The organism is Pelomonas lactea (assembly GCF_043555885.1).
In the GTDB taxonomy this organism is placed as follows: Bacteria; Pseudomonadota; Gammaproteobacteria; order Burkholderiales; family Burkholderiaceae_C; genus Pelomonas; species Pelomonas lactea.
Map to the genome: position 1 here is coordinate 563,751 of NZ_JBIGHX010000001.1, position 56,321 is coordinate 620,071.

Below are 56,321 nucleotides of genomic sequence, written 5' to 3' on the forward strand. Positions count from 1 at the left end.
CCACGGCCACCTGGCGCGCGGTGTTGACGGTTTCCTCGGCCTTCACGGCCTCGGCGCGGGCGAGGTTGGCGGCCGCATCGGCCTCGGATTGCTCGCGCGACTTCGTCGCGATCGCGATCTGCGTGTCCTGACGGGCGATCTCCACCTGCTTGCGCTGCTCGGCGCGCTTCAGCTCGGCCTGGCGCTCCTGCTCGATCTCGCGCGTCTGGATGACGAGGTTCTTCTCGATCTCCGCCGCCTTGATCTCGCGCTCGGCCTCGATGCGGCGCTGGCCGACCTGACGCTCGGCTTCGATCTTGACCGTCTCGGCCTCACGGTTGCGCTCGGCCTGCTGCGCAGCGATCAGCGCCACCTGCTCGGCACGCGCCACTTCCACCTCGCGCTTCTGGGCCAGCGTGGCGAACTCCTGGTCCTTCTCGATGGTGAGCTTCAGGCGGCTCGCCTCGAGGTTCTTCGTGCGCACCTGCACCTCGGTGTCCTGCTCGACGTCGTTGCGCTGCTTGCGGCGCGCCTCCGTCTGCTCGGTCAGGCGCGTCAGGCCCTCGGCGTCGAACGCATTGTTGGGGTTGAAGAACTGCTTGTCGGTCTGGTCCAGGCTGGTCAGCGAGACGGACTCCAACTCCAGGCCGTTCTTCTCCAGGTCCTCGGCGACGGCGTTCTGCACCGCCTGCACGAAGTCGCGGCGCTTGTCCTGCAGCTCCTGGATGGTCATGGTCGCGGCGGTGGCGCGCAGGCTGTCGACGAACTTGTCCTCCACCAGCGCCTTCAGCTCGTTGGGGCTCATCGTGCGCGTGCCCAGCGTCTGCGCGGCGGTGCTGACCGCCTCTTCGGTCTGCTTCACGCGCACGAAGAACGCGGCCGTCACGTCCACGCGCATGCGGTCCTTGGTGATGAGGCTCTCGCGCTCGCGGCGCAGCACTTCGAGCTTGAGCGTGTTCATGTTGACGAGCACGCACTCGTGGAAGACCGGCAGCACGATGGCACCGCCGTCCATGATGACCTTCTGGCCGCCCAGGCCCGTGCGCACGAAGGCGGTCTCCTTGGTGCTGCGCTTGTACAGCCGCGCGAAGACGAAGCCGATGGTCAGCAGGCCCAGCAGGCCGATGCCGGCGATGGCGGAAATCTCGATGAGGTTGTCCATGTTGTCTTTCAGCTCCCTTGTTGTCAGATGAGGTTCGGATGCGGGTTGGCGATACAGCGATAGAACGCCCCCTGCTTTCGCACGATAAGGATCTGCACGCCTTCCTCGAACACCTCTTCGTCGAAGTCAGGCTCAACCATCAGGTAGTGTGTGCGCCCGAACGCGTCGCGCACCCGCGCCTGCGCGGCCAGGCCGCGGCGGGCCGCGCCGGCGCTGATGACGCCGCCCCGCCCCACCAGCGACTGCTCGCTGACGGCGCTGGTCTCGTCGCGCGGCACGATGTGGGCCACCAGGCTGCCCAGCCCGCGCACCGTGGCCAGGCCCGGCGGCACGGCCAGCAGGCCCGCCGCCCACGCGGGCAGGAAGTTGCCCAGCAGGTTCATCGCCACCTTCTGCAGCGCGTAGCCGAACAGCGCATAGCCCAGCAGGAACAGCAGCAGCAGCACCAGCGCCGGCACGCGGCCCAGGTGCAGCCAGCCCAGCACGCGGTCCAGGCCCGACTCGGGCACCGCATGCGGCAGCAGGTCATCGATGACGTTGCTGGGGCTCAGCGCCACCAGCATGCCCACGCCCTCCAGCACGGCGATGGCGACGATCAAGGCCACGGCGACGCCGAAGGGCAGCGTCTCGGACGCAGTGAACAGATTCATCCAGTCCTCCCCGGTTGCTCGGCACCCATGCTCAGTTGTGGCCGGCCTTGATCTGGGCCATGCGCTCGGCGATCTTGTGGTCGCGCACCAGCTCGTCCAGTTCACGCAACTGCGCGTCCTGCTTCAGGTCGCCGGCAGGCGCGCCGTTCAGGCCCGTCTGGCGCTGGAAGATCTTGTCGAACGCGTCCGTGACCTTGGACAGCCGCTGCTCCACGCCCGCCTGCCCCACCGGCTGCGCGGCCGATGCCGTGGCGGCGCGGCTGTTGCGGAACTCCGCCAGCGCATCCTGCATCTCGCGCTTCTTGGCGAGCAGCGCGGCCGTGAAGCCCTGCAGCTCCTGTTCCTGGCGGGCCAGGTCGGCCAGCGTCGTCTCCAGCACCGGGATCTGCGCCTCGATGTCCAGCTGCCGGGCCACGGCGGCGCGCGCCAGGTCCTCGCGCTGCGACGCCAGCGCCTGCGCGATCTGGTCGCGCAAGTCCTCGTGGCTGCGGTTCAGCCGCGCGTGCTGCTGCTGCGCCAGGTGCCGGTTGGCGCTGACGGTGCCCAGCTCATGGCGCACCTCATCGATGACGCCGTCGGCCTCGCGGAGGGTCTGCTCCATCGCCGCCTGCGGATTCAGGTCCTCGATCCGGTCCAGCAGCGCATGCATGCCGCCGGCGATGACGCGGCCCACGCGGGCCTTCAGGGAATCGCTCATGTCACGCTCCTTTCAACGTGGAAGCCAGCTCGATGGAGGGCGCCAGGTGGCGCCTCACCACCCCGGGGTCGAACGCATGGGCGGTGCTCGTCGTCGCCTGGCGCAGCAGCGACTCGCCCAGCAGCGCCGCGCGGCGCACCAGCGCGTCCTCCAGCCGGGCGGCGTCGTCGGCCGTGGCCGGCGCGTGGCTGATGACCAGCGCCATCAGCGTCGTCACCTGCTCCACCAGCGCCCCCAACACCTCGGAGTGGCGGCCCTCGGCGCCCTCGATGCGCACCAGCGCCTCGCGCAGCCGGTGCGTCAGCTCGCGCGCCCAGGCGTGCGCAGCCACGTAGTCGAACGCGCCGTCATGCTGGCGCTTGAGCTGGGAGAGCAGCACGCGCAGCTTGTCGCTGTTGGTCGTGGCACCGTCCACCTGCAGCTGCGCCAGCCACAGGTAGAGATCGCTCGGGATGCGAGCCGACAAGGGCTCCATCGTGATGGTCTGGGTCGCCATGGGCACCTGCCTTCAAATGAACTCCAACGAACACGAATGTATTCGTTTGAATTCATTTGTCAACAAGCGCGATGCCCGCGGCCGCCGGCGGGCGGCGTGCTCAGCCCTCGCGGTCCCACACGACGCCCTCTTCCGTCAGCATCGCGTCCAGCGGCACGTCCAGCGCGCTGGGCTTGAGCAGCGGCAGGAAGCCGTGCGCGTAGCCGATGCCCACGGCCGCGGGCCGCGGCTGCATCTCGGCCAGCGTCTTGTCCATGAAGCCGCCGCCATAGCCCAGCCGCAGCCCGCACGGGCCGAAACCCAGGCAGGGCACCAGCATCAGCTGGGGCTGGAATGCCTCGGTGCCCTTGGGCTTGGGGATGTGGAAGGCGTCTTCCTCCATCGGGCAGCCGGGGTACCAGACGTGAAAGCGCAGCGTGCCGTGCTCCTTGTCGACGACGGGCAGGCCGATGCGGCGCTCGGGGTGGTTCTCGCCCCAGCGGTACAGCGTGGGCAGCGGGTCGAACTCGCCCTTGATGGGCCAGTAGGCGCCGATCGTCTTTTCCCGGCGGCGCAGCAGCCAGACGCTGAGCACCTCCTGCAACTCGGCAGCGAGGTCCAGCCGGTTCGGCAGGGCCAGGCGTTGTTCGATCAGCTTGTGCCGGAGCGCGGCGCGGTCGTTCGCATCCATGGCGCCGGAGCTTACATTCGCCGCATGCCGACCAACGATGCCTTCACCGACCTGTGCGTCGAACTGCTGTCGCCGCTGGGCGCCGTGCGCACCCGCGCGATGTTCGGCGGCCGCGGCTTCTATGTGGACGGCCTGTTCATGGCGCTGATCGCCGACGGCCAGTTCTTCCTGAAGGCCGACGACACGACCCGCGAGCGCTTCGTCGCCGCCGGCTGCGAGCCCTTCAGCTACGACACCCAGGACGGCAAGCGCACCGTGATGAGCTACTACCGCGCGCCGGAAGACGCGCTGGAGTCGCCGCCGCTGATGCTGCCCTGGGCGCGGCTGGCGTTCGAGGCGGCGCTGCGGGCTGCCAACGCCAAGGTCAGGAAATCAGCGCCCGCCAAGAAGGCGGCGGCCAAGAAGGCCCCGGCCCGTCGCAGCTGAGCCGGGCGGCACCAGCAGTTCGAAATCGGCGGCCGGCCAGCCTTCCAGCACGGCCGACTGGCCCGGCGCCAGCGCCACGGTCTGGCCGGCTTCCAGCCATTGGTCTTCAGCAGGCCGGTCAGCCGTACCGGACAGCGTCAGCCACACGCGGCCGCGGGCCACCGCCAAGCGGCGCGCCTCGGCGCCACCGGCCAGCGTCAGCGCCCGGCCGCCGTCCAGATGCCATGTTGATTGCGCATCGCTCATGATGTTGCTCCTGGGTTGATGTCAGGGATTCTGCTGAGATCCCCCAGGGCGGTCCAATGACTCCGCCGCAGCGATTGATACCATCTGCTCATGAATCAGCCGATACGTCAACGCCCGCTGTCCGTCGGCCCGCTGCGCGCCTTCGAGGCCGTCGCCCGGCTGCTGTCCTTCCGCGCCGCGGCGGAGGAACTGAGCCTGACGCAGTCGGCCATCAGCCGGCAGATCCAGTCGCTGGAGGAAGAGATCGGCTGCACGCTGTTCCTGCGCGGCACGCGCAAGGTGGAGCTGTCCAGCGACGGCGCCCAGCTGCTGCCCACGGCGGTGGCGGTGCTGTCCAAGCTGGACCAGACGGTGCGCCAGATCCGCCGCACGCGCGGCCGCCGCGTCGTCAACGTGACGACGTTCGCGTCCTTCGCGTCTCTGTGGCTGATCCCGCGGCTGTGCGAGTTCCAGAAGCACCACCCGGACATCGACATCCGCGTGTCGGCCCAGGACGGCCTCGTCGAGCTGGAAGACGGCGAGCACGACCTCGCGCTGCGCTACATCGCCGGCACGGCCCTGAGCTCGCCCGCGGAGCTGATGTTCGAGGAGACCGTGTCGCCCGTCGTCAGCCCCTGGTATGCCGAGTCCACGCGCAACGGCCGGCTGCCGGCGCTGCGGCGGCCGGGCGACCTGGCCGCGCATGCGCTGACCGAGGAGGACGACCCCCGGCCCAGCGCCGAGTTCCTGTCCTGGCGGCACTGGCTGACGCGTCAGCGCGAGCCCGACCTGCAGCCGCTGCGCTGGATGTACTTCAACTTCACCTACCAGCAGATCCAGGCCGCGCTGGCCGGCCAGGGCGTCGCGCTGGCGCGGCTGCCGCTGGTGCACGAGCACCTGCAGCGGGCCGAGCTGCTGGAGCCCTTCGGCGCCGCCGGCCGCCTGACCAGCCCCTATGCCTACTGGCTGCTGCCGGCGCCGGCCGCGTCGGCACGGCCCGAGGTGCAGGCCTTTGCCGACTGGGTGCGGGAGCAGGCCGCGCTCACGCGGCAGCAGCTGGCCGAGGTCTGAGGGTCAATGCGCCGGCGCGGCAGCCGGCTCGGCCACCACGCGCGCCAGCGCCTCGGCCAGCGCCCGCTGCGACCGCAGCACATGGCTCACGCCCGCCTGGCCCAGCCACTGCTCCTCCTCGTCGGTGTGCGCCAGCACGGCGCAGCGCAGCCCGGGGTTGAGCTGGCGGGCCAGTGCCAGTAGCGCCGGCACGCCGCGCACGTCGGCCAGCGCGACAACCAGCCAGGCCGCCTGCGCGATGTGGGCCTGCACCAGCGTCATGGCCTCGGCGGCATCGCCCAGCACGGCGGCCTGGCCGTCGGCGCGCAGCGCCTCCACCACGTCGCGGTCACGGTCGATGACCACCAGCGGGCGCTCGCCCAGCAGCGCGTGCAGCGCCGTGCCCAGCGTGCCGTGGCCCACCAGCACGATCTGCCCGGCCAGCGCGCTCTGCGGCGTGTCGACGGGCAGCTCGGCCAGCGGGTCGTCGCGCGCCTCCAGCTTGCGGGCCCAGGCGGACCGCCGCAGCACCCAGCGCCGCAGCGGCTCCACGCCGGCGAACAACACCGGGTTCAGCGCGATGGACACGATGGCGCCGGCCACCACCAGGCTGGTCGCCTCGGGCGGCACCAGGCCCAGGCTCTGCCCCAGGCCCAGCAGGATGAAGCTGAACTCGCCGATCTGCGCCAGGCTCACGGCCACCGTCAGCGCGGTGGACAGCGGGTACTTCAGCAGCAGCACCAGCGCGCCGGCGGCCACGGTCTTGCCGACCAGGATGACCAGCACCGTCGCCAGCACGGCCAGCGGCTGCTCGATGAGGATCTTCGGGTCGAACAGCATGCCCACGGCGACGAAGAACAGCACCGCGAACGCGTCGCGCAGCGGCAGGCTCTCGTGCGCGGCGCGCTCGCTGAAGGCCGACTCGCGCAGCACCAGGCCAGCGAAGAACGCGCCCAGCGCGACGCTGACGCCGAACAGCGCCGCCGCGCCCACGGCCAGCCCCACGGCCGCGGCCACGGTGGCCAGCGTGAACAGCTCGCGCGAGCCGGTGCGGTTGACCTGCCACAGCAGCCACGGCAGCAGGCGCCGGCCGGCGATCAGCATGATGGCGACGAACGCCGCCACGGCCAGCAGCGTCGTGACGATGGTGACGGCCAGGTTGCCCTGCGCGCCGCTGTCGTCCTTGGCGCCCAGCACCGGGATTAGCACCAGCGCCAGCACCATGGCCAGGTCTTCCACGATGAGCCAGCCGACGGCGATGCGGCCGTTGCCGGTGTGCAGCAGCTCGCGCGACTCCAGCGCACGCAGCAGCACCACCGTGCTAGCCACCGACAGCGCCAGGCCGAAGATCAGCGACGCGGCCAGGTCCCAGCCCCACCACCCGTGCGCCAGGCCGGCGCCCAGCGCCGTCGCCGCGGCCATCTGCACCAGCGCGCCGGGCAGCGCGATGCGCTTGACCGACATCAGGTCGCCGACCGAGAAGTGCAGGCCCACGCCGAACATCAGCAGCATGACGCCCACCTCCGACAGCTGGTGCGCCAGGTGCACGTCGCCGACGAAGCCCGGCGTGTGCGGCCCGATCAGCACGCCGGCCAGCAGATAGCCCACGAGGGCGGGCAACCGTGCCCACTGCGCCAACAGGCCCAGCACCAGGGCGAGGCCGAACGCGGCGGCCAGCGTGGAGATCAGGGTCATGCCGTCATGCATCGTGCGGGGGCGCTTTCAATCTGGGGCGATGAGCTCGCGTTCTGTGAGGATGACCGTCAACGCGCGGTCGTGCGGCTCGACGGCGAACTGGGTCTCGGCCCCCGACCATGCCACACCCACCGTGGTCACCCCGGGGTGAGCGCTGAGCCAGCGGTCGAAATAGCCGCCGCCGTAGCCCAGCCGGAAACCCTCGCGCGTGAAGCCCACGCAGGGCACCAGCACGACGTCGGGCACGGCGACGGCGCCCGTGCTGGTGGCGATGCCACATTCATCCTGCGCGGCGGGCGCGGCGCCGTCCCAGCGGCGGAACACCATCTCGGCCGGGTCGCGCCGCGCGAACGGCAGCGCACGCGGGAACGGCAAGGCGCCGGCATCGAACTCGCCGCCCAGCGGCCAGTACACGCCCAGCAGCTCGGGCTCCAGCTGCTCCAGCAGCAGGCTGAGCGACTGCCGTACGGCATGCTCGGCGGCCTGGAAGGCCGGCGTGGCGGCAAAGGCGCGGCGCTGGGCCAGCAGGCCGCGGCGCAGCTCGGCGCGGTCGGGGTGAACAGCAGCGGACATCGGCGCCCCGTCAGTGGAGTTGCCGCGTATTGGAACCCATCAACGACGACGCCCCGGGGCTGCCGGGGCGTCAACGGGGTTGGGTCGCCGTCAGCCTCGGCGCCGCCATGCGGCCAGCCCGGCCAGGCCGCCCAGCAGCAACGCCCAGCCGGCCGGCTCGGGCACGGCAGTGATCTGGAACACGAAGCTGTGGTCGTGGTAATTCAGGTCGCCGCCGCCGTTCAAGTCCTCGAAGGCCACGTTGACGCCGGCCGGCACCAGCGCATCGCCGGCGTAGGCGGCCCACCACGCATGGTTGACGCCGTCGCCGTTGCGCGCGGGGTCGGTGGAATAGCGCGCGCCGTCGACGACCTGGATGAAGAACGACACCGTGTCGCCGGCCTTCACGTCAGCCATCACGTAGCGGTCGCCGTACTGGCGGCCCGGCGCATGGTTGTTCAGCCCGGGCGTGCCGTCCACGCCGTTGATGCTCGCGCCGGCCAGCACGGTCAGCCCGCCGACGCCGCCGGTGTACCAGGCCACCAGCCGGCCGCTGGACGCTGCCACGAAGCTGGCGGTGGCGGGCGCCGGGCCGCTCAGGCCGGCCTCGGCATAGGTCTGCGGCACGGCCAGCGCGCCCAGGCTCGTCAGTGCGCAGGCCGCGCCCAGCATCAGGTGCTTGCTCAACATCGTCTCCTCGTGGTGTGGCGCCAAGACTAGGTGCCGGGTAGCGCTATCACCACCCCTAGGCCATGGCAAACGCCGCCATGCGTGGGAAGCGCCTTGGGGGCGCCCCGCCGCTGGGTTAAATTGACCTGCAACGGGGAAGCAGCAGTCATGAAGCGATCGGGTGGGCAAGTGTTGAAGCGTTGGGGCCGCTGGGCCGCGGTGGGCCTGATGGCGCTGGCGCAAGCGGCGTCGGCCGCGCCGGCGCCGGCAGACGACCTGGCCGTGCAGGCCCGCGACGCCTGGGTCAAGCGCGACCGCAAGCGCCTGGCGCCGCTGGTGGACGCCGCCCGCGCGCAGGCCCACCCGCTGGCCGGCTGGGTGGAGTACTTCGACCTGAACGCCCGCCTGGCCGAGGTGCGCCAGCCCGAGATGGACGCGTTCTACGCGCGCTACCCCGGCAGCTACGTGGAAGACCGGCTGCGCAACGACTGGCTGCTGGAGCTGGGCCGGCGCCGCGACTGGACCGGCTTCCGGCGCGACCACGCCAGCTACCAGATGCGCGACGACCGCGAGGTGGCCTGCTACGCGCTGCTGGCCGACCACCTGTCGGGCACCAAGGTCGACGCCGACACGGCGCGCGCCGCCTGGATGGCACAGAAGGACGGCGACGACGGTTGCAACGCGCTCGCCACCACTTTCGTCGAGGCCGGGCTGTTCAAGCCTGACACCGCCTGGGCCAAGGCCCGCCAGGCGCTGGAGCAGGGCCGCCCGCGCGCGGCCCGCCAGGCCGTGGCACTGCTGGGCAACAAGGCGCTGGAGCAGAAGCTCGCCGAACTGCAGGACAACGCCGGCCGCTACCTCACGCGCAAGGCGCGCACCACGCCGCGCGCGGAAGCCGAGCTGACCGCGCTGGCACTGGCCCGCGTGGCCGCCAACGACCCCGACCAGGCGGGCGACGTGCTGCGCGACAAGTGGAGCCGCCTGCCCACCGACCTGCAGGCCTGGCTGTGGATGCAGATCGGCCGCCAGTCGGCCATGCGGCTGCAGGACGACGCGCTGGGCGCCTTCGAGCGCGCGCACAAGCTGGCGCCCGACATGGGGTTCAGCGACGACGCGCTGGCCTGGGCCGCCCGCGCCGCGCTGCGTGCCAAGTCGCCCGTCGTCGCGCTGCGCGCCATCGAGCAGATGAGCGCCGGCGAGCAGCGCGACCCCGGCTGGGTGTACTGGCGCGCCCGCGCCACCCGCATGCAGGGCGACGCCGCCGCCGCCCGCGCGCAGCTCACCGCGCTGGCCACGACGCCGCTGAACTACTTCGGCCGGCTGGCCGCCGAGGACCTGGGCCTGCCCACGCCGCTGCCCGCCGTGCCCGCGCCGCTGACGGCGGAGGAGCGCCGCGCCGCGCGCAGCCACCCGGGCCTGGCGCGTGCACTGCGCCTCATCGACCTGGGCCTGCGCAGCGAGGGCGTGCGCGAATGGAACTTCTCGCTGCGCGGCATGAACGACCGTGCGCTGCTGGCCGCCGCGCAGGAGGCCTGCGACCGCGAGGTGTGGGACCGCTGCATCAACACCAGCGAGCGCACGAAGAGCGAGATCGACATCGCGCAGCGCTACCCGCTGCCGCACAAGGCCGAGCTGATGCGCGAGGCCCAGGCGGCGTCGCTGGACCCGGCCTACGTCTACGGGCTGATCCGCCAGGAGTCGCGCTTCGTGCTGGACGCGCGCTCGCACGTCGGCGCGGCCGGGCTGATGCAGGTGATGCCCGCCACGGCCAAGTGGACGGCCAAGAAGGCTGGCCTCGCCTACAGCCCCGAACTGATGCACGACCGCGACTTCAACCTGCGCATCGGCACGCACTACCTGAAGCTGGTGCTGGACCGCTTCGACGGCGCGCAGGCGCTGGCTGCCGCGGCCTACAACGCCGGCCCCGGCCGGCCCGCACGCTGGCGCGACGGCCCGGTGCTGGACGCGGCGATCTGGGCCGAGAACATCCCGTTCAACGAGACTCGCGACTATGTGCGCAAGGTGCTGCTGGGCGGCACGGTCTACGCGCAGCTGCTGGGGCTGCCGGCCACCAAATTGCGCGAGCGGCTGGGCGCCAGCGTGGGCCCGGCCGGCAGCCGTGGCGCGGACGCGGGCGACGTGCCACCGCCGGCCGCCGCGGGAGGGCTGTGACCATGGGCCTGTCCGTCCTCATCCTCGGCGGCAGCGGCTTCGTCGGCCGCGCGCTGTGCGAGCAGCTGACCCGCCGGCTGGGCGCCGGCGTGCGCATCACGGTGCCCACGCGGCGGCTGCCGCACGCGCGGGCCGTGCAGAGCCTGCCCGGTGTCACGGTCGTGCAGGCCGACGTCTTCCGCGATCTGCCGGCGCTGCTGCCGGGGCAGGACGCCGTCGTCAACCTCATCGCCATCCTGCAGGGCCGCGAGGCCGCGTTCCGGCGCGCGCACGTCGAGCTGCCGCGCCGCGTGGCCGCGGCCATGGGCGACGCCGGCGTGCGGCGCCTGGTGCACGTGAGCGCGCTGGGCGTGGCCGCCGACGCGCCGTCGCGCTACCTGCGCAGCAAGGCGGCCGGCGAGGCGGTGCTGCAGGCGGCCGCGCAGGCCGGCGCGCTGGACCTGACGCTGGTGCGGCCGTCGCTGGTGTTCGGCGCGGGCGACCGCAGCGTCAACCTTTTCGCCGGGCTGCAGCGCCTCTTCCCGCTGATGCCGCTGGGCGGCGCCGGCGCGCGGCTGCAACCGGTGTGGGTGCAGGACCTGGCGCAGGCCCTCGTCGAGGTGCTGCTGCGCCGCGACGCCATCGGCCAGACCTACGAAATCGCCGGCCCGCGCGAGCTGACGCTGGCGCAGCTGGTGCAGCTCGCCGGCCGCGTGGCGGGCTGCGAGCGGCCCGTGCTGCCGCTGCCGGGGCCTCTCGCCACGCTGCAGGCGCTGGCGATGGAATGCCTGCCGGGCGAGCCGCTGCTGTCGCGCGACAACCTCGCGTCGCTGAGCGTGCCCAACGTGGCCAGCGGCGCGCACCCCGGGCTGGCCGAGCTGGGCATCACGGCCAGTTCGCTGGCCGCCGTGCTGCCGGGCTACCTGGCCCCCGGCGCCGGCGTCGCGCGGCTGGACGCGTGGCGTGCGCGGCACTGAGCGCGCATCAATCCGTTGCGCAATGCTCATCGCCAACGGCGGCCGCCGCGCCTAAGCTCGGCGGCTCACTTGAAAGGCCCCATGAAGCTCTACATCGGCAACAAGAACTATTCGTCCTGGTCCATGCGCAGCGGCGTGCTGCTGACGGCGTTCGGCATTCCGTTCGAGGAGGTCAAGCTGCGCTTCGACTTCAGCGAAGGCTCCGAGTGGACCCGCGTCATCGCGGCCGTGACGCCGACGAAACGTGTGCCGGTGCTGGTGGAGGACGACGGCTTCACCGTGTGGGACACGCTGGCCATCACCGAGTACCTCGCCGACCGCTTCCCCGACAAGGCCATCTGGCCGCGCGACGCGCGGGCCCGTGCCCGTGCACGCAGCCTGTGCGCAGAGATGCACGCCGGCTTCACGCGGCTGCGTACCGCGTGCCCGATGAACATCGAAGCCTTCTTCCCCGACGTGGGCGCCCGGCTGTGGGCCGAAGACGCGACGCTGCGCGCCGAGGTGCAGCGGCTGGACGCGGCCTGGAGCGACGCGCTCGGCACCAGCGCCGGCCCCTTCCTGTTCGGCGAGTTCAGTGGGGCGGATGCCTACTTCGTGCCGGTCGCGGTGCGGCTCAGCCGGTTCGGCTTCCCGCTGTCGGAGCGCGCCGCCGCCTACCGCGACGCACTGCTGGCCCACCCGGCCGTGGAGGACTGGGTGGCCGACGCGCTGCGCGAGCAGGACTTCCTCGCCGAGGACGAGCCCTACCGCAACTCGCGCTGACATGCTGGAACTCCGCCCCTGCTGCGAGCACTGCGCCGTGGCGCTGGCGCCGGACTCGCTGGAAGCGCGCATCTGCAGCTTCGAGTGCACGTTTTGCGCGGCCTGCGCCGAAGGGCTGCTGAGCAACGTCTGCCCCAACTGCGGTGGCGGCTTCGTGCCGCGGCCGGTGCGGCCCGCCCGGGACTGGAAGGGCGGCAACTCGCTGGCCGCCCACCCTGCCCGCACCGAGCCCAAGCACCGGCCCGTGGACCTGGCCGCTCACGCCCGCCTCGTCGCCGCGCTGGGCGGCCTGCCTCCCGAACAACGCTGACCATGATCACCCTCCACGGCTTCTCCCAATCCGGCAACACCTACAAGGTCGCGCTGATGCTGCAGGCGCTGCAGCTGCCCTGGACCGTGCGGCATGTGCCGCTGGCCGACTTCGCCGCCGGCCTGACGCGCTCCGACGCGTGGCGCCAGGGCGAGAACGAGATGGGCGAGGTGCCCATCCTGGAGATCGACGGCCAGCGCCTGACGCAATCGGCCGCCATCCTGCTGTACCTGGCCCGGCGCGAAGGCAGGTACGGCGGCGCCACCGACGACGAGCAGCAGGACGTGCTGCGCTGGCTGTTCTTCGACAACCACAAGTTCACCAGCTACTTCGCGACCTACCGCTTCATGAAATCCTTTGCCGGCACGCCACCCGAGCCGGCGCTGATGGCCTGGTTCAAGGGCCGCATCGACAACGCCTTCGGCATCGTCGACAAGCACCTGGCCGGCCGCGAGTTCATCGTCGGCAGCGCGCCCACCATCGCCGACCTGTCGCTGGCGGGCTACCAGTTCTTCCCGGTCGAGGAAAGCGGCATCGATGTGGCCGCGCAGTACCCGGCCATCGCCGCCTGGCGCGAGCGGCTGAAGACGGCGCTGCCGGGCTGGAAGCCGCCCTACGAGCTGCTGCCCGGCGAGCAGGTGCTGCCGCGCTGGTGAGTGGGTCGGCATGGAGGCCGATACTTGCGCCATGCCTTGCTTCGCCCGGATCACACGCCTTGCCCGGCTGGCACCCCTCGCCTGCCTGGCATTGCTGGCGCCCAGCTTCGCCGCGCCTGCAGAGTGCGGCCAGGTGACCAACCGGCACATTCCGGCACCGACCCAGCGCCCGGCCTCCTGCATCGCCGTGCAACTGCAGCACGCCACCGTGCTGCTCGACAAGGCGCTGGCGGAGGCCCATGCCAGGGGCCTCATCGCTTCGCACCCCGGCGACGACCACAACTCGATGTGGACGACCCGCCGAGCACGAAGTCTGCTTGAGTCCGTGACGCCGCGCGCCGCGCTGGACTCGTGTGCCAGCGTGGATGGCCGAGGACGAGCCGACGACTGGCTGTTCTACATCGCGTTTCAGCTCGATCGCGGCCACGCCGCCGTCCAGGCCAGCGACGCGGATGCGCCCACCGATGTCATCGTGGTCCGCGAACGGTCGATGGGCTGTTCGCCCAGCCTGGGTGACACGTCCACGCGCGCGTATGGCATCCCCGGCGGCCGCTGGTTCCTCCCCCTCCTCACCGGCATCTCTTGAACCGACGCGAGCACGTCGCCCCCATGTCCTCCTCCTTCAAGACCTACCTCGTCGGCGGCGCCGTCCGCGACCGCCTGCTGGGCCTGCCGGTGCAGGACCGCGACTGGGTCGTCGTCGGCGCGTCGCCGCAGGCGCTCGTCGAGGCAGGCTACCAGCCCGTCGGCAAGGACTTCCCGGTCTTCCTGCACCCCGACACGCACGAGGAAGTGGCGCTGGCCCGCACCGAGCGCAAGACGGCCGCCGGCTATCACGGCTTTGCGTTCCACGCGGCACCCGATGTCACGCTGGAGCAGGACCTGGCCCGCCGCGACCTGACGATCAACGCGATGGCCGAGGACGACACCGGCCAGGTCGTGGACCCCTACGGCGGCCAGCGCGACCTGCGCGACCGCGTGCTGCGCCACGTGTCGCCAGCCTTCGCCGAAGACCCCGTGCGCATCCTGCGGCTGGCCCGCTTCGCGGCGCGCTTCGCCGACTTCAGCGTCGCACCCGAGACCGTCGCGCTGATGCGCGACATGGTCGCCGCCGGCGAGGTGGACGCGCTGGTGGCCGAGCGTGTCTGGCAGGAGCTGTCCCGCGGGCTCATGGAGGCGAAGCCGTCGCGCATGCTGGAAGTGCTGCGCGATGCCGGCGCGCTGCCGAAGCTGCTGCCGGAGGTGGCGGCGCTGTTCGGCGTGCCACAGCCCGAGGCGCACCACCCGGAGATCGACACCGGCATTCACCTGCTGATGGTGCTGGACCAGTGTGCGCGGCTGGGCGCGCCGCTGACGGTGCGCTACGCCTGCCTGTGCCACGACCTCGGCAAGGGCACGACGCGCAAGGAGGAGCTGCCGCGCCACATCGCGCACGAGCTGCGCAGCGAGAAGCTGGCCGCCAAGGTCAGCGCGCGCTGGAAGGTGCCCAACGACTGCCGCGAGCTGGCCGCGCTGGTCGCCCGCGAGCACACGCACGTACACCAGAGCGGGGCTTTCAGCGCCGAAGCGCGGCTGCGCCTGCTGGAACGCTGCGACGCTTGGCGGCGGCCGCAGCGCTTTGCCGAGCTGCTGTGGGCCTGCGAGTGCGACGCGCGCGGCCGGCTGGGTCTGGAAGACCGCGACTACCCGCAGCGCGAGCGGCTGCTGGCCGACCTGGCCGCGACGCAGCAGGTGGACCTCGCCGCCGTCAGCGCCGCGGCCATGGCGCGCGGCGCGCAGGGGGCAGACATCGGCCGCGCGGTGCAGCGCGCGCGGCTGGCGGCGCTGACCCGCTAACGACCATGACGAACGGCACGGGCTGAACGAAATCCCGTCAAGGGACTTTGCGTTGCTTCACCGACGTGGCAGCGCTTGCATGGCTACAGTCCGGCGTTTTGCCCCGCCTGCACTGGCGCCGGGGCCAGCACAGCAAAACGTCGGACGGGGTCGCAACGATGAAGTGGGCAAGGGGTAGCAAGGCCGGGCTGGGCGCCATGTGCTTGGCGGCGGGGCTGGGCGCGGGCCTGCAGGGTTGCAGCCCGGCGGGCAGCCAGACCGGCCCCGCCGCCGCGCCGCCGCCGCCCGAGGTGGGCGTCGTCACCGTGGCGCCAGGCCGAGCCGACCTGTCGGTGGAGCTGCCGGGGCGGCTGGAGGCCTACCGCGTGGCCCAGGTGCGCGCCCGCGCCGCCGGCATCCTGCACAAGCGTCTGTTCACCGAAGGCTCGGACGTGAAGGCCGGCCAGCCGCTCTTCGACATCGACGCCGCGCCCTACCGCGCCACGCTGGCCAGCGCGCAGGCGCAGCTGGCCCGCGCCGAGGCCAACCTGATGCAGGCCCAGGCACTGGCCGACCGCTACGCACCACTGGCCAGGAGCCAGGCCGTCAGCCAGCAGGAGGCGCTGAACGCGCAGGCCGCCGCCAAGCAGGCGGCCGCCGACGTGCAGGCCGGCAAGGCCGCCGTGCAGACGGCGCTGATCAACCTCGGCTACGCCACCGTCACCGCGCCCATCGCGGGCCGCATCGGCCGTGCGCTCGTCACCGAGGGCGCGCTGGTGGGCCAGGGAGAAGCCACGCCGCTGGCCGTCGTGCAGCAGATCGACAAGCTGTACGTGAACTTCACGCAGTCGGCCGCCGACGTGATGCGGCTGCGCCAGGCGCTGGCCGCCGGCCGGCTGCAGCGCGCCGGTGGTGGCGAGGCCGCCAAGGTGCAGGTGCTGCTGGAAGACGGCAGCGTCTTCCCGCAGGCCGGCAAGCTGCTGTTCTCCGACCTCAGCGTGGACGCCAACACCGGCCAGATCGCGCTGCGCGCCGAGCTGCCCAACCCGCAGGGGCTGCTGCTGCCCGGGCTGTACGTGCGCGTGCGCCTGGCCCAGGCCGAGGTGGCCGACGGCGTGCTGCTGCCTCAGCAGGCGGTGGCGCGCGGCTCGGCGGGCGACTCGGTGCTGGTCGTCGCCGACGACGGCGCCGTGACCGCCCGGCCGGTCAAGCTGGGCCCGGCCCAGGGCGGCCGCGCGCTGGTGCTGGACGGGCTGAAGGCCGGCGAGAAGGTCGTCGTCGACGGGCTGCAGAAGGTCAAGGCCGGCGGCAAGGCGCGGCCCGTGGCTGTGGCGGCAGCAGGCTCGGCCCCGGTCGCCGCTGCGCCCGCCTCCGCAGCCTCGCGCTGAGGAGCTGACCCGACATGGCGCAGTTCTTCATCAACCGGCCCATCTTCGCGTGGGTCATTGCGTTGTTCATCCTCGTCATCGGCGGCGTCGCGGTCACGCAGCTGCCGATCGCGCAGTACCCGCCGGTGGCCCCGCCGGCCATCCAGCTGTCGGTCACCTACCCCGGCGCCTCCGCGCAGACGCTGGAAGACGCGGTCATCAGCATCATCGAGCGCGAGATGAACGGCGCGCCGGGCCTGATCTACATGGAGGCCAGCGCGCAGTCGGACGGCTCGGGCTCCCTCACGCTGAACTTCGAGCCCGGCACCAACCCCGACCTCGCGCAGGTGGACGTGCAGAACCGCCTCGCGCGGGCCACGCCGCGGCTGCCGTCCAGCGTCATCCAGCAGGGCGTGCGCGTCGACAAGGCCAACCCCAACTTCCTGCTGTTCACCATCGTGTCCAGCACCAACCCCGACGTCGACACGACGGCGCTGGGTGACTACGTCGCCCGCTCGCTGCTGCCCGAGCTGCAGCGCGTGCCGGGCGTGGGCCAGGCCTCGCTATTCGGCACCGAGCGCGCGATGCGCATCTGGCTGGACCCGGCCAAGCTCGTCGGCCTGCGGCTGTCGCCGGCCGACGTGAACGACGCCATCCGCGCGCAGAACGCGCAGGTGGACTCGGGCGCCATCGGCGACCTGCCCAACGTGCCCGGCCAGACGGTGGCCGCGACCGTCGTCGTGCGCGGCCAGCTGACCAGCGCCGAGCAGTTCGGCAACATCGTGCTGCGCGCCAACGCCGACGGCTCCACCGTGCGGCTGAAGGACGTGGCCCGCGTGGAGCTGGGCGCGCAGGCCTACACCGGCCGCATCACGCGGCTGAACGGCCAGCCGTCGGTGGGCATCGGCGTGCAGCTGGCGCCATCGGCCAACGCGCTGCAGACGGCTGCCCTCGTCAAGAAGCGCCTCAAGGAGCTGCAGCCCTACTTCCCGTCGGGCGTGAAGGCCAGCATCCCGTTCGACAGCTCGCTGTTCATCGACATCTCCATCTCGCAGGTCGTCGAGACGCTGATCGAAGCGGTGTTCCTCGTGTTCCTCGTGATGTTCCTGTTCCTGCAGAACATCCGCTACACGCTGATCCCGACGCTGGTGGTGCCCATCGCGCTGCTGGGCAGCTTCGCGACGCTGCTGGCCCTGGGCTTCTCCATCAACGTGCTGACGATGTTCGGCATGGTGCTGGTCATCGGCATCGTCGTGGACGACGCCATCGTCGTGGTGGAGAACGTCGAGCGCATCATGAGCGAGGAGGGGCTGTCGCCGCTCAAGGCCACGCGCAAGGCGATGGGGCAGATCTCGGGCGCCATCGTCGGCGTGACCGTGGTGCTGATCTCGGTGTTCGTGCCGCTGGCGTTCTTCTCGGGCGCCATCGGCAACATCTACCGCCAGTTCGCGGCAGTGATGGTCTCGGCGATCGCGTTCTCGGCGTTCCTCGCGCTGTCGCTGACGCCGGCGCTGTGCGCCACGCTGCTCAAGCCTGTCGAGGCCGGCCATCACGTCGAGAAGCGCGGCTTCTTCGGCTGGTTCAACCGCCGCTTCGCGCGCACGGCCAAGGGCTACGAAGGCTGGGTGGCCAAGCTCATCCACCGCGGCGGCCGCATGCTGATCGTCTACGTGGCCGTCATCGGCGCGGCGGCGCTGCTGTTCCGCAACCTGCCCACGTCGTTCGTGCCGAATGAAGACCAGGGCAGCATCCTCGTCAACGTGCAGCTGCCCCCGGGCGCCACGCAGCAGCGCACGCTGGCCGTCATGCAGCAGGCCGAGGACTACCTGCTCAAGCAGCCCGAGGTGGAGAGCATGGTCAGCGTCGTCGGCTTCAGCTTTGCCGGCTCGGGTCAGAACGCGGCGCTGGGCTTCGTCACGCTCAAGCCCTGGGACGAGCGCCACGGCGCCGAACACAGCGCGCAGGCCCTGGTGCAACGCAGCTTCGGCGCCTTGGGCAAGATCCGCGACGCGGTGATCTTCCCGGTCAGCCCGCCGCCCATCCGCGACCTGGGCCGAGCCAACGGCTTCGCGTTCCGGCTGCAGGACCGCAGCGGCCACACGCGCGCCGAGCTGCTGGCCGCGCGCAACCAGCTGCTGGCCGCCGCCGCCAAGAACCCTCTGCTGGCCGCCGTGCGGCCCGACGGCCTGGAGGACGCCGCGCAGCTCGAACTCAGCATCGACCGCGAACGCGCGCTCGCGCTGGGCGTGCCCATCGCCGCGATCAACTCGGTGCTGGGCGTGTCGCTGGGGTCCAGCTACGTGAACGATTTCCCCAACGCCGGCCGGCTGCAGCGCGTCGTCGTGCAGGCCGAGGCCAGCGCGCGCATGCAGCCCGAGGACCTGCTGAAGCTGAACGTGCAGAACACGGCCGGCCAGCCGGTGCCGCTGGCGTCGTTCGCCAGCAGCAAGTGGATCACCGGCCCGCTGCAGACGGTGCGCTACAACGGCTACCCGACGATGCGCATCGCCGGTGAACCGGCCAAGGGCGTGTCCACCGGCGCGGCCATGGCCGAGATGGAGAAGATCGCCGCGACGCTGCCCGACGGCTTTGGCTACGAGTGGACCGGCCAGTCGCGCGAGGAGAAGCTGTCGGGCTCCACCGCGTTCATCCTGTTCGGCTTCTCGCTGCTGGCGGTGTTCCTGTGCCTGGCCGCGCTGTACGAGAGCTGGAGCATCCCGCTGGCCGTGCTGCTGGTCGTGCCGCTGGGGGTTCTCGGCGTCGTGCTGGGCGCCAACATCCGCGGGCTGGAGAACGACGTCTACTTCAAGGTCGGCATGATCACCATCATCGGCCTGTCGGCCAAGAACGCGGTGCTCATCATCGAGTTCGCCAAGGACCTGCAGGCTCATGGCAAGAGCGTGTTCGAAGCCGTCATCGAGGCGGCGCACCTGCGCTTCCGGCCCATCGTCATGACGTCGCTGGCCTTCATCCTCGGCGTGCTGCCGCTGGTGCTCGCCAGCGGCGCCGGCTCGGCCAGCCAGCGCGCCATCGGCACCGGCGTCATGGGCGGCATGATCACCGCGACCCTGCTGGCCGTGCTGTTCGTGCCGGTGTTCTTCGTCGTCGTGCGGCGCTTTTTCCCTGGCAGCGAGCGGCAGCGCCGGCGCGATGCCCATGAAAACGAAGAAGAATCCGGGAGCCAGGCATGACCCGCGCGCTGACGCTGATCGCCACGGCCGCGCTGCTGGCCGCCTGCGCCGGCCCCGAGCCGAAGAAGCCCACCGCCACTGAAAGCGCCCAGGCCGCGCTGCCGGCCGCCGCGTTCCCGAACGCCGGCGGCACCGGCGCCACGGCCGCCGCCGCCCTGCCCTGGGCGCAGGCCTTCCAGGGCGCGCGGCTGCAGCGGCTCATCCCGCTGGCGCTGGCCAACAACCGCGACCTGCGCGTAGCCGTCGCCAACATCGGCGCCGCCCGTGCCACTGCAGCCGCGCGCGAGGCCGACCTGTGGCCGACGGTGAACGTCGGCATCAGCGGCTCGCGCACGCCCAACAGCAGCGGCGGCATCACCAGCAACTACCAGGCGGGGCTGCAGGTTTCGGCTTACGAGCTGGACCTGTTCGGCCGCCTGCGCAGCCTGGACGCCGCCGCGCAGGCCCAGCTGCTGGCCGCCGAGGCCAACCAGCAGGCGGTGCAGATCGCGCTGGTGGCTGCCGTCGCCACGGCCGAGATCGCGCTGCAGGCCGACGAGGCGCTGCTGAAGATCACGCGCGACACGCTGGCCAGCCGCGAGCAGTCGCTGTCGCTGATCCGCCAGCGCTTCGAGGGCGGCATCACCAGCGAGATCGACCTGCGCACGGCCGAGTCGGCGCTGCAGGCCGCGCGCGTGGCCTACGCGCAGACGCAGCGCCAGCGCGCGCTGGACCAGAACGCGCTGCTGCTGCTGCTGGGCGTCACGCCGCCGGCCGACCTGCCCGCGCCCACCGGGCTGCTGGCCGACTTCGAACCGCTGGCCGAGCTGCCCGCCGGCGTGCCGGCCGAGGTGCTGACGCGCCGGCCCGACGTGCGCCAGGCCGAGCAGGCGCTGGCCGCGGTCGACGCCAACATCGGTGCCGCCCGCGCGGCCTTCTTCCCGCGCATCACGCTGACCGGCAGCCTGGGCACCGCCAGCAGCCAGCTGGACAACCTGTTCAAGAACACTGTCTGGAGCTTTGCACCGTCGCTGGTGCAGCCGCTGTTCGACGCCGGCCGCAACCGCGCCAACCTGGCCGCCGCGCGCGCCCAGCGCGACGCGGCGACGGCGCAGTACGAGAAGGCCATCCAGGGCGCGTTCCGCGACGTCGCCGACGCGCTGGCCGGCCGCGCCACGCTGGCCGAGCAGCGCACGGCGCAGGCCGCGCAGGTGGACGCCGAAGCGCGCCGGCTGGCGCTGGCCGAGGAGCGCTACAAGGCCGGCATCGCCAGCTCGCTGGACGTGCTGGATGCGCAGCGCTCGCTGTTCACCGCCCAACAGGCGCTGGTGCAGGTGCAGAGCCTGCGCGCGCAGAACCTGGTCGCGGTCTACCGCGTGCTGGGCGGCGGGGTCTGACCGTGCGGCGCGCCCTGTGCTGGCTGGCCCTGGCGCTGCTGCTGCCGGCGGCCCAGGCGCAGGACACGCTGCGCGACCGCCTCAAGGCCCGCCTCGAGCAGCGCCGCGCCGACAAGGCCGCCGACGCGCCCGCTGCGGGCGGCCTGCAGGAGCTGCAGGTGCAGGGCCGCAAGGTGCTCGTCCACCTGCCGGCCGGGCGCGATGCCACACAGCCCGCGCCGCTGGTGCTGGCCCTGCACGGCGGCGGCGGCCATGCCGAGCACATGGCCGAGAACTACGGCCTGCAGCGCAAGGCCGACGAGGCGGGCTTTATCGTCGCCTTCCCCAACGGCTACAGCAAGTTCCCGGGCGGCAAGTTCGCCACCTGGAACGCCGGCGGCTGCTGCGGCGATGCGCGCGACAAGGGTGTCGACGACGTGGGCTTCCTGCGCGAGGTCGTCAAGGCGCTGAGCCAGCGCTACCGCGTCGACGCCAGCCGCGTGTTCGCCACCGGCATGTCCAACGGCGGCATGATGAGCCACCGCCTGGCCTGCGAGGCGGCCGACGTGTTCCGCGCCGTCGCCGCCGTGGCCGGCACCGATGCCACCGACCGCTGCACGCCAAGCCGGCCCATCGCGGTGCTGCACATCCACGCCAGGGACGACACCCACGTGCTGTTCAACGGCGGCGCCGGGGCCGATGCGTTCCGCGACAAGAGCAAGGTCATGGACTTCGTGTCCGTGCCCGACACGATCTCGCGCTGGGTGCAGCGCAACCACTGCACCGCCGCGCCGCAGCGCACGCTGGATGCGCCCGGCGCGACCTGCGAGGCCAACCGCGGGTGTGCCGGCGGCGTCGGCGTGCAGCTGTGCGTCACCGACACCGGCGGCCACTCCTGGCCCGGCGCGCCCGCCCAGCGCCGCGGCAAGGCCGCCGGCTCCGCCGCGCTGGACGCCAACGACCAGATCTGGCGCTTCTTCGAAGCCGCGGCCGGCCGCCCTTGAGGCCATCGCCCGCAATATTTTACTAAACAAAATTCTTCCACTAAACTTCGTGGAAGCGATTCCAATTCCGCCATCCCCATGCGCTTCCTGACCGCCTCCCTGCTGCTCGCCACCAGCCTGACCGCCCTCGCCGGCCCGCCGGCCATCTATGACGAAGCCGCCGACGCCAAGGCCGCCATCCGCGCCACGCTGGCCGAGGCCGAGAAGGCCAGGCTGCCGGTGCTGGTGGTGTTCGGCGCCAACTGGTGCGGCGACTGCCGCATGCTGGACGCGACGTTCAAGACCGGCCCCAGCGCGCCGCTGATCGCGAAGAGCTTCAAGGTCGTCAAGGTGGACGTGGGCCGCTTCGACCGCAACGTCGACATCGCCGAGGGCTACCGCGTGCCGCTGAAGAAGGGCATCCCCGCCGTGGCGGTGCTGTCGCCACAGGGCAAGCTGCTGTACGCCACCGAAGGCGGCGAGCTGGCCGACGCCCGCAAGATGGGCGACCAGGGCGTCTACGAGTTCTTCACCCGCATCAGCGCGAGCGCCAAGTGAGCCCCGTCGTCGGCGCGTCGCGCGCGCTGCGCACGCAGTTCTTCGTGCTGGGCGTCATGTTCGCGACCTGGGGCGTGCATGTGCCCACGGTGAAGGGCCACTACGGCCTGGGCGAGCAGGCGCTGGCGCTGGCCATGCTGGCCGGCGGCGTCGGCGCGCTGATGGCCCTGGCGCAGGCCGGCCGCATCGTCGGCCGCTGGGGGCCGCGCGCGGTGTCCGCCGTCATGGGCGTGGCCTGCTGCGCGTCCATCGCCTGCCTGCTGGCCGGATCGGCCTACGCGGCGCTGCTGACGGTCATGCTGCTGTTCGGCATCACCGGCAGCCTGGTGGACGTGGCCATCAACACCGAGGCCACCGAGATCGAGCGCCTGGCCGCCAAGCCGCTGATGAGCGGCTTCCACGGCATGTTCAGCCTCGGCGGCATGGCCGGCGCCGCCCTGGGCAGTGCCGCGCCCGCGCTGGGCCTGGGCGCGCAGGCCCACCTGCTGGTGGCGACCGGGCTGGGCGCCGTCGTCGTGCTGGTGGGCAGCCGCGCGATGCTGCCGGTGCCCGAGAAGGAAGCCGAGGAGAAGCACCCGCTGAGCCTGCCGCGCGGCCCGCTGCTGCTGCTGGGCGTGCTGGCCTCCATGGGCCTGATCGCCGAAGGCGCCATGTACGACTGGAGCGTGCTGTTCATGAAGCAGGAGCGCGCCAGCGAGCCCAGCACCGCCGCGCTGGCCTACGCCAGCTTCAGCGGCGCGATGGCCATCGGCCGCTTCGGCGGCGACTGGGTGCGCGCGCGCATGTCGGGCACCCGGTTGATGCGCCTCAGCGGCGTGCTGGGCGCGGCCGGCATGGCGCTCGCGCTGTCGGTGCCCTCGCCCGCCGTCGCGCTGGTCGGCTTCGCGCTGGTGGGCCTGGGCCTGTCCAACGTCGTGCCGGTGCTGTTCAGTGCCGCGTCGAAGGTGCCGGGCGTGTCGTCGGCGCACGGCATCGCTGCCGTGTCGGGCGTGGGCTACCTGGGCATGATGGCCGGCCCGCCGCTGATCGGCCTCATCGCCGAGCACTCGTCGCTGACGACCGGGCTGCTGGTGGTCGTCGTGTTCGCGGTCTTCATGGCCTTGACGGCAAAACGGGCACTGCGGGGCTGACGCCAAGCAGCCGCCGCCTCGATCTGCGCGACATACGGCCGGCCGCGGCCGGTCAGCTCACCGCTTCGACGTCGGCAGGCGTGCGGCTTGCCGTGCGTGCGCACAGCAACGCGGCCAGCTGTTCGGCCACGTCGTTGTCGAAACTCATCAGCGCGTCGGCCGCCTGGCCCGCGGCCGCGGCGCGCAGCACGTCGGCCACGCAGGCCTTCTGCGCATCGGTTGCCGCGCATCCGAGCGTGGCCTCCAGCCGCGCGACGGTCTCGTGGCGCAGGCGGTCAGAGCCCAGCACATGCCAGGCGTAGTCGACCTCGTAGCGTTCCACAGCGTCCTTGAGGCTCTCGCCATCCAGCCGCGACTCCTGCGCAAACACGGTCAGCGTGCGGGTGCACAGGCTGCGGTTGACGAGCGCCAGCAGTTCGTCGTGCACGGGGGTGTTTCCAGCGGCCATGGTGGGTCCTTGTTACGGCAGTCAACCCACGAGACTGGCACCGTCGAAGGCCCATGGGCGGACCGGCGACACAGCAAACAAAAAGCCCCTGACTCCATCGGGAATCAGGGGCCTGTATCTGGTGGCCAAGGGCGGAATCGAACCACCGACACGCGGATTTTCAATCCGCTGCTCTACCAACTGAGCTACTTGGCCTTTTTCTCACTACCCGGCCGGTTAGCCGTTCAGCGAAGTCCGCGACTGTAGCACAACTTTTTGCGACTCGTCAGCCCCCGGCGCCACGCTTGTTGCGGCTGAGGTCCACGCCCAGCTGCTTGAGCTTGCGGTACAGGTGGGTGCGCTCCAGGCCGGTCTTCTCGGCGACGCGGGTCATGGAGCCGTTTTCCTTGGCGAGGTGGAACTCGAAGTAGCTCTTCTCGAACGCATCGCGCGCCTCGCGCAGCGGGCGGTCGAGCTCGAAGGTCTGCTCGGACGCCAGCAGCCCGCTGCCGTGGTTGTTCACCGGCAGGTGGCCGGACAGACCGCCGACGCTCTGGCTGGGCGCGGCGGGCAGGCCCATGACCGAGGGCTCGGGGCGCGCGTAGCTGGGCAGGCCCACGGCCGGCGGCGCCGGGCGCGGCGGTGCGGTCTTGACCAGCGCCTGCTCGACGGCGCGCAGCAGCTTCTGCAGCGTGATGGGCTTTTCGAGGAAGGCGATGGCACCGAACTTGGTGGCCTCGACCGCCGTATCGATGGTGCCGTGGCCGCTCATCATGATGACGGGCATCGTGAGCAGGCCGGCGCCGCCCCATTCCTTCAGCAGCGTGACGCCGTCGACGTCGGGCATCCAGATGTCGAGCAGCACGAGATCGGGGCGCGAGCGCTCGCGCGCGGCCCTCGCCTGGGCGGCGTTCTCGGCAAGCTCGATGGTGTGCCCCTCGTCGCTGAGGATTTCTGACAACAGGGCGCGGATGCCCAGTTCGTCGTCGACAACAAGAATGGTGGCCATGAATCCTTAGGTCTTGGCGCTGGCGGCACCGGGCTCGGTGACGGGCGCTAGATTCGAAAATGATAGCGAAACTTGCGCGCCGATCACGGGCTGCTCGGCACCGTCGTCAGGGGGAGAACCCGCATCGGATGCGGGATGCAGGTTGCGCAGGGCGATGCGGGCGCCGTGTTCATCGGCGATTTTCTTGACGACCGCCAGACCCAGGCCGGTGCCCTTGGTCTTGGTCGTCACATAGGGTTCGAAGGCGCGCTTGAGCACCTTCTCGGCGAAACCGGGACCGTTGTCGACGATGTGCAGCCGCACCGAGCGCGGCGCGCCGGCCTCGGTGACGGACAGCGACGAGCGCACGACGACGCGGCCGTCGGCACGCTCGTGCACCGCGTCCAGCGCGTTCTGCACGAGGTTGTGGATGACCTGGCGCAGCTGGCTGGCGTCGCCCTTGATGCAGGGCAGGCCGGGCGCGAGCTGGGTGGCCAGGCGGCCCTTCTCCTGCGCCTCGGCGTAGAGGCTGAGCACCTCCAGCACCAGCGCGTTGAGGTCCAGCGGTTTGAGCTGCGCGGACGGCAGGCGGGCGTAGTCGCGGAACTCGTTGACCAGCTGCTTCATCGCCTGCACCTGGTTGACGATGGTGGCAACGGAGCGCACCAGCATGGCCTGGTCGGTGCCTTCGAGCTTGGCCTCCAGCTTGTGCTGCATGCGCTCGGCGGAGAGCTGGATGGGCGTGAGCGGGTTCTTGATCTCGTGGGCCAGCCGGCGTGCGACCTCGCTCCACGCGGCGGAGCGCTGCGCGGAGACGACCTCGGAGATGTCGTCGAACACGAGCAGCCGCGCGCCGTAGGGCAGCGGCGCGCCGCGCACCAGCAGCGTCAGCGGGTCCTGCTTGGGGTCCAGCTGCAGCTCGAACGACTCCTGCCACAGCTCGCGGTCCATGTCGCGCTCGGCGGGGTCGGGGCCCAAGTGCTGCTCGAAGCGCTGCGTCAGCGACGCGGCAAAGTCGCGCAGCCCCGGCACGTCGGCCAGCGGCCGGCCGACGTAGGCCGACAGCGGCAGCCGCAGGATGCGTGTGGCGCCGGGGTTCACGGTCTCGATGAGGCCCTCGGGGTCGAACACCAGCACGCCGGCAGTCAGGTTGTCGAGGATGGTCTGCAGGTGGGTGCGGGCGGCGTCCAGCTCGGCGACGGTGCGCGACACCTGGGCGCGCGCGTCGGCGAGCTGGCCGGTCATGTCGGCGAAGGAGCGCGTCAGGCCGCCCAGTTCGTCGCGCGACGCGAGCACGGGGCGCACGGACAGGTCGCCCTGGGCCACCTGGCGCACACCGTCGGCCAGCATCAGCAGCGGCCGCGCAAGCTGGTTGCCCAGCGTGACGGCCAGCAGCAGCGCGCCGAACACGGCCAGGATGAGCACCAGCGTCAGCGTGCCCAGGTACATGCGGCGCAGGCCCACGCGCTCCAGCGAGCGCTGCTGGTACTCGCTGTTGGCGGTCTGCACTGCCAGCGCATTGCTGAGCATGCTGGCCGGTACGCGCTGCACCACCATCAGGTAGCGCTCGCCCAGGCCCAGGCGCAGTTCTGTGTTGGGCAGCAGCGCCAGCGCGCGGATGCGGGCGCCGTTCTGCAGCGCGGCGGCTTCGTCTTCCAGACCTTCGAGCTGGCTGGCCGGCGCCCCACCGCGCGCGCGGCTGAGCATGGTCTCGCTGGGCCGGTCGGGCGTCAGCTGGCTGGTGTCGCCGCCGCTTTCCAGCAGGATCTGCCCGCGCCCGCCCACCAGCGCGACGGTGCGCGCGCCCAGCTTGTCGCGCACCCGCTCCAGCGCCAGCAGCTGCGGCATGCTGCCGTCGGCGAGCTGATCGGCGGCGTCGCGCGTCTTGGTGCCGAGGTCAGCCACCATCGCGTCCAGCGTGCCGCGGCCGAGGTTGAGGCCGGCCTCCAGCGCGCTGGCCAGCCGCACGTCGAACCAGGTCTCGATGCTGCGGTTCACGAACTGGTAGGAGACGGCGTAGATCATCACGCCGGGCACCACGCCCACCAGCGCAAAGATGCCCGCCAGCTTCAGCAGCAGCCGGCTGCCGAAGCGGCCGCGCCGCACGCGCACCACCAGCCGCACGGCGGCCGTCAGGATGACCAGCGTCAGCACCGCCGCGACGGCCACGTTGACCCAGTAAAGCCAGTGGTAGTGGCGCTCGAAGAAGCCGCGCTCGGGCGTGTTGCCCACGGTCAGCACGAAGGCCAGCACGCCGGCCACGCCGGTGAGGGTCACCAGCGTGATGACCCAGCCCCAACGCGCGACTTTCGTCATGGCCGCTCCGGGAGGGCGGCCGGCCGGTTCGAGGAGACCCTGAGTCCAGCCCTTGTCATTTCAAGGAGAAGTCGGCCGCGAAGTTGCGCTTCTGCTCGATGCTCAGCGCAAAGCCCGACTGCAGGCCGATCTGCATCGGGCGGGGCAGCTGGCTCACGTCCAGCTTGTAGCTGAACTCCAGGTAGTAGCTGCCGCCGTCCTCGATGTCCTTGGGCTCGGCGATGCGCCAGGCGCTCACGCCCCGGATGACGGCCAGCGCCTCGTCCAGCGAGCTGAAGCTCTGGTGCAGGCCGCCGGTGGAGACGCGGTACTGCCGGGTCAGCGACTGCCAGCTGAGCTTCCAGGCCCGCTCGCTCTGCGCGATGCGCGCATCGCGCCAGTACCAGCGGTTGCGCAGCACGGTGGCCTCGGCGACGAAGTTCAGCGGCACACCCTTGTGCAGCGCATCCTCGGCGGCGCGGCTGAGCTCGAAGCGGGTGGAGAAGCTCAGCTCCAGCCCGTCCTCGGTCTTGCGCGTGGCCAGCTGGGCCAGCTCGACGCCTTCGGCCCGCGCCCCGCCCGGGATCAGGGCGAGCAGCGCGGCGAAGAAGGCAGCGATGGCGATGCGGGCGAACAACTCAGGGCTTGGTCAGCAGGGCGTAGAAAAAGCCGTCCAGGGGCGGCTCGGATTGGCGGGCATTGTCAGCCAGGGGCAGCAGGTGTCCCGTGAAGCCGGGCACGGCGTGGGACTTCGCGTCGGGCTGGCGTTGCAAAAATGCGTCGAGCTGCGCCTGGCCCTCGGCGCGGAACACCGAGCAGGTCGCGTAGACCATCCGCCCACCCGGCGCCAGCAGCGGCCACAGCGCGTCCAGCAGCTGGGCCTGCACCTGCGCCAGCGCACCAATGTCGTCGGGCCGGCGCAGCCAGCGCACATCGGGGTGGCGGCGCACGATGCCCGAGGCGCTGCAGGGGGCGTCCAGCAGGATGGCGTCGAACGGCTGGCCGTCCCACCAGGCGGCCGTCTGGCGCGCATCCGCGGCCTTCAGCGTTGCCTGTTGTTGCAACCGTTTCAGGTTGTCCTGCACACGCAACAGGCGCTGCGCGTCGGCGTCCAGCGCGGTGAGCTGCAGGTCGGGCTGCAGTTCCAGCAGGTGGGCCGTCTTGCCGCCGGGGGCGGCACAGGCGTCCAGCACGCGGGCGCCGGGTTTCAGACCGGTCCCAACGACCAGCGGCGCCGCCAGCTGCGCGGCGGCGTCCTGCACCGACACCCACCCCTCGGCAAATCCGGGCAGCGCCGACACCGGCGCCGGCCGGTCCAGCACGACGGCCTGCGGCGTCGCGCCGCCCAGCGCACGGGCGCCCAGGCCCAGGGCGGCCAGCCGCTCGACGTAGTCGGCCGCCGTGCCGCGCTGGGCGTGTACGCGCAGCGTCATCGGCGGCGGGCGGTTGCTGGCGGCCAGGATCGCCTGCCACTGCTGGGGCCAGTCCTGGCGCAGCTTCTCGACCCACCAAGCCGGGTGGTTGAAGGCGCCCAGCGGCGTGCGTTCGGCCGCCGCCACCAGCGCGGCGCGCTCGCGCAGGAAACGCCGCAGCACGGCGTTGACGAAACCCACGCTGGCCGGCGCGCGCTGCTTGGCGGCGTTGACGGCCTGGTCCACCAGCGTGTGGTCCGCATACATGGGCGACGAATCGGGCTCGGGGTCGGGCCACAGCAGCGCCAGCGCGACGAGCAGCAGCGCGTCCACGCGCGGCGGCGGTGCCTTGGGCGCGAGCTGCTGGCGCGCCGCTTCAGCCGCCCCCAGGCGGCGCAACGCCGTGAAGGCCAGCGCCTGGGTGCCGGGGCGCAGTTCGGCGGGCACCTTGGCCAGCAGATCGGTCAGCGACCGGCCGTCGCGCACGCCCTGCACGGCGTCGGCCGCGGCGGCGAGCAGGCGGTGCAGGGGGGCGCTGTGACCGGCGGCAGAGGGGCTTTGAGACATGAGGCCAGTGTAGAAGTGGCAATCGCCGCACAATCCGGCGCCATGAATGCACCCGACTCCCCTGCGACCGACGACCTGCCGGTGTCCGAGCGCATCCGCTACCGACTGGTGTCCGCCGGCTGCCGCCACCACGCCAACGACAACATCGCCGCCTTCATCGAGCCGGGTGAGCTGGACGCGTTGCAGGCCGAGGTGCAGGCCAAGATGCAGGAGGTGCTCAAGAGCCTCGTCATCGACACCGACAGCGACCACAACACCCAGGACACCGCCAAGCGCGTGGCCAAGATGTTCCTGCGGGAAGTCTTCGCGGGTCGTTACGCGGCGGCGCCCTCGGTCACCGAGTTCCCCAACGTCAGCCGCCTCAACGAGCTGATGATCGTGGGCCCGATCACCGTGCGCAGCGCCTGCTCCCACCACCTGTGCCCCATCATGGGCAAGGTCTGGATCGGCCTGCTGCCCAACGAGCACTCCAACCTCATCGGCCTGTCCAAGTACGCACGGCTGTGCGACTGGATCATGAGCCGCCCGCAGATCCAGGAAGAAGCCGTGACCATGCTGGCCAACGAGCTGCAAGAGCGCGTGCAGCCCGACGGCCTGGCCCTGGTGATGGAGGCCGACCACTTCTGCATGCACTGGCGCGGCGTGAAGGACAGCGAGTCCAAGATGACCAACAGCGTCATGCGCGGCGCATTCCTGAAGGACGCCAACCTGCGCCGCGAATTCCTGTCCCTGATTGCCAAAGGCTGAACCATGCTCGTCCGACTGATGTACGCCAGCCGCGCGGCCACGCCCCTTGCCGACGCCGACCTGGCCGCCATTCTCAAGAGTTCCCGCGAGCACAACCCGGCCGAAGGCATCACCGGGCTGCTGTGCTTCTCCGACGGGGTGTTCGTGCAGGTGCTGGAGGGCGGCCGCAACGCCGTCAACGCGCGCTACAAGCGCATCGTCGAGGACCGCCGCCACCAGGACGTCATCCTGCTCGCCTACGAGGAGATCACCGAACGCGGTTTCGCCGGCTGGACCATGGGCCAGGTCAACCTGCAGCGGCTCAATCCGGCGCTGCTGCTGAAATACTCGGAGACCGGGCGTCTGGACCCGTATGCGATGAGCGGCGAAGCCATGGCCGCGCTGTTCAAGGAGATGTGCGCATCGGGTGCGATCGAGGTGCATTGATTTGATGCGACGTTGTTGGCGGTGGGGGGCGCTGGCGCTAGGCACGCTGGCAGGCGTAGCTGGGGCTCAGGATGAAGCACCCAGCCTGGCAGCCTTTCTGCTCCGCCAAACCGGCAGCGCCAACTCCGCGCAGTGCCATCACATCGCTCACATCGCCCGGCCCCAGGCGCATCGTCATGTCGGCCTGATCGCAAGCTGCACGGACAACGCTGACGGCAGCAGGCAGGCCTGGGTGTTCGTCGCTGACGAGGCGGCCACTGGACCGATCAAGCTGCAGGTTCTGTCTGCCCCCTTCGACTTTGGCGGGAGCCGCCACTACGTAGAACTGGTGCAGGCGCAAGGCGCACAGCGCTTCTCGATCCAGATCAACTACCGCGGTGGCTGTGGGACCAGCTTTGATCGCTTCCGCATCGCATTCCATCAGGGCGACTGGGTTGTCGCCGGCCTCGACAGTCAGAGCACCAACTGCGGCGCACCTGGGGAGGGAACCGGGTCTTCTCGGCAGGAACGATCTGCCGACTTCCTGACCGGCCGAGTGGAAGAGCGGGACTATCAGCACAACAAGCTCGTCGCGCGACGCACGCACGTCGATGAGTTCCGACGCTTTGCATTGAGCGACTTCGATCCCTTCGATCCCGCCTACGGACCTCGCTGACCGAAGAGCCTCGCCAGCGCAGCGAGCCCCGCCCCGCGTTACAGCGACCGCGCCTCGCCGAACCCGTACAGGTTGGCCAGCACGCGCGTCGGGAACTGGCGCAGCGCGTCGTTGTACTGGTTCACCGCCTGGTTGAAGACCTGGCGCGTGAAGGCGCGCTGGCGCTCGATGAGCTTGAGCTCGCTGATGAGCCCGTCGATCTCGGTCTCGCTGCGCAGCTCGGCCTGGTGGTCCAGCAGCGACAGCAGCCGGGTCAGCGCCGCCGCATGCAGCGCGCCGGCCACGGCCAGGCTGCCGGCCGGGTCGGGCGCCCAGGGCTTGGCGCGCACGGCCTGCGTGGCGGCCTGGGACTCGGCCTGCGCCGTGGCCAACGCATCGAAGGTGGCCTGCTCGCTGGGCAGGCGCGGGCCCACTGCGGCCAGCAGCTTGTCGCAGACCTCGCTGCGCTCCTTCAGGTGCGTGTCCAGCTGCGCGAACGCGTCGCCGATGGCATTGCGCATCGACATCAGCCGGTTGTAGGCACCCACACCCCAGAAGAACAGCAGCGCGGCGGCCGAGACGCCCACCCATTGCCAGGCAGTCATGCGCCGGCCTTGTACCGCTCGAAGCCCTTCGCTCGCAGCGCGCACGCCGGGCAGTGGCCACAACCATGCCCCCAGGCATGCAGCTCGCCGCGCTCGCCGAGGTAGCAGGTGTGCGTCTCTTCCACGATGAGCTTCACGAGCGCGTCGCCACCGAGCGATTCGGCCAACCGCCAGGTGGCGGCCTTGTCGATGAACATCAGCGGCGTCTCCAGCGTCATGGGCGCGTCCAGCCCCAGGCTGAGCGCCACCTGCAACGCCTTCATCGTGTTATCGCGGCAGTCGGGGTAGCCGGAGAAGTCGGTCTCGCACATGCCACCCACCAGCACCGAGGCGCCGCGGCGGTAGGCCAGCGTCGCGGCGAAGGTCAGGAACAGCAGGTTGCGCCCGGGCACGAAGGTGTTGGGCAGGCCGTTGGCCTGCAACTCGATTGCACGCTCATCGGTCAGCGCGGTGTCGCTGATCTGGCCCAGCAACGACAGGTCCAGCAGGTGGTCGGCGCCCAGCTTGCCGGCCCAGGCCGGGAACTGCGCGGCGATCTGCGCGCGCACGGTGTTGCGGCAGTCCAGCTCCACGCGGTGGCGCTGGCCGTAGTCGAAGGCCAGCGTCTCGACCTCGGCGTAGCGGTCCAGCGCCCAGGCCAGGCAGGTGGTGGAGTCCTGGCCACCGGAAAAAAGCACCAGGGCTTTGCGGTTGTCTTGCATGGGCGGGATGCTACCTTCGCACCCCCGCGGACTTCTGCCCTCGCCCACTGATGCGCGCCTCTTCACCCCGATGGCTGGCGGCCTGCGCCCTGGCCGCCACGCTGCAGGCCGGCGCTGCGCCGGTGGACTACGGCACCGAGCGCGGCTGGGGCCAGCTGACGCTGGACCGCGCCGCGCGCACCTTCGCCATCAGCACCGTGGGCGCCAACGCCCACACCTGCGAGCTGCAGGGGCGGCTGAGCGGCGCCAAGCTGAACGAGGGCACGGCCGACAGCTGCCGCATCACGCTCACCGAAGGCCGCGACGGCCGCATCGCCGTGGCGGCTATGCCCGCCACCGAGGAGTCCTGCCGCGAGTTCTGCGGCATGCGCGCGTACTTCGACGGCGACTATCTGCCGCTGCCCGCCGCCTGCCGCCCGGACGCGCTGCGCCAGCAACATGCCCGCGGGCTGGCCGACTACCGCGCCAAACGCTTCGACGCCGCGCTGCACGCGTGGGGCGCCGGCCTCACGGCCTGCGAACGGCTGATGGACCACTTCGGCGTCTGGCGCTGGCGCAACGACATGGCCATTGCCGCGCACCGGCTGGGCCGGCATGCCGACTGCGTGCAATGGTCGCGGGCCGTGCTGGACGAGGCTGCGCCCAGCACCTTCGCCCCCACCGACGCCGACACCGCCGCGCCGCTGCTGAAGGCGGCGCGCTTCAACCTGGGGCAGTGCCGAGCGGCTCTGTCGCCACGCTGAGCGACGCGCAGGCCATCTGCAACGTGGAGGTGAATGCCAACGGTCGAGACGCGCAACGCCGAGAACGACTGCCGCGTTTGACGTTTGACGTTTGACGTTTGGCTGTTGGCTGTTGGCTGTTGGCTGTTGGCTGTTACTTCACCCCCCTTTGGAGGAGCCGAGAAGCGCAGGAGCCCGAGGCGCGGGCGAAGCCCGCATCGACGTCTGACTCCGCGCAACTGTCTGACCGGAGTGAGCGCAGCGAACGCAGGGAGTTTTGCGCGGGCCTCGGGTTCCGAGCATCGCAGGGAACCCCGAGCGCAGCGAGGGGCGACGGAGCAGGGGCGACTTTTTGCCTTCTTTTTGGTCGCTCAAAAAGAAGGTCGCCCGCCGGGGCGAACTCCCGGCTGGGCCTCACGCGGATGCCAACAGTCGGGGAGGCAAACCTCAGGCAGGATTTCGTTGGGGTTCACTGCGTTCACCCCAACCAGGCTAACTGCGTCGACGACGCGAAAGACCAGTGAGTGTCGAGATGCCTGCGAAGACCAGAAAAACTGGCCAGATCATCGCAATACCAGCTCCAATGGCGATGCGAGAAACGCATGAGTCCGCAAGCTTGCTACGGCCAATGAATGGGCAGTCGCCTCGAACGAGTCCGACGAAGGCCAGGATTAGCCCAAGGCAGATAAAGAAGAGCCCGCCCCACTGATAAACCGCTTGAGCCAGCTCCATTAAACCCGTCCCTGCAAGTCCAAGAAGTCGTTTGCTAAGAATGTCGGAGCGCGACTTACCCCCTCACCTCACCCTGCCCCAACACCACCCACTTCATCGACGTCAGCCCCTCCAGCCCCACCGGCCCGCGCGCATGGAACTTGTCGGTGGAGATGCCGATCTCGGCGCCCAGGCCGTACTCGAAGCCATCGGCAAACCGCGTGCTGGCATTGACCATGACACTGGCCGAATCCACCTCGCGCAGGAAGCGCATGGCCGACACATGATTCGTCGTCAGGATCGCATCCGTGTGATGCGACCCGTAGCGGTTGATGTGCGCGATCGCCTCGTCCAGCGAGTCCACGACCTTGATGCTGATGATGGGCGCCAGGTACTCGGTCGACCAGTCCTCCTCGACAGCCGCCACGGCGCCGGGCACCAGGGCCAGCGTGCGCAGGCAGCCGCGCATCTCCACGCCCTTGGCCTTGAAGACGGCCGCGATGCGCGGCAGGAAGGCCGCGGCCTGCGCCGCATGCACCAGCAGTGACTCGGTCGCGTTGCAGGGGCTGTACTTCTGCGTCTTGGCGTTGTCCACCACCTTCACGGCGAGGTCCAGGTCAACGAACTCGTCCACGTAGCTGTGGCAGTTGCCGTCCAGGTGCTTGATGACGGGCACCTTGGCTTCCGCCGAGATGCGCTCGATCAGCCCCTTGCCGCCGCGCGGGATGATGACGTCCACCCACTGCGGCTGCGAGATCAGCAGGCCCACGGCGGCGCGGTCGGTCGTGTTGACGAGCTGCACGGCGGCGCGCGGCAGGCCGGCTTCCTCCAGCGACGCAGCCACCAGCTGGGCCAGCGCGAGGTTGGAGTGGATGGCCTCCGAGCCGCCGCGCAGGATGCAGGCGTTGCCGCTCTTGATGGCCAGCGACGCGGCCTCGATGGTCACGTTGGGGCGGCTCTCGTAGATCATGCCGAACACGCCCAGCGGCACGCGCATCTGGCCGACGCTGATGCCGGTGGGGCGGCGCTTCACGCCGGTGATCTCGCCGATGGGGTCGGGCATGGCGGCGATCTGCTCGCAGCCTTCAGCCACCGTGGCCAGCGTCTTCGCGTCGAGCTTGAGGCGGTCGCGCAGCGGGCCGCTGAGGTCGGCGGCGCCGGCCAGGTCGCGCGCGTTGGCGTCGGCCAGCGCCGGGCCGGCCTCGCGCAGGCGGCGGGCCAGCGCCAGCAGCGCGGTGTTCTTGGCGGCCGTGGAGGCGGCGGCCATCGTCGTGGCGGCGGCGCGGGCGGCGCGGCCGAGGTCGTCCATGTAGGCGGGCAGGCTCATGGACGGGATTGTCCCAAAGGGCGCTCCCGCGGCGCTTCGTCAGGGCCCGAGGGAGCCTTAGTCCACGTCGAGCGTGTACGTCACCGCCTGCGACATGCCCGGCAGGATGCCGCCGAAGTTCAGCGTGTAGCGGCCCTTCTTCAAAGGCCCCAGCGCCACGTAGAAGCCGTTGCCGGCCGCCAGCGTGTCGTCATCGTCGGCGATGCGGAAGCAGCGCCGCGTGGCCTGGCGGTGCGCGGCCAGGCCGCTGAAGCGCTTGCCGTTGACCTCCAGCACCAGCGCGTCGGGCGCGGGTGTCAGCTCGGCGGCGCGCTTCTTCAGCGACGCGCAGGACTCGTCGGCGTCGTCGGGCTCGAAGGTGACGTAGTTGATGAGCGGGAAGAACAGCGTCTTGCCCGCCGGCACGCGGCAGCTGCGCACGGTGCGCGCGGTGCCGTAGGTGCCGGCCAGGAACCACACCGGCCCGCTCTGGCCCTCGGCGCACAGGCGGCCGTCGCGGTCGGCCACGGGGCTGTCCTCGTCGTCGAAGGACAGCGCCCAGCGCCACCAGCGCTTGGACCATTCCTCCTGCGAGGCGCCGGCGACGGGCTTGGTGGGCGGGATCAGCGGCGCGGTCTGCGCCGCGGCGGGCTGGGCCAGGGCCAGCAGCAGGGCTGCGGCGGCAAGGGTGAGGTTGAACTGCATGGAACTCCCTGTGCGGCCGCGTCAGCCGCCGAACATCATTCGTCTTGCCACGGCCGTCTTCAGCGGCGTCGCCAGCTCCAGCCCGGCCAGCGCCAGGCCGCGCAGGCCCGGCAGGCCGGGCAGCCGCCACGCGAAGCTGCGGGCGAGGAAGTCGGTGGCGGCGATCATGGGCCAGCGGTCGGGCGCGCGCTGGCGGTCGATGCGGGCCAGCGCGGCGTCCAGGCCCAGGCCGGTCTCCGCCGCATCGCGCAGCGCGTCCATCAGCGCCTGCGCGTCGCGCAGGCCGAGGTTGAGGCCCTGGCCGGCCACGGGGTGCAGCGTCTGCGCCGCGTTGCCGATGCGCAGCGTGCGGCCCTGCAGCAGCCGCGTCTCGGCGTTCAGGCCCAGCGGGAAGCACTTCAGCGCCGAGATGCCGGTGAGCCGGCCCGCGGCGTCGGGCAGCTGCTGCTGGATGACGACGAGGCGCTGCGCATCGCTGAGCGCGGCGATGTCGTCCTCGGCCTGCGGCAGGCACCACACCAGCGCGGCGCGCGGGCCCTGCGCGTCGTCGGGCAGCGGCAGCAGCGCCAGCGGCCCGTTGCGCGTGAACCGCTCCACCGCCAGCCCCTGCAGGCCGGGCGACGCCAGCCGCACGGTGCCGACCCACGCGTTCTGGTGGTAGTCGCTGCTGAGGCGCTTGCGTTCCTGCTCGGCGAACACGCCGCCCTCGGCGACGACGGCCAGGTCGAAGCGCTCCACCAGCGGGCCGTCGCCGCTGTCCAGCTCCACGCCGTCGGCGTCGGAGCGGATCGCGTGCACGGGCGTGCCGAAGCGCGTGAACAGCCGCTGCGGCGCGGCGGCGGCGACGTCCAGCCAGCGCTGCTGCAGCGGCGCCACCAGCGCGCCGTAGGGCAGCACGGCGCCCAGCTGCGGCACGCCGAGGTCGGCGGCGCGGATGCGCACCTCGCCGGAGACCGGCGACGGCGGCGCCTGGCTGACGTGCACGGTCTGGATGGCCTGGGCCGCGGCCGGCTGCCAGGCGTGCAGCCGCTGCAGCAGCCGGATGCTGCCGAGGTTGAGCGCCAGCGTGCGCGCGTCGCCGCGGACGTCGCGGTCCAGCGGGCGGGTGTCGAAGAGGTGGATCTGGGCGGCCGGCAGGCGCTCGGCGGCCAGCAGGGCGAGCGCGAGGCCGGCAGGGCCCGCGCCGATGACGGCGAGGTTCATGGCCGCAACGATACCCGCCCGCGGGACAGGCCCGGGCCGGCCCGCGTAAGCTGCCGCGCTTTCCCCAGCCCCCACAGGATCTGCCCATGCAATACCGCCGCCTCGGCCGCGCCGGCCTCCAGGTCTCCGAACTCTCGCTCGGCTCCTGGGTCACGTACCACAACCAGGTCGACACCAAGGCCGCCACCGAGATGCTGGCCGCGGCGTTCGACGCCGGCATCAACTTCTTCGACAACGCCGAGGTCTACGCCCAGGGCGAGAGCGAGGTCGTCATGGGCCAGGCCTTCAAGGCGCTGGGCTGGAACCGGCTGGACTACATCGTCTCCAGCAAGTTCTTCTGGGGCCTGTCGCGCGACGGCGTGACGACGACCAACCGCAAGGACACGCTGAACCGCAAGTACCTGATGCAGGCCGTGGACGGCTCGCTCAAGCGCCTGCAGCTGGAGCACCTGGACCTGATCTACTGCCACCGCCCCGACCCGCACACGCCCATCGAGGAGACCGTGTGGGCCATGAGCGACATCATCCGCCAGGGCAAGGCGCTGTACTGGGGCACCAGCGAGTGGTCGGCGGCCGACATCCGCGCGGCCTGGGACATCGCCGACCGCCACCACCTGCACAAGCCCGTCGTCGAGCAGCCGCAGTACCACCTGTTCCACCGCAAGCGCGTGGAGCAGGAGTACGCGCGGCTGTACGAGGACATCGGCCTGGGCCTCACCACCTGGAGCCCGCTGGCCTCGGGTCTGCTGACCGGCAAGTACCGCGGCGGCATCCCCGACGGCAGCCGCGGTGCGCTGGAGAGCATGGGCTGGCTGCGCGAGCAGCTGCAGGACAAGGCGCGCAACGACGCGGTCGGCCAGCTGGTCGACATCGCGGCCGAGCTGGGCTGCACGCCCGCGCAACTGGCCATCGCGTGGATCAACCGCAACCCGCGCGTGTCTACCGTCATCCTGGGCGCCAGCCGCATCGAGCAGCTGCGCGACAACCTCGGCGCGCTGGCCGTCACGCCCAAGCTCACGCCGGAGGTGCTGGCCCGCATCGAGGCTGCGACGACGCCGCTGGCGCGCTGATCCCGCTCAGGCTGCGGCCGGGCCGGCAACGGGCACCCAGACGCGAAAGCGGGTGCCCTCGCCGGGGGCGGATTCCATCTCGATGCGCCCGCCGTGCTTCTGCACGATGGAGAAGGACAGCGACAGCCCCAGGCCCGTGCCCTGCCCCACCGGCTTGGTGGTGAAGAACGGCTCGAAGATGCGGCGCTGCACCTCCGGCGTCATGCCGCAGCCGTCGTCGACCACCTCGATCCAGGCCCAGTCGCCGCCCTCCTCGGCCACCACGCCGGTGGCCAGCGCGATGACGCCGCGCCGGTCGGCCGGCATGGCGTGCGCGGCATTCACGATCAGGTTCATGAACACCTGGTTGAGCTGTCCCGCCAGGCAGCGCACCGGGGGCAGCGGGCCGTACTGGCGCCGCACGTCGGCGCGGTACTTGACCTCGTTCATGACGACGTTGAGCGTGGACTCCAGGCCCGCGTTGAGATCGGCGTCCTGCCAGTCGGCATGGTCCACGCGCGAGAAGTCCTTCAAGTCCTGCACGATCTTGCGCACACGCGACAGGCCGTCCTCGCTGTCGTCCAGCAGCGAGGGCAGGTCCTCCATGATGAAGTCCAGGTCGGCGGCCCGCTTGAGCTCGGCCAGCTCGGCGTCCACCGGCCCGCGCTCGCGGGCGACGTAGGCCTGCGTCAGCGCCATCAGCTGCTCGGCGTAGCGCCTCAGCGTGCCGAGGTTGGAGTTGACGAAGCCGATGGGGTTGTTGATCTCGTGGGCCACGCCGGCGGCAAGCTGGCCGATGGAGGCCATCTTCTCGGACTGCAGCAGCTGGTTCTGCGCTTCCTCCAGCCGCGCGTTCGTCAGCTGCATGTTGCGGAAGTTGTTGACCAGCTCTTCCTGTGCGCGCAAAACCTCGGTGTGGTCCTGCAGCAGCCACCACATGCCCGGCGTGCTGCCGGCGGGGTTGGACGCGTAGGCGATCAGCTGCACCCAGATGCGCCGGCCCGTCCAGGTCCGCAGCCACATCTGGTGCACGAGCGAGGTGCCGGCACGCAGTGCATTCGTCGCCAGGCGACCGAGGTCGTGGAAATCGGCGCTGTCCAGGAAGAAGCGCCGCGGCGCCAGCTCGGCAGCCGCCACGTCGGCCGGCAGCTCCAGGATCTCGGCGAACTTCTTGTTGCTGCGCGCGACCTTGAGATCGCGCGTGGCGACGATGCCCACCGACGCGTTCTCCAGAAAGGCCTCCAGCTCCCGGTGCGTCAGCCTCAGCTCGGCGGTGCGCTGGGCGACGGTGGATTCCAGCTCCACCTGGTGGCGGCGCAGCTGCTCCTCGGCCTGGTGGCGCGTCGTCACGTCCTGCAGCGTCTCGATGGCGCCCATGACCTGGCCGTCGATGCCGCGCAGCGGCGCCGCCGTCACGCACAGCCAGCGGCCGGCCGGACCGAGCGTCGGGAAGAAGCCCTCGTAGCTGTAGCTGTCGGGCAGCAGCGGCGAGTGTTGCAGCGCATCGCCGTAGTACAGCGGCCCGTCAGCCTGCAGCCGGCCATCGACGATGAGCTCCGCGAGGGTGGGCCGCACATGCTCGTGGAAGGCGCGCCAGGTCTCGTTGCCCCCCAGCATCTGGCTCGACGTGCGGCCGGTCAGCTGCGCACAGGCCGCGTTCCAGTGTGTGACGCGGTGGCTGCCGTCGATGACATAGCTGGCCACGGGGCCGTTCTCGACGATCTGGTACATCACCCGGCCGACTTCGAGCAGGCTGTTCTGCACGTGGCGCATGTCGCTCAAGTCCTGGCAGGTCAGCAGTGCCAGCGGCCCGGCTTCGGTGTCCAGGCGGCGCGCGGCGATCTCCAGGTGGCGCCGGGTGCCGCTGGCGCTGACCGCCTCGATCTCCATGGCCGGCAGCGCGCCCTCGCTGTCCAGGCAGCGGCGGCCGTAGTCGCGCAGCGCGGCCTGCTGGCCCGGCGCGGCCCAGGCTTCGGGGGCCAGCTGCGGCAGCTCGGCCGGCGTGCAGCCCAGCAGTCGCAGCATGGCGTCGTTGGCAAAGACGATGTGCTCGCCATCGTGCGCCAGCAGGGCGGCGCTCACCGCCTCCAGGGCCGCGCGCAGGCCGCAGGGCAGGACCGGCACATCGTGGGGCAGGCAGGCGGTACTCATGGCATCAGACGATGGCGCCGTCCACAGGATCCAGCACGTAGGCGCCGTCGCTGCTCCAGCACACCTGCGTGATGCCGGGCTCCATGCGCTCCAGGCGGCGGCGCTCCGCCTCCTGCGGGCTCAGCTGGCCCTGCGCCAGGCGCTGGCGCTCGGCCAGCAGCTCGGTCTCGAGGCGGCGCCGGTGGTCCTCCAGCTGCTCGTGCACCGCGGCCAGCAGTTCGGGCTCGTTCCACGGCTTGGACAGGAACAGGGAGATGCGCGCGGAGTTGATGGCGTCGGTCAGCCCCTCGAAGTCCGCATGGGCCGACAGGATGATGCGCCGGCAGTCGGGCTGGCACTCACGCAGGCCGGTCAGGAACTGCGCGCCGTTCATGCCGGGCATGCGGAAGTCGCTGATGGCCAGCGCAAAGCTCTGCTCCCGCGCGCGGGCCAGTGCGGCGGCCGGATCGGTGAAGGCCTCGGTGCGCAGCGCCGGCCACAGGCCGTCGGCGGCGCCGCGGCGCAGCGCGCGCACCAGCGCCTGGAGGATGGCGGGCTCGTCGTCGACGAGCAGCACGTGCAACGGAACGGAGGGGGTCACAGGGATCGGCATGGCGTGCTTTCGAGTGACGTGGGGGTGCGCACGGTCGGGGCGGCCGCGGCGCGGGTGTCGCGGATGCGGAAGATCGTGCCCAGCCCCTCGCGCGCGACCAGGTCGCGGAGGGTGGCGATGACGCCGGCGTCGAACACGAAGCCCGCGGCCAGCAGCAGCGTGCCCTGCGGGCTCAGCAGGTCGGACGCCATCACCATGCCGGGCCTGAGCTCGGAGGCCGGCAGCGCCAGCTCCTGGGTGGCCGGCGCCGGCGCGACGCTCGCGAGGCGCTCGAAGGCCGCCACGACGGCCGGGGCGAAATGGGTGCCGGCCGTGCCGTGGATGACGGCGCGGGCGCGGGCCTCGTCATGCCGGCGCTCCGACAGGCGGCCGGCCTGCAGCCCTTCGAAGGCCGCGGCCAGCCCCACGACCTGGGCGGCCACCGGCAAGTCGGCGCCCCCCAGGCCATCGGGAAAGCCCAGGCCGTCGATGCGCTCCTGGTGGGCGCGCACCAGCCGGGCCGCGCCGCGCAGCCCCGTCAGCGGCATCAGGGCCGCCTCGCCCAGCAACGGGTAGCGGCGGTACAGCGCCAGCTCCTCGCCGCGCATCATCGACACCGGCTTGCGCAGCAGCGCATCGGGCAGGCCGATCTTGCCCACCTCGTGCAGCAGGCCGGCGGCGTAGCAATCGTCCTGCTGGGCCGACGACAGGCCCAGCTCGGCCGCCAGGCGCCGCGCCAGCTGCCCCACGCGCTCTGCATGGCCGGCCTGGCCGGCCTCGCGCAGCTCCATCAGGCCGGCGAACACCTTGACGGACAGCAGGAAGCTCTCGCGCAGCTCGGCGAACGCACGCTCCAGCATGTCGTTCACCTGCGACAGCTCGGCCGTGCGGGCGGCCACGCGTCGCTCCAGCTCGGCGTTGTGCGCCTGCGTCAGCGCCTGCAGCCGGCGGTTCTCCTCGCGCAGCCGCGCGCGCTCCAGGCCCTCGCGCACCGCCAGCAGCAGCTCCTGGTCGTCCCAGGGCTTGGCGATGTAGCGCTGGATCTCGCCCTGATTGACGGCGGCGACGATGGAGCCGATGTCGGCATAGCCGGTCAGCAGCAGCCGCGCCACGTCGGGCCAGCCCTGGCACACCGCCTGCAGCAGCTGCGCGCCGTCCATGCCCGGCATGCGCATGTCCGACAGCACCAGATCAACCTTCTCCTGTGCCAGCAGCTGCAGTGCCGCCTCGCCGCTCTCGGCCAGCAGGATGCGGTGGCCCAGCGGCCGGAACAGCCGGCGCAGCGCGTTGAGGATGGCCGGCTCGTCGTCGACAAACAGCAGCGTGCAGGCCAGTTGCGCAACGGGAGGCGGGGCGGCGGTCGGTACGGCGGGGGCGAGCGGGGTATCCATGACGAACTCCTTGGACCGGAAGACACCTCAGGAGGGCACCGGGCTGAGCCCTAGTCTGCCTTCATTTGATAAAAATGATTCTTCATATTTGATAAAACAAGCGGTGCCCGCGATTTAGTTCACGGCAGCGCGGCACGGACGGGAGTTTTCCCCTGCGGGCTTGTGCCGGCATGGCGTGCCAGCGGCGTCGCAGAGAATGCCGCGCCATGAGGGTGTCCATCAAGAGAGGGGCCGCAAGCCTGCTGATGCTGCTGGGGCTGGCGACGGCCCAGGCCGTCGTGCCGCGCTTCGAGCCGATTGGCGAGTCGGGCGCCGTGCGGGACAACGTCGTTTCCGCGCTGGCGCTGGACGCCCGCGGCCTGCTGTGGGCCGGCTCGCCCGAGGGCCTGCTGCGCTTCGACGGCTACACCTTCAAGCACCACGCGCTGGCCGCACCCGACGGCACGCTGCTGCCCGAGCAGTTCGTGCGCGCCATGCTGCCCGACCCGCGCGGCTGGATGTGGGTGGCCGCCGGCAACAGCGGCCTGGTGCGCCTGGACATGGCCACCGGCCAGTGGGCCCGCTGGGCCCGCGACGGCAGCTCGGCCGACGAGACCGCTCCCGCCGCCAACACCGTGCGCACGCTGGCGCTGGAGAAGGACGGCACGCTGTGGCTGGGCGGCAGCGGCGGGCTGGACCGTTTCGACGTCAAGCGCGAGCGCTTCACCCACCACCGCGGCAAGGAGGACGGCCTGCCCGACCCGCGCGTGCAGACGCTGCTGGTGGACCGTCAGGGCACGCTGTGGATAGGCACCTGGCGCGGCCTGGCGCGCAAGGCGCCCGACGGCCCCATCGAGACGCTGGACGTTGGCCTGTCCGACCAGCTCGTCACGCTGCTGGCCGAGACGCTGGACGGCCGCATCATCGCCGGCACGGCCCAGGGCCGGCTGCGCGCGCTGTCCACCGCCGGCCAGCTGCTGCCCTTCAGCGCCGGCGCGCAGGCCGACGGCGCCAGCGTCTGGCCCGTCATGGCGATGGCGCAGCCCGACCCCGACGAGCTGTGGTTCGGCGACGCGTCGGGCCTGTCGCGCCGCCGCGCGGTCGACGGCGCCCTCATCGAGCGCCTGCCCGCCACCGCGCCGCGCAGCGACGTGCGCGCGCTGCTGCGCGACCCGTCCGGCACCATCTGGGCCGGCAGCTACGGCGGCGGGCTGATGCGGCACGTGCCGTCGCTGCCGGGCCTGTCCATGGTGCGCGAGGCCATGGGCCCCGCCGCGCTGGACGTGCGCAGCATCCTGCAGCTCAAGAGCGGCGAGATCTGGCTGGGCACGCTGGCCGGTGGCATCGAGCGCCGCGACCGCGAGCTGCAGCCGCTGGCCCACATCATCCCGGGCACCGCGGGCCTGCCGGCCGGGCGCGTCAACGCGATGGCGCAGACGCAGGACGGCTCGGTCTGGGTGGCCATCGACACGCAGCTGCTGCGCTTCGACGAGCAGGGCCGCTGGAAGGAGACGCTGCGCAGCGGCAACGCGGTGCCGCGGCGCTTCCACGCCAGCGACGACGGCGCGCTGTGGATCGCCACGCTGGACGGCCTGCTGCGCTGGTCGCCGCGCCAGCCGCAGATGCGCCCCATCCCCACCGCCGGGCTGGTGGGCGGCACCGGCGAGGTCAACGCATTCGCGCGGCTGCCCGACGGCAGCCTGTGGGCCGGCGGCGCGGCGGGGCTGTTCCGCATCGCCCGCCCCGGCGACGAGGAGCCCATCGCCGAATGGGTGGAGACCAAGGGCCTGACCGGCCAGACCGTGCTGGGCATGGCCGTGGACCTCGCCGGCCGGCTGTGGGTGGACACCGGCACCGGCCTGCATCGCATGGTGGACAGCAAGGGCGCGCAGGCGCGCTTCGAGGCAGTCGCCGCGTCCGACGCCGGCGGTGCGTTCGGCGCCAACCTGCTGTTCGACAAGCAGGGCCGCATCTGGTCGCAGCGCAACATGTTCGACCCGCGCACCGGCGAGCGCCGCGAACTGGGCGCCGCCGACGGCGCCGACCTGGGCACCGGCTGGTTCCGCGCCTACGAAAAGCTGGATGACGGCCGCATGCTGTTCGGCGGCGCGCGCGGGCTGCTGGTCATCGCGCCCGACCGCTTCTCGCCCTGGGCCTACAAGCCGCCGCTGGTGGCGGCCGAGCTGCGCGTGGATGGCGAGGAGCGCCCGCTGCCCGCCGACGGGGCCAAGCTGGAGCTGGCGCCGGGCGAGCGCGCGTTCAGCCTGTCCTTCGCCGCGCTGGACTACAGCCAGCCCGGCCGCAACCGCTACCGCTACCGGCTGCAGGGGCTGGACAGCGGCTGGGTGGACGGCAGCCTGGGCCGCATCGCCACCTACACCAACCTGTCGCCCGGCCACTACCGGCTGCACGTGCAGGGCAGCAACCGCGACGGCGTGTGGGGCCCCGCGGAACTGCAGCTGGAGGTGCATGTGCGCGCCGCCTGGTGGCAGACGCTGTGGGCGCGCGCGCTGGCCGTGCTGGCCGCGCTCGCCGCCGTGGCCGGCATCGTGCGCATGCGCACGCGCTGGCTGCTGCGCCGCCAGCGCGTGCTGGAGGCGCGCGTGCACGAACGCACCGAGGCGCTGGAGGCCGCCACCGCCGCGCTGACCGCCAAGTCCATCGAGCTGGAGGAGGCCAGCCTCACCGACCCGCTGACCGGCCTGCGCAACCGCCGCTTCCTGGACCGCCAGATGCCCGCCGACGTGGCGCTGGCGCAGCGCCACTACGAGCCCATCGCGCACATCCCCAGCCCCGGCGGCAGCGAGCAGGACCTGCTGTTCTTCCTCGTCGACATCGACCACTTCAAGCGCATCAACGACGCCCACGGCCACATGGCCGGCGACGCCGTGCTGACGCAGATGCGCGGCCGGCTGGAGCAGGTGTTCCGCGCGACCGACTACCTGGTGCGCTGGGGCGGCGAGGAGTTCCTCATCGTCGCCCGCGGCACGCCGCGCGGGCGCGCGGCCGAGCTGGCCGAGCGCGCCCGCCAGGCCATCGCCGCCCAGCCCTTCGAGGTGGCCGGTGACTTCCGCCTCGCGCTGACCTGCTCGGTGGGCTTCAGCGCCTTCCCGCTGTGCACGCGGCTGCCGGGGACGCTGGACTGGCACGCCGCCATCGACCTCGCCGACGCGGCGCTCTACGAGGCCAAGGACGTGGGCCGCAACGCCTGGGTGGGCCTGGTCGACGCCGAGGCCGCCAATGCGGCACAGCTGCTGGACGACACGCGCCGCCGCCTGGACGAATGGGCCGCGACGGGGCGGCTCAAGCTGGCGACGTCGGTGGCCGAGCGGCTCAAGACCGTCTGACGCCGGGCGTCCAGGCGGGCGGGCCTGCTACGCTCGCCGCCCCTCTGGAACGATGACCGCGTCGATGCGTCTGCCGCTCGCCCCGCTGCTGCTGATCTGCTGCCTGGCCCTGCCATTGGCGGCCGCCGGGCGCGACCCCATGTCCGAGCCGCGCTTCGTGACAGCCAGCGGCACCGCGGGCATCGTCGACGGCATCGTCACCGCGCTGGCCCAGGACGAGGGCGGCCTGATCTGGGTGGGCACCAGCGTGGGCCTGGTGCGCTACGACGGCTACCAGACCAAGACCTACCCGATGACCGACGACGCGCGGCCCGGCAGCCGCGCCAACCGCTTCCTGCGCGCGCTGCTGGCCGACCGCGGCGGCGTGCTGTGGGCCGGCAGCGCCAGCGAGGGCCTGGCCCGCTTCGACTCGCAGGCCGAGCGCTGGACCTACCTCCAGCACGACCCGGCCGTGCCGCATTCCATCTCGCCCGGCAGCGTTCAGCGGCTGGCACGCGCGCACGACGGCCGCATCTGGGTGGGCCTGCTGGCGGGCCTGGACCGGCTGGACCCGACCACGGGCCGCTTCGAGCATTTCCGCGCCGGCGCCGGCAGCGGCCTGCCGGACAACCACATCGGCGCGCTGCTGGTGGACCGCGACGGCGACCTCTGGGCCGGCACCTGGCACGGCCTGGCGCGGCTGCGCGCCGGCGCCCAGCGCTTCGAGCCGGTGGCGGGCGACTGGGCCGTCAACGCGCTGGCCCAGGGCAGCGACGGCCGCATCTGGGTCGGCACGCGCGACGGCCGGCTGCTGCTGCTGGACCGCGACGGCCACGCCGCACCGCAGGCGCTGGCGGCCGGCGACGGCGCGCGGCCCTCGCCGGTGCTGAGCCTGCTGAGCGTGGGCGAGGGCGAGGTGTGGGTGGGCCGCGTCACCGGCGTGGAGCTGCGTGCCACCGACGGGCGGCTGCTGCAGCTCCTCAAGCGCAACCAGCGCCGCCCATGGACGCTGGGCGGCACCGACTTCCACGCGCTGCTGCGCGACCGCGCCGGCACGTTGTGGGTGGGCGGCTACGGCGGCGGCCTGCAGCGCTACGACCCCGAGAACCAGGCGCTGTGGGTGCGCCGCCAGGACGACGATCCCGCCAGCCCGCTGGCCGACACCGACGTGCGCAGCGTGCTGCAGCTGGGCAACGGCGAGATCTGGCTGGGCACGCTGGAGCGCGGCATCGCCGTGCTGGACCCGCAGCTGCGCCTGACCGCCGCCATCCGGCCCGACGCGCATTTCAACGGCCTCGTCGCCGCACTGGCCCAGGCCCGCGACGGCAGCGTCTGGGCCGGCACCGAGAGCGGCGAGCTGTACCACTTCGACGCTCAGCGCCGCCTGCGCGAAGTGCGCTCCACGGCCCAGGCGCGCGTGCGCCGGCTGCTCGCCGGCCGCGACGGCACGCTGTGGGTAGGCACCGCCGACGGCCTGCACCGGCTGGCGCCCGGCGCCGCCGAGCTGGACCGCCTGCCACTGGCCGGCGGCCGGCGCCTGGACGGCAACGTCAACGCGCTGGTCGAGACCGCCGACGGCCAGCTGTGGGTAGGTGCCGAGGCGGGGCTGTTCCGGCTCGCCGACGGCGCGCTCCAACCGGCCGGCGCCGGCCTGCCCCAGGAGAGTGTGCTGGGCCTGCTGATGGACCGGCACGGCACGCTGTGGGCGGACACCAGCGCCGGCCTGTTCCGCCGCCAGCCTGGCGGGGCGTTCGAGCGCGTGGGCCTGCACCGCGGCGGCGCGCAGGACCGCAGCTTCGGCGCCAACTTGCTGGCCGACGGCCAGGGCCGCATCTGGACGCACCGCGGCATGTTCGATCCTGCCGCCGGGCTCTACACCGAGTTCGGCCGCATCGACGGCGTGGACATCGGCACCGGCTGGTTCCGCGCCTACGGCCAACTGGCCGACGGGCGCATGCTGTTCGGCGGCAGCACCGGGCTGCTCGTGGCGGAGCCGCGTCATTTCAGCCGCTGGGATTTCCAGCCGCCCATCGTCGTGACGGAACTGCGCATCGACAGCCGGCGCCAGCCGCTGGGCCTGCTGCGCGAGGGGCTGACGCTGACATCCCAGCAGCGCGCGTTCTCGGTGGAGTTCGCATCGCTGGACTACAGCGCGCCGGCCCAGAACCTCTACCGCTACCGGCTGCTGGGCTACGACGACGACTGGATCACCACCGGCGCCGAACTGCGCCTGGCCAGCTACGCCAACCTCTCCCCCGGCCGCTACACGCTGCAGGTGCAGGGCAGCAACCGCCTGGGCGACTGGACCGACCGGCCGCTGCTGATCGACGTGGAGGTGCAGCCCGCTTGGTGGCAGACCTGGTGGGCCCGGCTGCTGGGCGGGCTGCTGGCCGTGCTGGGCGTCTACGGCCTGGTGCAGTGGCGCACACGCGCGCTGGAGCGCCGCCAGGCCGAGCTGGAGCGGCGCGTGCAGGAGCGCACGGCCGAGCTGGAGGCGCTGTCGGAGGCGCTGAAGGAGTCCAGCCTCAGCGACCCGCTGACCGGCCTGCACAACCGCCGCTACCTGACCCAGCACATCGACGCCGACATCGCCGTGGCGCTGCGCCGCCATGCCGCCGACGGCGCGCCGTCGGACAACGGCGACCTGGTCTTCATGCTGGTGGACGTGGACCACTTCAAGCTCGTCAACGACCGCCACGGCCACTCGGCCGGCGACGCGGTGCTGGTGCAGATGCGCGAACGGCTGCGCGAGGTCTGCCGCGACAGCGACCACGTGGTGCGCTGGGGCGGCGAGGAGTTCCTCGTCGTGGCGCGCGACGGCTCGCGCGAGCACGCGGCCGACCTGGCCGAGCGCATGCGCCGCGCCGTCTGCGGCCGGCCCTTCGAGCTGCCCGACGGCCAGACGCTGACGCGCAGCTGCTCCATCGGCTTCGCCTGTTTCCCGCTCAGCGCCGCCCATCCGCAGGCGCTGGACTGGAGCACCCTCATCGACGTGGCCGACGGTGCGCTCTACGAAGCCAAGCGCGCGGGCCGTGACCGCTGGGTGGGCGTCATCAGCGCCGACCCCGGGCTGGACGTCGACGCGCTGCGCGAGCTGCTCAGCCGCCCGCCCGCCGAATGGCTGGCCAGCGAGCGGCTGCGCGTGCTCAGGAGCGCAGGCTAGGCCCCCAGCCAAACGGCGCCGGCAGCGCCGCCAGGATGCGCTCGCGCAGCGGCGCGTAGGCGGCATCCACCGACTGGCCGGGGCGCGGGGCCAGCGGATCCTGGTGGCTGCCGAAGGCCTCGTCCAGTTCGGCCCAGTCGTCGGCGCTGAACACCTCGGCCGCGCGCGGCAGGATCTCGGTTTCCTCGCGCTTCATGTGCCGCAGGTAGCGCGCCGAGTACACGCGCAACTGCTCGGTGAACTTGTCGCGCCGGCTCTCGCCCATCTGCTCCCAGGCCAGCAGGCTGTGCTGTAGCGCGCGGATGGCGCGCTCGCCCTGGGCGTGGTCGGCCTCCAGGTCGTCCAGCGTGTCGCGCAGCGCCGGCGCCAGCGCGCGCAGCCGCGGGAACAGCAGCTCGCTTTCCTTTTTGTGATGCAGACGTTCAGGGAATTCGTCGACGTAGAACAGCATGGCCCGCAGCGCGCCGAAGTCCGGCGCGGCGCCGGCGTGGCGCTGCGCCTCCAGCAGCAGCGGCACCGTGCGCAGCATGGCCGCGAGGGCGTCGTGCTCGGCGCGGATGACGCGCACGGCCAGGGGCATGGGCGAAGGAAACATGGCGCAAGCGTCGCTCCGCCACGACGCGGCGGCCTTGCGTTGGATCAAGGCCCGCAAAGCCACCCCCGTAAAATCCCGCGTTTTGCTCCACCAGCCCAAGAAAGCCCCGGCCATGACCGCATCGACCGCCTCCCCCACCCTCATGGCCAACGCGATCCGCGCGCTGGCGATGGACGCCGTGCAGGCCGCCAACTCGGGCCACCCGGGCGCCCCCATGGGCATGGCCGAGATCGGCGTCGCGCTGTGGGCGCGCCACCTCAAGCACAACCCGGCCAACCCGCACTGGGCCGACCGTGACCGCTTCGTGCTGTCCAACGGCCACGGCTCCATGCTGATCTACGCGCTGCTGCACCTGACGGGCTACGAGCTGCCCATCGAGGAGCTGAAGGCCTTCCGCCAGCTGCACAGCAAGACGCCGGGCCACCCCGAAGTGGGCATCACCGCCGGCGTCGAGACGACCACCGGCCCGCTGGGCCAGGGCATCACCAACGCCGTGGGCCTGGCGCTGGCCGAGAAGCTGCTGGCCCGCGACTTCAATCGCGACGGCCACCAGATCGTCGACCACCACACCTACGTGTTCCTGGGCGACGGCTGCCTGATGGAAGGCATCTCGCACGAAGCCGCCGCGCTGGCCGCCGCGTGGAAGCTGAACAAGCTGATCGCCATCTACGACGACAACGGCATCTCCATCGACGGTCAGGTGGCGCCCTGGTTCGGCGACGACACCGCCAAGCGCTTCCAGGCCTATGGCTGGAACGTCATCGGCCCGGTGGACGGCCATGACGTGGATGCCGTCGACGACGCCATCGGCCAGGCCAAGAAGAGCACCGACAAGCCCACGCTGGTCATCGCCAAGACCCACATCGGCAAGGGCTCGCCCAACCGCGCCAACACCAGCAAGGCCCACGGCGAGCCGCTGGGCGCCGAAGAGATCAAGCTGACCCGCGAGGCCATCGGCTGGGCGCATGAGCCCTTCGTCATCCCGGCCGAGGTCTACACCGCGTGGGACCACAAGTCCGCCGGCGACCGCGCCGAGAGCGAGTGGGACGTGCGCTTCGACGCCTACGCCGAGGCCCACCCCGAGCTGGCCGCCGAGTTCCAGCGCCGCATGGCCGGCGTGCTGCCCGCCGACTTCGCGCAGATCGCCGTCGACGCCGTCGTCAAGGCACACGCCGACGCGCAGACCGTGGCCAGCCGCAAGGCCAGCCAGATCGCGCTGGAAGCCTTCACGGCCAAGCTGCCCGAGATGCTGGGCGGCAGCGCCGACCTGACCGGCTCCAACCTGACCAACACCAGCTCGACGCCCAACCTGCGCTTCGACGACAAGGGCACGCCCAACAACGGCCGCCACATCAACTACGGCGTGCGCGAGTTCGGCATGGCCGCGATCATGAACGGCATCGCGCTGCACGGCGGCTTCATCCCCTACGGCGGCACCTTCCTGACGTTCAGCGACTACAGCCGCAACGCCATCCGCATGGCCGCGCTGATGAAGACGCGCGTCGTCCACGTGATGACGCACGACTCCATCGGCCTGGGCGAAGACGGCCCGACGCACCAGTCCATCGAGCACGTCGCCAGCCTGCGCCTGATCCCGGGCCTGGACGTCTGGCGCCCGGCCGACACGACCGAAACCGTCGTCGCCTGGACCATGGCGCTGGGCAACGCGCAGCGCCCCAGCCTGCTGGCGCTCTCCCGCCAGAACCTGGCCTATTCGCCCAAGACCAACGTGGACGAGATCGCCAAGGGCGCCTACGTGCTGGCCGAGCCGGCCAAGGGCAAGGCCAAGGCCGTCATCATCGCCACCGGCTCCGAGGTGCAGCTGGCGCTGGCCGCGCAGAAGCTGCTGGCCGACGAAGGCGTGAAGGTGCGCGTCGTCTCGATGCCATCCACCAACGTGTTCGACCGCCAGGACAAGGACTACAAGAAGAGCGTGCTGCCCAAGGGCCTGCCGCGCGTGGCCGTGGAAATGGGCGTCAGCGACTTCTGGTGGAAGTACGGCGTGGACGCCGTCGTCGGCATCGACACCTTCGGGGAATCGGCGCCGGCGCCGGTGCTGTTCAAGCACTTCGGCTTCACGCCGGAGAACGTGGCGGCGACCGTGAAGGCCGTGCTGAAGAAGAAGTAACTAACTCACTGCATCAGCGGCCTGAAGCCTCCCGGAGCCTGCCATCATGCGCGCCGGGAGGAATCAAGATGCACATCAGCATCCGGCGGTTGTTGACCGCTTCTTGCGCCGGTCTGGCAATGGCGTGGACTGGCGCCGCTCATGCCTCTGAGGTGGCAGCACCGGGCCGCGACTTGGTCGACAAGTCGGCGGCACACCTGGCCTGCCTGAAGGTGCAATTGCCGACGGCGCTAAACGCCGCGGCGCCCGCCGACGGCGAGCCGCGGTTGCTGCGGGCCCGGCTGGTCTTCACGGCCGCCGATGCGCCGCCCACGGTCACCTGGCTGTGGAAGGGCGATGACGCCGCGGCCGACTTGCTGGCGTCGGCGCTGCGCGAATCGCGCATGCCCTGCCTCGAAAGCCCGGCCCGGCAAGCCGTCGTGCAGGAGTTCTGGTGGGCGCCCGGCACGGGCACGCTGGAGGCCGGCGAGGCCTGGCCGTGGGGGACGAAGCGGCAGGCGCCCGGTGAGCCGCTCTGCCATGTGAAGCCGGCCGGCGGCCTGCCCGTGAGCCAGCAGCCCCCTGCCCCGTCCAAGGTGCTGTTCAAGTTCCGCTTCCTGCAGGCCGGCGAGCCTCCCGAGGTGGAGATCGAGCACCGCACGGGCGCCGCGATCTTCGCGATGGACGCGCGGCGCTACGTCCGCCGCTACCAGGCCTGCCCCGATGGCCGGACGAAGCTGGGCACCTGGCACGAACAGATTTTCGAAGCCGCGCCGCCCGGCGCCGTGCGCCCTCAGCCCAAGGTGTTCGAGCTGGACGAGTTCCTGGGGCGGGTCAAGGGTGCCCACACCCTGCGCATCCGGTTCGATACCCGCACGATGAACTGCCCCTTCCAGGTCGACCTCCAGATGTACCAGCCGGCCAGGAACAACCAGGCGTCCGAGTCGGGTGCCCGCGACGCCAATCGCCATGCTTTCCTGAGCTGGCTGGAGCGCCTGACGCTCGACCTGCCGCCCGCCGAAGAGGCGGCGCTGTTCTACGAGACCGTGAAGGTCAACGTGCCGTGCCAGGTGCTGGAACTGAAATGAGGAGCGTCGACGTGCGCAATCTGCTCATCGCCTGGGCCCTGGGGGCGTGCGCGCTGGGCGCTCACGCACAAGGCACTGCCGTTGCGGACAGCAGCGGCGAGGATCTGCTGACTTGCCTGGTGCGGCCCGAGCCGCCGAAGTACCCGGCTGACTCACTGGCATGGCGCCAGGACGGTCTCTTTCGCGTCGAGTTGACGTTCCAGGATGCCGAGAGTGTTCCCAAGGTCAAGCTCGTACACAGCCAGGGCACGCGGGAGCAGCGCGAAACGGTCATGGCCTACGCGCAGCAGTTCCTGCTGCCCTGCCGGCCCGCTGGCCGCACGGTGTCGGTGCTGCAGGAGGTTGCCTTCACGGCTGTTGATGCGGGCCAGGCCAGGACCACCCAGCCAATGAACCTCCCACGGCCTCCCGACGAGCGCCATGCGGCCTGCCTGACACTGCCGACGAAGCAGTTGCGCCTCAGCGGCGGAGAGATCGGCCGCGGTACGAGGTCCGATGCCGCGAACGGCAACATCGTCCTGGAACTCACCTTCACGGCGCCCGACAAGCCCCCCGAGGTCAAGGTGCTCTATTCCTCCATCCATCTCTCGCACCGCGCTGCCTACGTGGGCTACATGGAGGACTACCGCGTGCCTTGCCTGGCGCCCGGTGAACGTTTCGTCATGGAACAGCAGCTGCACATGATGAATGCAGAAAGTCCACGCTTCGCGTTCAAGGATGTCGGCCTCATGCCGTTCCTGCGCATGGTCAGAAACGCGCAAGCCAAGCCCGTCGACTTCGACCTGGACACCATGGCCTGCCCATTCCGGGTGAAGTTCGAACTGGGCCGCCCGGCACTGCGCAATCGCGTCACGGAGGTGGGCGCGCCCAATCCGAACCGGCGCAGCTTTATTGCGTGGATGGAAGACCTGGAGCTATCGCTGAAACGCGAACAGTTCGAGCACCTGCTGCGCTCTTCGATGTTCATCGACGTGCCCTGCGGCACGATCAAGCTGGGTTGACGGTCGTCCATGGAGATCCACGGCCAACTGGTTCTGGCGCCCGATGCGCTGGCCGGCACGCGGGCGCCGGCGCTGTGGGCCTGCGTCGGCATCCTGGCGGTGGTGGCGCTGGCCTGCGGCGTGCAGGCCGCGCGCAGCGCGCCGTGCTGGACCGAACTGCCGAGCTTCGAGGTGGTGCCGCTGGGCGTCGCCACGCTGCACACACAACGCACCGGCACCTATGCCACCGAGCCTGTCGCGCAGGGCGAGGCGCTGGTGCTGCCGTACAGCGAGTCGGCCCCGCCGGCGCTGGCGGCCGCCTGGGTGCCGCTGCACGATGGCCACTGGGCGCTGCGCATCCATGACGACCTGCAGCTGGGCACCATGCGCCAGCGCTCGCTGAACCGAGGCGGCCTGGCGTGGACGGTGACGTTGCTGGACAAGCAGGTCGTGCGCATCGCCTCGGCCGACGGCGAGCTGCTGGGCTACCGGGAGTTCGAGGACGCCTGGCAGCACCGGCGCTGGCGCCTGGCGGGCTGGGCTGGCGCCAGCGCACTGGCCGCCGCGCTGCTGGCGGCCTTTGCACGCCGCATACTGTCGGCCCTCGCCCGCCGCGATGCGCGATCCCGGGCTTCATCAGGACTGAAATCGCCCTGAAACCCCCTCGCCGGCAGATGGCCGAGAATCAGCGGCCCCGCGCGAACCCAATTTCTTTTGCTCTGGAGACTTTCCAATGACCATCAAGATCGGCATCAACGGCTTCGGCCGCATCGGACGCATGGTGTTCCGTGCCGCTGTCGCGAACTTCAAGGACATCGAGGTCGTCGCGATCAACGACCTGCTGGAACCCGACTACCTGGCCTACATGCTCAAGTACGACAGCGTGCACGGCAAGTTCGAGGGTGATGTCGCCGTCGAGGGCAACACGCTGGTCGTGAACGGCAAGTCGATCCGCCTGACGGCCATCAAGGATCCGTCCGAGCTGAAGTGGGCCGAGGCCGGCGCCGACATCGTCATCGAATCCACCGGCATCTTCCTGGACAAGGCCGGTGGCGAGAAGCACCTGGCGGCGGGCGCCAAGAAGGTCATCTTCTCGGCACCGTCCAAGGACGAGACGCCGATGTTCGTCTTCGGCGTGAACCACACCAAGTATGCCGGCGAAGCCATCATCTCCAACGCGTCGTGCACGACCAACTGCCTGGCCCCGCTGGCCAAGGTGCTGAACGACAAGTGGGGCATCAAGCGCGGCCTGATGACCACCGTGCATGCGGCCACCGCCACGCAGAAGACCGTGGACGGCCCGAGCAACAAGGACTGGCGCGGCGGCCGCGGCATCCTGGAGAACATCATCCCCAGCAGCACCGGCGCCGCCAAGGCCGTCGGCAAGGTCATCCCCGAGCTGAACAAGAAGCTGACCGGCATGGCCTTCCGCGTGCCCACCAGCGACGTGTCGGTCGTCGACCTGACCGTCGAGCTGAACAACGAAGCCAGCTACGCCGACATCTGCGCCGAGTTCAAGGCCCAGAGCCAGGGCGCGCTGAAGGGCGTGCTGGGCTACACGGAAGACAAGGTCGTCGCGACCGACTTCCGCGGCGATGCCCGCACCTCCATCTTCGACGCCGAAGCCGGTATCGCGCTGGACGGCACCTTCGTGAAGCTGGTGTCCTGGTACGACAACGAGTGGGGCTACTCGAACAAGGTGCTGGAGATGGTTCGCGTCGTGGCGGTCTGATCGTCGGGCCTGGCCAGACACAAGGGGCGCCGCGGGCGCCCTTTTTTGTCGCCTCGCGCGCCGCCAGAAAAAAACCCTTCGGTCGGCAGCGCCGGCTCGAAGGGTTGAATCCACCTGTGCGGGTGGAGGAGACAAACAAACAAGACGCGACGTTATCGCCGATCCACACGCCCAAGCAATCAAGTTCGCGAGTGAACCTCTCGCGCAACCGGCAAGCGCGAGATCTGCACGCGTTCGGGCGCGCTGAACGCCGGGCATCAGCGCCGCCGAGCCTGGCTACATTGCGGCCTGCCCGCCGCCCACCACCCCGCCACCATGTCCGACCGCTCCCCCCTGCTTCCAGCGCCCCCCGCGCCCGTGGGCTTCGGACAGGCGCTGCGCTTCTGGCTCAAGCTGGGCTTCATCAGCTTCGGCGGGCCCGCCGGGCAGATCGCCATCATGCACACCGAGCTGGTGGAACGGCGCCGCTGGATCAGCGAGCGGCGTTTCCTGCACGCGCTGAACTACTGCATGCTGCTGCCGGGCCCCGAGGCGCAGCAGCTGGCCACCTACATCGGCTGGCTGATGCACCGCACGGCGGGCGGGCTCGTGGCCGGCGCGCTGTTCGTGCTGCCATCGCTCGTCATCCTCATCGGGCTGTCGTGGCTGTATCTCGCGTTCGGCACGGTGCCGGCCGTGGCCGGGCTGTTCTACGGCCTGAAGCCGGCGGTGACGGCGCTGGTGGTGCACGCGGCGCACCGCATCGGCACGCGGGCGCTGAAGAACGGCTGGCTGTGGGGCATCGCGGCGGCGGCCTTCGTCGCGCTGTTCGCGCTGGATGCGCCCTTCCCGCTCATCGTGCTGGGCGCCGCACTCATCGGCCATGTCGGCGGGCGGTATGCGCCGCAGGTCTTTGCGCCCGGCGGTGGTCATGGCGCGGCAAAGGCCGGCAACGGGCCGGCGCGGATCGACGACGACACGCCCACGCCGCCGCATGCGCGCTTCTCGCGCCGCCGGTTGGTTCGCGTGCTCGTCGTCGGCATCGGCCTGTGGGGCGCGGCGATGGCGGGCCTCGCGCTCACCAGCGGCGTGCAGGGCACGCTGACGCAGATGGGCGCGTTCTTCACGAAGGCCGCGCTGCTAACGTTCGGCGGCGCCTACGCGGTGCTGCCCTATGTCTACCAGGGCGCCGTGGAGCAGCACCAGTGGCTGACCGGCGCGCAGATGATCGACGG

The 56,321-nt window shown here is 71.3% G+C and carries 51 protein-coding genes and 1 tRNA gene (2 of these 52 cut by a window edge); 28 read left to right on the forward strand and 24 right to left on the reverse strand.

Annotated elements, in window-relative coordinates:
• From ACG04Q_RS02455 to ACG04Q_RS02475, 5 genes are all read right to left on the reverse strand, one after another.
• Positions 1-1,141, reverse strand: partial view of a flotillin family protein gene (locus tag ACG04Q_RS02455; RefSeq protein ID WP_394509228.1) — the 5' portion only. The gene continues 557 nt to the left of window position 1, outside the view; 1,141 of the gene's 1,698 nt are visible here — the first part of the coding sequence; its start codon is at positions 1,139-1,141; the stop codon falls past the left edge of the window.
• 23 nt (positions 1,142-1,164) lie between these two features.
• Positions 1,165-1,791, reverse strand: a complete 627-nt coding sequence (locus ACG04Q_RS02460) for a YqiJ family protein (RefSeq protein WP_394509229.1) — start codon at positions 1,789-1,791, stop codon at positions 1,165-1,167.
• Positions 1,792-1,822: 31 nt separating this feature from the next.
• Positions 1,823-2,488: a PspA/IM30 family protein gene (locus ACG04Q_RS02465; protein WP_394509230.1), complete on the reverse strand. Its 666-nt coding sequence runs from the start codon at positions 2,486-2,488 to the stop codon at positions 1,823-1,825.
• Position 2,489: 1 nt separating this feature from the next.
• Positions 2,490-2,984, reverse strand: coding sequence for a hypothetical protein (locus ACG04Q_RS02470; protein WP_394509231.1), 495 nt, complete (start codon positions 2,982-2,984; stop codon positions 2,490-2,492).
• 100 nt (positions 2,985-3,084) lie between these two features.
• Positions 3,085-3,654: a 5-formyltetrahydrofolate cyclo-ligase gene (locus ACG04Q_RS02475; protein ID WP_394509232.1), complete on the reverse strand. Its 570-nt coding sequence runs from the start codon at positions 3,652-3,654 to the stop codon at positions 3,085-3,087.
• Positions 3,655-3,678: 24 nt separating this feature from the next.
• On the opposite strand from ACG04Q_RS02475, the gene ACG04Q_RS02480 reads away from it, so the two are divergent.
• Complete coding sequence (locus ACG04Q_RS02480) at positions 3,679-4,080, forward strand: TfoX/Sxy family protein (protein WP_394509233.1); 402 nt, start codon at positions 3,679-3,681, stop codon at positions 4,078-4,080.
• Here ACG04Q_RS02480 and ACG04Q_RS02485 read toward each other — a convergent pair.
• On the reverse strand, positions 4,027-4,326 hold the full coding sequence (locus ACG04Q_RS02485; protein ID WP_394509234.1) for a DUF2917 domain-containing protein: 300 nt from the start codon (positions 4,324-4,326) through the stop codon (positions 4,027-4,029). The two genes, ACG04Q_RS02480 and ACG04Q_RS02485, sit on opposite strands and share 54 nt — an antisense overlap.
• A 90-nt stretch (positions 4,327-4,416) precedes the next feature.
• On the opposite strand from ACG04Q_RS02485, the gene ACG04Q_RS02490 reads away from it, so the two are divergent.
• Positions 4,417-5,376 (forward strand): LysR family transcriptional regulator, encoded by a 960-nt coding sequence (locus tag ACG04Q_RS02490; RefSeq protein ID WP_394509235.1) that lies wholly within the window; start codon positions 4,417-4,419, stop codon positions 5,374-5,376.
• 3 nt (positions 5,377-5,379) lie between these two features.
• Here ACG04Q_RS02490 and ACG04Q_RS02495 read toward each other — a convergent pair whose 3' ends face one another.
• The 3 genes from ACG04Q_RS02495 to ACG04Q_RS02505 all read right to left on the reverse strand — a co-directional run bounded on the left by ACG04Q_RS02495 (position 5,380) and on the right by ACG04Q_RS02505 (position 8,289).
• Complete coding sequence (locus ACG04Q_RS02495; RefSeq protein WP_394509236.1) at positions 5,380-7,062, reverse strand: cation:proton antiporter; 1,683 nt, start codon at positions 7,060-7,062, stop codon at positions 5,380-5,382.
• 15 nt (positions 7,063-7,077) lie between these two features.
• Entirely contained in the window at positions 7,078-7,623 is a 546-nt protein-coding gene (locus ACG04Q_RS02500; RefSeq protein ID WP_394509237.1) for a 5-formyltetrahydrofolate cyclo-ligase, read from the reverse strand.
• Between the two features lie 90 nt (positions 7,624-7,713).
• Entirely contained in the window at positions 7,714-8,289 is a 576-nt protein-coding gene (locus ACG04Q_RS02505; protein WP_394509238.1) for a PEP-CTERM sorting domain-containing protein, read from the reverse strand.
• A gap of 171 nt (positions 8,290-8,460) precedes the next feature.
• On the opposite strand from ACG04Q_RS02505, the gene ACG04Q_RS02510 reads away from it, so the two are divergent.
• The 13 genes from ACG04Q_RS02510 to ACG04Q_RS02570 all read left to right on the forward strand — a co-directional run bounded on the left by ACG04Q_RS02510 (position 8,461) and on the right by ACG04Q_RS02570 (position 23,526).
• Positions 8,461-10,443, forward strand: a complete 1,983-nt coding sequence (locus tag ACG04Q_RS02510; protein WP_394509239.1) for a lytic transglycosylase domain-containing protein — start codon at positions 8,461-8,463, stop codon at positions 10,441-10,443.
• Between the two features lie 2 nt (positions 10,444-10,445).
• Positions 10,446-11,399 carry a complex I NDUFA9 subunit family protein gene (locus ACG04Q_RS02515; protein WP_394509240.1) on the forward strand — a complete coding sequence of 318 codons (954 nt, stop codon included), beginning with the start codon at positions 10,446-10,448 and terminating at the stop codon, positions 11,397-11,399.
• Between the two features lie 81 nt (positions 11,400-11,480).
• Positions 11,481-12,161: a glutathione S-transferase family protein gene (locus ACG04Q_RS02520; RefSeq protein ID WP_394509241.1), complete on the forward strand. Its 681-nt coding sequence runs from the start codon at positions 11,481-11,483 to the stop codon at positions 12,159-12,161.
• Position 12,162: 1 nt separating this feature from the next.
• The gene (locus tag ACG04Q_RS02525; RefSeq protein ID WP_394509242.1) at positions 12,163-12,471 is read left to right on the forward strand and encodes a DUF1272 domain-containing protein; all 309 of its coding nucleotides are present in this window, start codon (positions 12,163-12,165) and stop codon (positions 12,469-12,471) included.
• Between the two features lie 2 nt (positions 12,472-12,473).
• Positions 12,474-13,127, forward strand: coding sequence for a glutathione S-transferase family protein (locus ACG04Q_RS02530; RefSeq protein WP_394509243.1), 654 nt, complete (start codon positions 12,474-12,476; stop codon positions 13,125-13,127).
• A gap of 31 nt (positions 13,128-13,158) precedes the next feature.
• On the forward strand, positions 13,159-13,713 hold the full coding sequence (locus ACG04Q_RS02535) for a hypothetical protein (protein ID WP_394509244.1): 555 nt from the start codon (positions 13,159-13,161) through the stop codon (positions 13,711-13,713).
• Between the two features lie 23 nt (positions 13,714-13,736).
• Positions 13,737-14,963: a multifunctional CCA addition/repair protein gene (locus tag ACG04Q_RS02540; RefSeq protein WP_394509245.1), complete on the forward strand. Its 1,227-nt coding sequence runs from the start codon at positions 13,737-13,739 to the stop codon at positions 14,961-14,963.
• A 158-nt stretch (positions 14,964-15,121) separates the two neighbouring features.
• Positions 15,122-16,330 carry an efflux RND transporter periplasmic adaptor subunit gene (locus ACG04Q_RS02545; RefSeq protein ID WP_394509246.1) on the forward strand — a complete coding sequence of 403 codons (1,209 nt, stop codon included), beginning with the start codon at positions 15,122-15,124 and terminating at the stop codon, positions 16,328-16,330.
• Between the two features lie 14 nt (positions 16,331-16,344).
• The gene (locus tag ACG04Q_RS02550) at positions 16,345-19,500 is read left to right on the forward strand and encodes an efflux RND transporter permease subunit (RefSeq protein ID WP_394509247.1); all 3,156 of its coding nucleotides are present in this window, start codon (positions 16,345-16,347) and stop codon (positions 19,498-19,500) included.
• Positions 19,497-20,876 (forward strand): efflux transporter outer membrane subunit, encoded by a 1,380-nt coding sequence (locus tag ACG04Q_RS02555; RefSeq protein WP_394509248.1) that lies wholly within the window; start codon positions 19,497-19,499, stop codon positions 20,874-20,876. The genes ACG04Q_RS02550 and ACG04Q_RS02555 overlap by 4 nt, the downstream gene beginning before the upstream one ends.
• Positions 20,877-20,878: 2 nt before the next feature.
• Positions 20,879-21,859 (forward strand): extracellular catalytic domain type 1 short-chain-length polyhydroxyalkanoate depolymerase, encoded by a 981-nt coding sequence (locus ACG04Q_RS02560; RefSeq protein WP_394509249.1) that lies wholly within the window; start codon positions 20,879-20,881, stop codon positions 21,857-21,859.
• A gap of 78 nt (positions 21,860-21,937) precedes the next feature.
• Positions 21,938-22,396, forward strand: coding sequence for a thioredoxin family protein (locus ACG04Q_RS02565; protein WP_394509250.1), 459 nt, complete (start codon positions 21,938-21,940; stop codon positions 22,394-22,396).
• The gene (locus ACG04Q_RS02570; protein ID WP_394509251.1) at positions 22,393-23,526 is read left to right on the forward strand and encodes an MFS transporter; all 1,134 of its coding nucleotides are present in this window, start codon (positions 22,393-22,395) and stop codon (positions 23,524-23,526) included. Before ACG04Q_RS02565 ends, ACG04Q_RS02570 begins: the two co-directional genes overlap by 4 nt.
• A 52-nt stretch (positions 23,527-23,578) precedes the next feature.
• Here ACG04Q_RS02570 and ACG04Q_RS02575 read toward each other — a convergent pair whose 3' ends face one another.
• The 6 genes from ACG04Q_RS02575 to rsmB form a co-directional block, all read right to left on the reverse strand.
• Positions 23,579-23,974: a hypothetical protein gene (locus ACG04Q_RS02575; RefSeq protein WP_394509252.1), complete on the reverse strand. Its 396-nt coding sequence runs from the start codon at positions 23,972-23,974 to the stop codon at positions 23,579-23,581.
• Between the two features lie 119 nt (positions 23,975-24,093).
• Positions 24,094-24,169, reverse strand: a tRNA-Phe gene (locus tag ACG04Q_RS02580).
• 70 nt (positions 24,170-24,239) lie between these two features.
• A complete protein-coding gene (locus ACG04Q_RS02585; RefSeq protein WP_394509253.1) occupies positions 24,240-24,962 on the reverse strand; it encodes a response regulator in 723 nt (240 codons plus the stop codon).
• A 6-nt stretch (positions 24,963-24,968) separates the two neighbouring features.
• Positions 24,969-27,257, reverse strand: coding sequence for a sensor histidine kinase (locus tag ACG04Q_RS02590; protein ID WP_394509254.1), 2,289 nt, complete (start codon positions 27,255-27,257; stop codon positions 24,969-24,971).
• A gap of 55 nt (positions 27,258-27,312) precedes the next feature.
• Positions 27,313-27,873, reverse strand: coding sequence for a DUF4390 domain-containing protein (locus tag ACG04Q_RS02595; RefSeq protein ID WP_394509255.1), 561 nt, complete (start codon positions 27,871-27,873; stop codon positions 27,313-27,315).
• 1 nt (position 27,874) lies between these two features.
• A complete protein-coding gene (gene rsmB, locus ACG04Q_RS02600) occupies positions 27,875-29,215 on the reverse strand; it encodes a 16S rRNA (cytosine(967)-C(5))-methyltransferase RsmB (RefSeq protein WP_394509256.1) in 1,341 nt (446 codons plus the stop codon).
• 42 nt (positions 29,216-29,257) lie between these two features.
• Between rsmB and folE the strand changes: the two genes are divergently transcribed.
• The 3 genes from folE to ACG04Q_RS02615 are packed head-to-tail and all read left to right on the forward strand — an operon-like array spanning position 29,258 to position 31,043.
• Entirely contained in the window at positions 29,258-29,962 is a 705-nt protein-coding gene (gene folE, locus ACG04Q_RS02605; RefSeq protein WP_394509257.1) for a GTP cyclohydrolase I, read from the forward strand.
• Between the two features lie 3 nt (positions 29,963-29,965).
• Positions 29,966-30,388, forward strand: a complete 423-nt coding sequence (locus ACG04Q_RS02610) for a BLUF domain-containing protein (RefSeq protein ID WP_394509258.1) — start codon at positions 29,966-29,968, stop codon at positions 30,386-30,388.
• Positions 30,389-30,392: 4 nt separating this feature from the next.
• Positions 30,393-31,043, forward strand: coding sequence for a hypothetical protein (locus ACG04Q_RS02615; protein ID WP_394509259.1), 651 nt, complete (start codon positions 30,393-30,395; stop codon positions 31,041-31,043).
• A gap of 38 nt (positions 31,044-31,081) precedes the next feature.
• On the opposite strand, the gene ACG04Q_RS02620 is transcribed toward ACG04Q_RS02615, so the two are convergent.
• Both ACG04Q_RS02620 and queC read right to left on the reverse strand, forming a co-directional pair.
• A complete protein-coding gene (locus ACG04Q_RS02620; protein WP_394509260.1) occupies positions 31,082-31,627 on the reverse strand; it encodes a LemA family protein in 546 nt (181 codons plus the stop codon).
• Positions 31,624-32,328, reverse strand: coding sequence for a 7-cyano-7-deazaguanine synthase QueC (queC, locus tag ACG04Q_RS02625; protein ID WP_394509261.1), 705 nt, complete (start codon positions 32,326-32,328; stop codon positions 31,624-31,626). The genes ACG04Q_RS02620 and queC overlap by 4 nt, the downstream gene beginning before the upstream one ends.
• A gap of 50 nt (positions 32,329-32,378) precedes the next feature.
• Between queC and ACG04Q_RS02630 the strand changes: the two genes are divergently transcribed.
• The gene (locus ACG04Q_RS02630; protein WP_394509262.1) at positions 32,379-33,071 is read left to right on the forward strand and encodes a hypothetical protein; all 693 of its coding nucleotides are present in this window, start codon (positions 32,379-32,381) and stop codon (positions 33,069-33,071) included.
• A gap of 766 nt (positions 33,072-33,837) precedes the next feature.
• On the opposite strand, the gene ACG04Q_RS02635 is transcribed toward ACG04Q_RS02630, so the two are convergent.
• From ACG04Q_RS02635 to ACG04Q_RS02645, 3 genes are read right to left on the reverse strand one after another with little or no spacing between them, the layout of a single operon-like run.
• Positions 33,838-35,097: a glutamate-5-semialdehyde dehydrogenase gene (locus ACG04Q_RS02635; protein ID WP_394509668.1), complete on the reverse strand. Its 1,260-nt coding sequence runs from the start codon at positions 35,095-35,097 to the stop codon at positions 33,838-33,840.
• A 48-nt stretch (positions 35,098-35,145) separates the two neighbouring features.
• Complete coding sequence (locus ACG04Q_RS02640) at positions 35,146-35,772, reverse strand: hypothetical protein (protein WP_394509263.1); 627 nt, start codon at positions 35,770-35,772, stop codon at positions 35,146-35,148.
• A 21-nt stretch (positions 35,773-35,793) separates the two neighbouring features.
• Positions 35,794-36,975, reverse strand: coding sequence for an FAD-dependent monooxygenase (locus tag ACG04Q_RS02645; protein WP_394509264.1), 1,182 nt, complete (start codon positions 36,973-36,975; stop codon positions 35,794-35,796).
• Between the two features lie 86 nt (positions 36,976-37,061).
• On the opposite strand from ACG04Q_RS02645, the gene ACG04Q_RS02650 reads away from it, so the two are divergent.
• A complete protein-coding gene (locus ACG04Q_RS02650) occupies positions 37,062-38,045 on the forward strand; it encodes a potassium channel beta subunit family protein (RefSeq protein WP_394509265.1) in 984 nt (327 codons plus the stop codon).
• 6 nt (positions 38,046-38,051) lie between these two features.
• Here ACG04Q_RS02650 and ACG04Q_RS02655 read toward each other — a convergent pair whose 3' ends face one another.
• The 3 genes from ACG04Q_RS02655 to nosR are packed head-to-tail and all read right to left on the reverse strand — an operon-like array spanning position 38,052 to position 42,137.
• On the reverse strand, positions 38,052-40,175 hold the full coding sequence (locus ACG04Q_RS02655; RefSeq protein ID WP_394509266.1) for a PAS domain-containing sensor histidine kinase: 2,124 nt from the start codon (positions 40,173-40,175) through the stop codon (positions 38,052-38,054).
• A 4-nt stretch (positions 40,176-40,179) separates the two neighbouring features.
• Positions 40,180-40,755 (reverse strand): response regulator, encoded by a 576-nt coding sequence (locus tag ACG04Q_RS02660; RefSeq protein ID WP_394509267.1) that lies wholly within the window; start codon positions 40,753-40,755, stop codon positions 40,180-40,182.
• The gene (gene nosR, locus ACG04Q_RS02665) at positions 40,752-42,137 is read right to left on the reverse strand and encodes a response regulator c-di-GMP phosphodiesterase, NosR family (RefSeq protein WP_394509268.1); all 1,386 of its coding nucleotides are present in this window, start codon (positions 42,135-42,137) and stop codon (positions 40,752-40,754) included. The genes ACG04Q_RS02660 and nosR overlap by 4 nt, the downstream gene beginning before the upstream one ends.
• Positions 42,138-42,343: 206 nt before the next feature.
• Between nosR and ACG04Q_RS02670 the strand changes: the two genes are divergently transcribed.
• Together ACG04Q_RS02670 and ACG04Q_RS02675 are read left to right on the forward strand one after the other, a co-directional pair.
• On the forward strand, positions 42,344-45,463 hold the full coding sequence (locus ACG04Q_RS02670) for a diguanylate cyclase (RefSeq protein ID WP_394509269.1): 3,120 nt from the start codon (positions 42,344-42,346) through the stop codon (positions 45,461-45,463).
• Positions 45,464-45,527: 64 nt separating this feature from the next.
• Positions 45,528-48,605, forward strand: coding sequence for a two-component regulator propeller domain-containing protein (locus ACG04Q_RS02675; protein ID WP_394509270.1), 3,078 nt, complete (start codon positions 45,528-45,530; stop codon positions 48,603-48,605).
• Here the strand turns inward: ACG04Q_RS02675 and ACG04Q_RS02680 are convergent.
• Positions 48,589-49,200 carry a hemerythrin domain-containing protein gene (locus ACG04Q_RS02680; protein WP_394509271.1) on the reverse strand — a complete coding sequence of 204 codons (612 nt, stop codon included), beginning with the start codon at positions 49,198-49,200 and terminating at the stop codon, positions 48,589-48,591. The genes ACG04Q_RS02675 and ACG04Q_RS02680 overlap by 17 nt on opposite strands.
• A 112-nt stretch (positions 49,201-49,312) precedes the next feature.
• Between ACG04Q_RS02680 and tkt the strand changes: the two genes are divergently transcribed.
• The 6 genes from tkt to chrA form a co-directional block, all read left to right on the forward strand.
• The gene (gene tkt / locus ACG04Q_RS02685; protein WP_394509272.1) at positions 49,313-51,328 is read left to right on the forward strand and encodes a transketolase; all 2,016 of its coding nucleotides are present in this window, start codon (positions 49,313-49,315) and stop codon (positions 51,326-51,328) included.
• Between the two features lie 218 nt (positions 51,329-51,546).
• Positions 51,547-52,395 (forward strand): hypothetical protein, encoded by an 849-nt coding sequence (locus tag ACG04Q_RS02690; protein ID WP_394509273.1) that lies wholly within the window; start codon positions 51,547-51,549, stop codon positions 52,393-52,395.
• Positions 52,396-52,406: 11 nt separating this feature from the next.
• A complete protein-coding gene (locus ACG04Q_RS02695) occupies positions 52,407-53,396 on the forward strand; it encodes a hypothetical protein (protein ID WP_394509274.1) in 990 nt (329 codons plus the stop codon).
• Between the two features lie 9 nt (positions 53,397-53,405).
• Positions 53,406-54,032 carry a hypothetical protein gene (locus ACG04Q_RS02700; protein WP_394509275.1) on the forward strand — a complete coding sequence of 209 codons (627 nt, stop codon included), beginning with the start codon at positions 53,406-53,408 and terminating at the stop codon, positions 54,030-54,032.
• 76 nt (positions 54,033-54,108) lie between these two features.
• Positions 54,109-55,107 (forward strand): type I glyceraldehyde-3-phosphate dehydrogenase, encoded by a 999-nt coding sequence (gap, locus tag ACG04Q_RS02705; RefSeq protein WP_394509276.1) that lies wholly within the window; start codon positions 54,109-54,111, stop codon positions 55,105-55,107.
• A 315-nt stretch (positions 55,108-55,422) separates the two neighbouring features.
• Positions 55,423-56,321, forward strand: the 5' portion of a protein-coding gene (gene chrA, locus ACG04Q_RS02710; protein WP_394509277.1) for a chromate efflux transporter. It continues 463 nt past the right edge of the window; 899 of the gene's 1,362 nt are visible here — the first part of the coding sequence; it begins with the start codon at positions 55,423-55,425; the stop codon falls past the right edge of the window.

Coding starts and splice junctions, on each gene's coding strand:
- ACG04Q_RS02460 (WP_394509229.1), bottom strand. CDS start 1,791: ATGAATCTGTTCACTGCGTCCGAGACGCTGCCCTTCGGCGTCGCCGTG.
- ACG04Q_RS02465 (WP_394509230.1), bottom strand. CDS start 2,488: ATGAGCGATTCCCTGAAGGCCCGCGTGGGCCGCGTCATCGCCGGCGGC.
- ACG04Q_RS02470 (WP_394509231.1), bottom strand. CDS start 2,984: ATGGCGACCCAGACCATCACGATGGAGCCCTTGTCGGCTCGCATCCCG.
- ACG04Q_RS02475 (WP_394509232.1), bottom strand. CDS start 3,654: ATGGATGCGAACGACCGCGCCGCGCTCCGGCACAAGCTGATCGAACAA.
- ACG04Q_RS02480 (WP_394509233.1), top strand. CDS start 3,679: ATGCCGACCAACGATGCCTTCACCGACCTGTGCGTCGAACTGCTGTCG.
- ACG04Q_RS02485 (WP_394509234.1), bottom strand. CDS start 4,326: ATGAGCGATGCGCAATCAACATGGCATCTGGACGGCGGCCGGGCGCTG.
- ACG04Q_RS02490 (WP_394509235.1), top strand. CDS start 4,417: ATGAATCAGCCGATACGTCAACGCCCGCTGTCCGTCGGCCCGCTGCGC.
- ACG04Q_RS02495 (WP_394509236.1), bottom strand. CDS start 7,062: ATGCATGACGGCATGACCCTGATCTCCACGCTGGCCGCCGCGTTCGGC.
- ACG04Q_RS02500 (WP_394509237.1), bottom strand. CDS start 7,623: ATGTCCGCTGCTGTTCACCCCGACCGCGCCGAGCTGCGCCGCGGCCTG.
- ACG04Q_RS02515 (WP_394509240.1), top strand. CDS start 10,446: ATGGGCCTGTCCGTCCTCATCCTCGGCGGCAGCGGCTTCGTCGGCCGC.
- ACG04Q_RS02520 (WP_394509241.1), top strand. CDS start 11,481: ATGAAGCTCTACATCGGCAACAAGAACTATTCGTCCTGGTCCATGCGC.
- ACG04Q_RS02525 (WP_394509242.1), top strand. CDS start 12,163: ATGCTGGAACTCCGCCCCTGCTGCGAGCACTGCGCCGTGGCGCTGGCG.
- ACG04Q_RS02530 (WP_394509243.1), top strand. CDS start 12,474: ATGATCACCCTCCACGGCTTCTCCCAATCCGGCAACACCTACAAGGTC.
- ACG04Q_RS02535 (WP_394509244.1), top strand. CDS start 13,159: ATGCCTTGCTTCGCCCGGATCACACGCCTTGCCCGGCTGGCACCCCTC.
- ACG04Q_RS02540 (WP_394509245.1), top strand. CDS start 13,737: ATGTCCTCCTCCTTCAAGACCTACCTCGTCGGCGGCGCCGTCCGCGAC.
- ACG04Q_RS02545 (WP_394509246.1), top strand. CDS start 15,122: ATGAAGTGGGCAAGGGGTAGCAAGGCCGGGCTGGGCGCCATGTGCTTG.
- ACG04Q_RS02550 (WP_394509247.1), top strand. CDS start 16,345: ATGGCGCAGTTCTTCATCAACCGGCCCATCTTCGCGTGGGTCATTGCG.
- ACG04Q_RS02555 (WP_394509248.1), top strand. CDS start 19,497: ATGACCCGCGCGCTGACGCTGATCGCCACGGCCGCGCTGCTGGCCGCC.
- ACG04Q_RS02565 (WP_394509250.1), top strand. CDS start 21,938: ATGCGCTTCCTGACCGCCTCCCTGCTGCTCGCCACCAGCCTGACCGCC.
- ACG04Q_RS02575 (WP_394509252.1), bottom strand. CDS start 23,974: ATGGCCGCTGGAAACACCCCCGTGCACGACGAACTGCTGGCGCTCGTC.
- ACG04Q_RS02585 (WP_394509253.1), bottom strand. CDS start 24,962: ATGGCCACCATTCTTGTTGTCGACGACGAACTGGGCATCCGCGCCCTG.
- ACG04Q_RS02590 (WP_394509254.1), bottom strand. CDS start 27,257: ATGACGAAAGTCGCGCGTTGGGGCTGGGTCATCACGCTGGTGACCCTC.
- rsmB (WP_394509256.1), bottom strand. CDS start 29,215: ATGTCTCAAAGCCCCTCTGCCGCCGGTCACAGCGCCCCCCTGCACCGC.
- folE (WP_394509257.1), top strand. CDS start 29,258: ATGAATGCACCCGACTCCCCTGCGACCGACGACCTGCCGGTGTCCGAG.
- ACG04Q_RS02610 (WP_394509258.1), top strand. CDS start 29,966: ATGCTCGTCCGACTGATGTACGCCAGCCGCGCGGCCACGCCCCTTGCC.
- ACG04Q_RS02615 (WP_394509259.1), top strand. CDS start 30,393: ATGCGACGTTGTTGGCGGTGGGGGGCGCTGGCGCTAGGCACGCTGGCA.
- ACG04Q_RS02620 (WP_394509260.1), bottom strand. CDS start 31,627: ATGACTGCCTGGCAATGGGTGGGCGTCTCGGCCGCCGCGCTGCTGTTC.
- queC (WP_394509261.1), bottom strand. CDS start 32,328: ATGCAAGACAACCGCAAAGCCCTGGTGCTTTTTTCCGGTGGCCAGGAC.
- ACG04Q_RS02630 (WP_394509262.1), top strand. CDS start 32,379: ATGCGCGCCTCTTCACCCCGATGGCTGGCGGCCTGCGCCCTGGCCGCC.
- ACG04Q_RS02640 (WP_394509263.1), bottom strand. CDS start 35,772: ATGCAGTTCAACCTCACCCTTGCCGCCGCAGCCCTGCTGCTGGCCCTG.
- ACG04Q_RS02645 (WP_394509264.1), bottom strand. CDS start 36,975: ATGAACCTCGCCGTCATCGGCGCGGGCCCTGCCGGCCTCGCGCTCGCC.
- ACG04Q_RS02650 (WP_394509265.1), top strand. CDS start 37,062: ATGCAATACCGCCGCCTCGGCCGCGCCGGCCTCCAGGTCTCCGAACTC.
- ACG04Q_RS02655 (WP_394509266.1), bottom strand. CDS start 40,175: ATGAGTACCGCCTGCCTGCCCCACGATGTGCCGGTCCTGCCCTGCGGC.
- nosR (WP_394509268.1), bottom strand. CDS start 42,137: ATGGATACCCCGCTCGCCCCCGCCGTACCGACCGCCGCCCCGCCTCCC.
- ACG04Q_RS02670 (WP_394509269.1), top strand. CDS start 42,344: ATGAGGGTGTCCATCAAGAGAGGGGCCGCAAGCCTGCTGATGCTGCTG.
- ACG04Q_RS02675 (WP_394509270.1), top strand. CDS start 45,528: ATGCGTCTGCCGCTCGCCCCGCTGCTGCTGATCTGCTGCCTGGCCCTG.
- ACG04Q_RS02680 (WP_394509271.1), bottom strand. CDS start 49,200: ATGTTTCCTTCGCCCATGCCCCTGGCCGTGCGCGTCATCCGCGCCGAG.
- tkt (WP_394509272.1), top strand. CDS start 49,313: ATGACCGCATCGACCGCCTCCCCCACCCTCATGGCCAACGCGATCCGC.
- ACG04Q_RS02700 (WP_394509275.1), top strand. CDS start 53,406: ATGGAGATCCACGGCCAACTGGTTCTGGCGCCCGATGCGCTGGCCGGC.
- gap (WP_394509276.1), top strand. CDS start 54,109: ATGACCATCAAGATCGGCATCAACGGCTTCGGCCGCATCGGACGCATG.